This window comes from Hanstruepera neustonica (assembly GCF_002895005.1).
Lineage (GTDB): Bacteria > Bacteroidota > Bacteroidia > Flavobacteriales > Flavobacteriaceae > Hanstruepera > Hanstruepera neustonica.
Map to the genome: position 1 here is coordinate 57,672 of NZ_POWF01000009.1, position 57,671 is coordinate 115,342.

Below are 57,671 nucleotides of genomic sequence, written 5' to 3' on the forward strand. Positions count from 1 at the left end.
TCCATAGTCTCAACACCTTGTGACGTTAATTCACCATCACAATTATCTGTAGTTGATAACGGCATCATATCTGGAACATCAACGATACAGCTATATGTTGCATCAGCAGGTGCTTCTGGAGCATCTGGTGCAATGGTATCACCAACTGTAATGGTTTGTGTTACTTCAATAGAGTTGTTACACGCATCGGTTACACTATAAGTTCTAGTAATAGTCTCTGGACAAGTCTGACCATCAGAGCTGTCACCAACAAAGGCTACTACAGGCGTTGAACAGTTATCAGCCGCATCCGTTACTACTGAAATATCAGCAGCAGGCACGTCATCGATACATTGTACACTAATCGCTTCAGGGTTAGAAGCTGTAGGCGCAATAGTATCACCAACCGTAATGGTTTGTGTTACTTCAATGGAATTGTTACACGCATCCGTTACACTATAAGTTCTAGTAATAGTTTCTGGACAAGTCTGACCATCAGAACTATCACCAACAAAGGCTACTACAGGCGTTGAACAGTTATCGGCCGCATCCGTTACTACTGAAATATCAGCAGCAGGCACGTCATCGATACATTGTACACTAATCGCTTCAGGGTTAGAAGCTGTAGGCGCAATAGTATCACCAACTGTAATGGTTTGTGTTACTTCAATGGAATTGTTACACGCATCGGTTACACTATAAGTTCTAGTAATAGTCTCTGGACAAGCTTGACCATCCGAGCTATCACCAACAAAGGCTACTACAGGCGTTGAACAGTTATCGGCAGCGTCCGTCACTACTGAAATATCAGCAGCAGGTACGTCATCGATACATTGTACACTAATCGCTTCAGGGTTAGAAGCTGTAGGCGCAATAGTATCACCAACTGTAATGGTTTGTGTTACTTCAATGGAATTGTTACACGCATCGGTTACACTATAAGTTCTAGTAATAGTCTCTGGACAAGCTTGACCATCCGAGCTATCACCAACAAAGGCTACTACAGGCGTTGAACAGTTATCGGCAGCGTCCGTCACTACTGAAATATCAGCAGCAGGTACGTCATCGATACATTGTACACTAATCGCTTCAGGGTTAGAAGCTGTAGGCGCAATAGTATCACCAACTGTAATGGTTTGTGTTACTTCAATGGAATTGTTGCACGCATCCGTTACACTATAAGTTCTAGTAATAGTTTCTGGACAAGTCTGACCATCAGAACTGTCACCAACAAAGGCTACTACAGGCGTTGAACAGTTATCAGCCGCATCCGTTACTACTGAAATATCAGCAGCAGGTACGTCATCGATACATTGTACGCTAATTGCTTCAGGGTTAGAAGCCGTTGGCGCAATGGTATCAGCCACAGTAATTGTTTGAGATATAGATGATGTATTGTTACATGCGTCAGTAAATGTCCAAGTGCGTGTAATAATTACATTACAAGGATTAGAATCGTCTGTTGCATCAACAGCAGTCGCTGTGATATCACCAGAACAATCATCAGTAGCTGTTAAATCACCTGGCGCAGGTACATCACCAATACACTCGTAAGTGATATCGGCTGGAGCACTAGGAGCAGTAGGCGCTACAGTATCTTGAATAGTAAAGGTTGCCGTTGTGGAAGTTTCATTACCACAACCATCGGTAGCTGTAAAAGTAACAGTAGCCGAACCTGTTTCACCACATTCGTCTGAAAGGGCAGTGAAATCGTTTGACCATGATACAGCCGAACAATCATCGGTTGCTGTTGCACCACCATTATTATTTAACCAATCATTTAATTCGCTTAAGTTTCCAGAACCGTCACATTCTACAGTTGCATCAGCAGCAGGAGTTACATCTGGAGCTTCAGTGTCTTGAATAGCATAGGATGCTGTTACAGAAGTAGAATTACCACAAGCATCGGTAGCTGTAAAAGTCACTTCAATAGCAGCAGAACAATCAGAAGCTGTTCCACCATAATTGTTAGTCCAAGTCACGTCGCTACAGTTATCTGAAGCTACAGCACCACCATTATTATTTAACCAATCTTCAATGGCACCATTGTTACCAGTACCGTCACATTCAATCGAGATGTCACCAGCAGGTGTATCAATTGTTGGAGCAATGGTATCTGTTACCGTAATAGTCTGTGATACTGAAGATGTATTGTTACAATCATCTGTAAATGTCCATGTACGTGTAATAATAACATTACAAGGATCTGTATTGTCAGTAGCATCCACAGCTGTTACTGTAATATCACCAGAACAATTATCAGTAGCTGTTAAATCACCAGCAACAGGTACATCACCAACACACTCGTAAGTGATATCGGCAGGAGCACTTGGCGCCACCGGAGGAATCGTATCAGAAATTGTAATAGTTTGAGCAACAGATGATGCGTTATTACAATCATCTGTAAATGTCCAAGTACGTGTAATAACTACATTACAAGGATCAGAACTATCCGTTGCATCTACAGCAGTCACTGTGATATCACCTGAACAGTTATCAGTAGCCGTAAGGTCACCAGGTGCAGGCACATCACCAACACACTCATAAGTCATATCAGCAGGAGCACTAGGTGCCACTGGTGCAATTGTATCGGCAACAGTAATCGTTTGAGAAACAGACGATGCGTTATTACAATCATCGGTAAACGTCCAAGTACGTGTAATGATTACATTACAAGGATCAGAACTATCAGTTGCATCTACGGCCGTTACAGTAATATCACCGGAACAATCATCAGTAGCTGTTAAATCACTTGGCGCAGGTACATCACCAATACACTCGTAAGTGATATCGGCAGGAGCACTAGGAGCAGTAGGCGCTACAGTATCTTGAATAGTAAAGGTTGCTGTTGTGAAGGATTCATTACCACAACCATCGGTAGCTGTAAAAGTAACAGTAGCCGAACCTGTTTCACCACAGTCATCAGATAGACCTGTGAAATCGTTTGACCATGCCACAGCTGAACAATCATCAGTTGCAGTAGCACCACCATTATTATTTAACCAATCGTTTAATTGGGTTAGGTTTCCAGAACCGTCACATTCTACAGTTTCATTAGAAGCTGGTGTTACGGCAGGAGGTGTTGTATCTTGAATTGCGTAGGATGCTGTAGTGGAAGTTGAATTACCACAAGCATCGGTAGCTGTAAAAGTTACTTCAATAGCAGCAGAACAATCAGAAGCTGTTCCACCATAATTATTGGTCCAAGTCACGTTGCTACAGTTATCTGAAGCCACAGCACCACCATTATTATTTAACCAATCTTCAATGGCACCATTGTTACCAGTACCGTCACATTCAATCGAGATGTCACCAGCAGGTGTATCAATTGTTGGAGCAATGGTATCTGTTACCGTAATAGTCTGTGATACTGAAGATGTATTGTTACAATCATCTGTAAATGTCCAAGTACGTGTAATAACAACATTACAAGGATCTGTATTGTCAGTAGCATCCACAGCTGTTACTGTAATATCACCAGAACAGTTATCAGTAGCTGTTAAATCACCGGCAACAGGTACATCACCAATACACTCGTAAGTGATATCGGCAGGAGCACTTGGAGCAACTGGATTTTGAGTATCTTGAATAGTAAACGTAGCTGTGCTTGAAATTTCATTGCCACAGTCATCAGTAGCTGTAAAGGTTACTGTAGCAGAACCTGTTTCACCACAGTCATCCGATAGACCTGTGAAATTGTTTGACCATGTTACATTACTACAGATATCTGTAGCTGTTGCACCACCATTACTATTTAACCAATCATTTAAGTCAGTAGTATTTCCAGAACCGTCGCACTCTACAGTTAAATCAGCTGCAGGAGAATCTAGAGTTGGAGGAATTAAATCAATTATTGTAAATAATGCTGTTGTTGTATTGGCATTATCACAATCATCTGTTGCAATAAATCTAACTAGTGTTCTAGATGTTTCGCCACATTGATCAATAACATTTAATATCTCGTAGGTCCATGTTACGTTAGAACAATTGTCTGTGGCATTTGCCCCAGCATTTGTATCTAACCAAGCTTGGAATTCAGAAGTGTTTCCTGTTCCATCACACAATACTGTTTGATCTGCACCAACAGTTGTGATATTAGGAGCAATGGTATCTGCTACCGTAATTGTTTGTGATACAGATGAACTGTTGTTACAAGCATCAGCAAAAGTCCAAGTACGTGTAATTATGATATTACATGGGTCAGAATTGTCAGTAACGTCCACACCGGTTACAATGATATCTCCAGCACAATTATCAGTTGCTGTTAAATCACCCGGAGCAGGTACATCTGTTAAACACTGGTATGCTATATCAGCAGGCGCACTTGGTGCTATTGGAGCTGTTGTATCTGAAACTGTAATGGTTTGCGAAATCACCGTTTCATTATTACAGCTATCAGTAAATGTCCAAGAACGTGTAATAATCACATTACAAGGGTCTGAATTGTCTGTATTATCAATACCTGTCACGGTAATGTCACCAACACAATTATCTGTTGCTGTCAAATCACCTGGAGCAGGTACATCTGTTAAACATTGGTATGCTGCATCAACAGGTGCACTAGGTGCCACAGGAGCGATGGTATCTGAAACCGTAATGGTTTGCGAAATCACCGTTTCATTGTTACAGCTATCCGTAAAAGTCCAAGAACGTGTAATAATCACATTACAAGGATCAGAGTTATCAGTGGAATCGACACCAGTTACGGTAATGTCACCAACACAATTATCTGTTGCTGTCAAATCACCTGGAGCAGGTACATCTGTTAAACATTGGTATACTGCATCCGCAGGTGCACTAGGTGCCACAGGAGCGGTGGTATCTGAAACCGTAATGGTTTGCGAAATCACCGTTTCATTATTACAGCTATCTGTAAAAGTCCAAGAACGTGTAATAATCACATTACAAGGATCGGTATTATCAGTAGAATCAACACCAGTAACAGTAATGTCACCATCGCAATTATCAGTAGCTGTTAAATCACCAGCTGCAGGTACATCCGTTAAACACTGGAATGCTGTATCAGCAGGAGCACTTGGTGCTACTGGAGCAGTGGTGTCTGAAACCGTAATGGTTTGCGAAATAACCGTTTCATTATTACAGCTATCAGTAAAAGTCCATGTACGTGTAATAATCACATTACAAGGATCGGTATTATCAGTAGAATCAACACCAGTCACAGTAATATCTCCAGCACATGCATCTGTAGCTGTTAAATCACTTGGTGCTGGCACGTCAGTTGAACACTGATATGTAATATCAGCAGGGGCACTTGGTGCCGCAGGCGCAATTGTATCGTCTATAGTAATTGTTTGAATATCTGATGCAGATTGTCCACAATCATCAGTAATTGTAAATTCTCTAATTATTGTCGTTGGACAAGTTCCTGAAGCCGTATCCTGATATGTGATTTCAGCAACATTATCTTCTGTAAATGTACCACCTTCAGCTAAAAACTGTAATTCAGTAATTACTGCAGGTGTTGTACTATATGGAAGCGATGTTAAAGCACCGTTAGTGACATCATCAGCGTCGCAGCCTTCAACATTAATATCAGTAGGAGCTCCAATAACCGGAGCTGTGTTGTCGCTTACTACTATAGTTGCATCTTCACTAATAGCACAGTTATTATCATCTGTTACAGTGACTGTATAGGTTCCAGCAGGAAGATTTGAAAATTCATTATTATTTTGAACATAACCTGCAGGTTCTGGGCTTATACTATAAGTATATGTTCCAAAACCACCAGAAACACCACTTGCTGTAATAGTTCCTGTTGTTCCTCCATTACATGCTACATTAGAAGCATCTAACGTTAAACCTACTAAAGGTGCGTAAACCGTTACAAAATAGGACTGGTCATCTACAACACCATCATTGTCGGTAACGGTTAGGGTTACAGTATAGTCACCAGGCGCCGGAAACGTATGGGTTGGGTTTTGAGCATTGGAGTTAGGGCTACCATCACCAAAATTCCAAACATAATTGTAAGGATTATCTATGTCACCACCGGTAGTCCCGTCAGTAAACTGTAATGATAATGAATCACAAACTACAGCCGTGCTGAAGTTGGCAATAAGTGGTGCGTTAACTTGAAAGCCATCAGCATCAAAATAACATTTAGATGGGTTAGGCGCACAAGGTCTTCCGGCATTAGCTTGCCAAGACATGTAAAAGTTACGTAGTTGAATTTGATCACCACAATTCCAGTTGATTTGTTGGACTTGTGTATTCTGTCCTACAGGAAGAGCTTGTCCTTCAAATAAACAATCATTTACGTGATAACTGAATTCACCATTGATAAACACGTCATAATCGATATATAGACTATAACGACCAGCTCCTGTATTGGCATTAAAGAATGCAAAAATATAGGCAGACTGGGGTGTACCTGGTGTACAGTTGTTGTCTAATGGATCACCATTAATATCCGCTAAATAGAAATTACCTAGGGTAAAATCATTTGCGGAACAAGAGTCAGCATTTAATGCTGTTTCTGCTAATGAATCCGTGTTTGTAACACCCATGTCAACCACTTCTGTGGTTTCTTTACTAGGTGTTTGCCCCATTGCTAAACCATGCACGAATAATAGAATTATTATGACATAGCTAGGCAGATTAATTTTATGAGTAATTGTCTTCATAAGATTGTAGATTTGTATTTACTGCAAAAACTGTTTTTACCTAATGTTTAAACAATATTAATTGTTCAACAAATAGATGATATTATAAAATGTTATTGAGGGAAGTGCACTATATAATAGCGCGAATGGATTAAGATATTTCATTTGATTTGGGGTCATAAATTAATTAATAGCTTACGACACAAATAAATAGCGATATTGCTATCTAATCAAATAAAAATGTCAAATAACTCATAAATTCGATAAAAAGTATGAGAAAAACCTTTCATCGGATTATTGGGATAATTTAACGGGTGACTTTTTTGCAGTCTATAATACAGGATGTTACCATAGGTTAATTTTTAATTGTTAGATTTGGTTAATATTAATGATACATTAAATTATTGGGTGCAATATATGTCATTTGTCTGAATAATCAAACACTTTATCGATATTTTTTGACTTTAATCGAATCAATATGAGAAAACTAATACTAGTAAGGCATGCAAAATCCTCGTGGGATCACGGTTTAAGTGATATTAATAGGCCATTAAAGGAAAGAGGTTTCAAGGATGCAAAAGTTGTTGCTAATAAATTATTGGAATCTAATTATCAGATTGATAGAGTCCTTACAAGTAATGCGGTTAGGGCGATGACGACAGCTGAAATATTTGTAAATACTCTAAAATTTGTAGAAAACATAGTCATTTTAAACAATAGGCTCTATGACTTTTCAGGGGAAAATCTAGTTGAGGTCATAAAAAAATGTCCTATAAATATCAATACACTCATGATATTTGGGCATAACCATGCTATAACCAATTTTGTAAATAGGTTTGGAAGTCAATACATTAATAATGTACCTACTTGCGGAGTCGTGGTCATAGATTTTGACATCCCAAATTGGCAAAAATTAGATAAAGGCGAAACCGTTTTGACCTTGTTTCCTAAAGATTTAAGATAAAAATGCTAGAATTCCGAATTTAGTTAGTATCTGTACAAATACAGTCACTCAACCCTTGAAGGAAATCCACACCAATGGTAATCATGTGGGTACCAGAATTATAACCAGCAAGGTCATTCATCGTAATTTGATATGAATAAGCAAAATAGAACTTGGATTTCATAATACCGGCCATTGGTCCAACGTTAAGTGGTTTAAACGGCTGATCATTGAGAAATCGGTAAGACAAGCCTATCCAATAATAATCTTCCTTTCTATTATATTTTCGGTATTTGAAATTAATATCGGTACTGGAACGGTTATCACTTTCAAACATTTGGTAAAATATTGAAGGTTCAAATTCTACACGCTTGTTTGATTTACTTTGGATGACATATCCTGTATAAATTTGATAGTTACGCAACAGTTCAGGTTCAATTCCCCTGAAATCTTCAATATCCTTACTTAAAAGATTATTGACATTTAGACTAAAATAAAATCCACCATAGCGATAAAGCGCTCCGACGTCAAAGTTATTATTTGAGTTTGAACGGTCACCATTAATATTTGGATCAACAATAGGAATATCATATGTTGGTTGAAAGTTATTAACGTCCACCCTAAAACTGTTTAAGTTATAGGATATACCTAGTGAGAGAAATTGTCTACTGGTATAATCCAAGGTTAAGTGGTGTGAAAAAGACACTTTTAGTCCCTTTTGGTGCGTATTACCATTTTTGTCATTATATAATGATATACCAGCACCAGATCTATTGGCAACTCGAATATCGGCATATAATGATTGATTGTCGGGAGCATCTTTTATACCTACCCATTGTGTTAGGCCATTCAATCGAATTCTCATGTTATCACCAATACCTGCATAGGTTGGAGAAATCACAAAGTCATTGTCAGCTAAATATTGTGTCCAAACGGGAAGGTTTAACTCTTGGGCAAAGCCATACCCAGTGGTTAAAAGCAGTATATATGTTAATATTTTTTTCATAAGGTTAAGTTTAGTTCTTGGGTTTTGCTCAAAAGTTATTATCTATATAAAGTGAAATTGCCTACAAAATCACGATCTGAATTTGAGCTATTTAAATTAACTACATACCAATAATCACCCGTTGGTAGTTCTTTATCGTTATATCGACCATCCCATTTCTCACCAACATTTAATGTGGCTATCTTACGACCATAGCGGTCGAAGATTGAAAAAGTTAGGTTCGGATAATTGGTTGTACATCCAGGAGCCCATTCATCAGTAACACCATCACCATTTGGGGTAAAGTAATTGGGGATACAGATATCAATGAATTCCATAAAAATGGTTGCCATGGCACTACAGCCACTACTATCAGTAACCACCACAACATATTCTCCAGATTCCGTAATAACAAAGGTATTGGTAGAACCGTAATCTTCTCCGTTCAATGTAAACTGATAATCACCAGTTCCGCCACTGGCGTTTGCAGTGAAGGTGTTAAGCTCTGTTTCAGTGAGCACCAATGTTAGAGGGTCAAATGCATCAATATCAAAGAATTCCGTAGTCTGAACACAACCATTGGTATGTCTCACATCAATGAAATGATTTGTTCCGGCTGGTACATCAATGAACACATTGCTAGCTTGATAAGGTCCACCATTAAGGGAGTAGTCTAAATCATCTAGATTAGTTATACTTTCATCAACTAAAACCGTTACCGTGTTGCTTTGGGCATTGTTCACACAATTGTACTCGATAACAACCGTTGGGTTTATGGCAACAGCTTCTGGGAATGTAATGTTCCATTCCGATTCACAGCCTTGACTATCTCTAACAAACACAGTATGGTCACCACCACCAAGATTGGTGAAATCAAACTGTGTTTGAGTCACAGGACCTGTTGTATAAGGGCCATCGTAACTGTCCAAACTCACACTATAAGGAGCCGTTCCACCAGAGATTTCAATACTGAATTCACCATCCATATCGCCTTCACAAACTTCAGGGAACATAGAATCGGCAACAATACTGATAATTACAGGAACAGGTTCAGAAATGGTGAAATCAAAAGTTACATAACAACCCAATTCATCTTGAACAATGACATTATAGTCTCCTGGAGCTAAATTTTCAAAAATATTAGTTTCAAAAAATTGATTGAGTTGCGGAGATATAGCATACATAATAGTTCCAGTACCACCTGAAGCCGAAATTTCTAAAATACCGTCTTCAGAGCCTGTACAGGTTACGTCACTAACCGTAAAGGTTGCTTCTAGAGTTTCAGTTGGTTCCGTAATAGTAATTGGAGCAGTGGCCGTAATACAGTCACCGCTTTCAACAGATACCACATAGGTACCTGCCACTAGTTCGGTAAATACACCAGGTGAATTTTGAGTAGCAGGAATCGTATTGCCGGCTGTATCCTGTAGGGTGTAAATATAGTTACCCAATCCTCCTTGTGCCGTGGCTAGAATACTCCCCGTATTATCACCAGCACAGTTAATGGTAGGATTTGTTGAATCTAAATTGATGACCAATGATGGTAAAACATCAATGGTAATTTCATTGGACACATAAGCAATACAGCCATTGGCGTCCATAACATAGTATGCGTAGGTTCCTGGACTTACAGGGAATGTTGTTGAAGTCGCAAATGAACCTAAAACAGTTGTAAAATTACTGTTGTTACTGTAAGTGTAAGGTCCTGTTCCACCAGTGGCACTTAATGTCAACGTTGCTTCATTCAAACAGGTTTGGGTTGTTGCCGTAACCAAGTCAGCTTCTACGGGAGTTGGTTGGTCAATAACAATATCCAATGATGTGGTTTCACAATTATAGCCGTCCGTAATAATAACATTATATGTACCCGCTCCTAAATTGGTAAACACGTTGGATGTTTGAGGTCCCGATGTACTTGGAGTTGGTAAAATAGTGTTCAAGGTATATGAATAATTACTTCCCTGACCACCCGTTACATTAGTGATAGTTATTGAGGCATTTTGGTCACCAAAACAAGATAACATCGTTGTGCTTGGTGTAAATGTCGCACTGATAGGTGTTGGCTCTACAAGCACAATAGATGTCGATGCTACACAGCCAGAGATATCTCTTACATTAATCGTATAGGTTCCAGCCGAAAGACCAGTAAAGGTGTTATTTGGTGAATAGGCTACTGTTGCAGCACCAGTGAGTTCATACTCATAATTTCCCCAACCACCAGTAGCAATGGCTGTAATGGTACCATTGATATTATCACAGGTTACATTGGAAGTTTCCGTAGCGCTTACCATTAGGGCTTCAGTAGGTGAACTGATAATCACATTCGCCGTTGTTGAACAGAAAGGAATTTGGGTTTCTGTCAATTCAACAGTATAGCTTCCAGCCGACATACCAGAAACGGTAATCGGGTTTGTTGACGTATTGCCATTGACAATACCAGTTACTGATGTTCCCAAGCTATCAAAAACCTCATAGTTGTAAGTTCCCGAATAGCCATTCACCAGCAATTCAAAAGAACCATCATTACCTCCAAAACAGGTTATAGCTGTCGGTGTTAATGACATTGTTGGCGGCACAGCTGCCGTTAATGAAACCTGTACCTCTTCGGTACAAGATGTTACGGTATCTGTAACTGTAATAGTATAAAGACCAGAAGGTACACCTGTAAATACATTGCCTGCTAATGTTATAGAAGCTGGATTCGGACTGATACTGTAAGTAAAAGCACCAGATCCACCAGTAGCAGTTACCGTTATCTCACCATCATCATCGTTACAGGTTGGTTGCGCTGTTACCGAAGGCGATAAGTTTAATGGCGCTTCAATAGTTACAGATACTAAATTACCACATCCGTTGGCATCATTAACTTCAATGGTATGAGTACCTGAATATAAGTTTGAAATGGTAAATGGTGCCGTTTGTGTCTGGAAAGCACCACCATTAATACTAAAGCTATAAGGTGGAATTCCAGCGGTAGTCAACGCAACATCAATCTCAAAGTTGCCTTCGGTTGTGGTACATTGATCATTTAACGAAGCTGCAATAACCGGAGCAGGATCCATTGGCAATACAATAACAGGACTTGTTTCAACACAACCATAAGCATCCAATACATGCACGTAATAATTTCCAGCATCCATATTGAAGGTACTAGCCGATGCCCAAGAAGCATCATTGGCAGCAGGAGCTGTTGCGGTTGTTGTGATTTGGTATTGATAAGGAGCTGTTCCATCATGGCCAACAGCACTGATGATACCAGAATTGGCATTACAATTTGCATTTTGGTCTACAGAAACAGTCAAGCTTAATGGAATAGCTGATTCTGTGATATTAAAAGGGGCGGTTACAACCCCACATCCAGCATTAGGTCCTGATGTTTCAGTTATTAATACGTAATAATTTCCAAAAGGCAATGGTCCTAAATCTGTAACAGTATAGGAGCCACCTGCAGGAACTGTATTCGATCCTGTTATTCCTGTAGTTCCTAAAGTGGAAGAATCAAAAATTTCATAACTGATGTTTGTTGCAACGCCATATGAACTATTCACAGTAAATGATACATTACCGTCTGCACTTCCAGTACAGGTAATATTATTAGAACTAATAGCACTTAAAGTTAGTGTGGAATCACTAGGAATAGGTGTTGTAGCAGGTTCATAATAGCTACAGTTAGTTGAGGCATCATAAACGATGAAGGTATAGGTTACACCAGGTGTTAAACCAGTAAACGTAGCCGATTCACTCCCAGGAGCATCTTCTGGAATCCATGACCCAGGTGGGTTAGGATAGACTGAAATGGCACCTTGGTAGATACTGAAAAAGAATGGTCCAGAACTGCTCAATGTGCTACCGATACTCACAACAGCAGTTCCGCCAGTAGCGCAATCAACAGTTGATGATACATTGATTTCTAAATCTGAAGGCGGTGAAGCCACTAAAACATCTTGATTTAAAACAGAACAGCCATTGGCATCTACCACATTGATTTGGTACAGACCAAAATCAACCACATCAAAACTGACAGAAGTTGTTCCAGTCGAATTCAATTCAGAGTTGGAATACCCGTTAGTTCCCGTCACAAAGTAATTGTAAGGAGCTGTTCCACCAGTTACGCCATCAATAATAATGGAGCCTTGTGATAGACCACCACCTGTACAAGTAATATCAACTGTATGGTAATTAACCACAATAGGATCTGGTTCAGTAATGTTAATAGTATCGGTTCCAGTACACGATTTGGCATCAGTTACTGTAATAGTATACGTGCCTGCTGGTAATCCGGAAGTTTGTGTTCCGTAATCGGTGCCCGTAGTGTCATTATATACGTTAATGGTAAAAGGCGGTGTGCCAACTGTCGTGTCAATGGTAATATCAATGGTGCCATTAGTGTCACCATTACATAATACGGGTTGTGTTTGTGTAATCAAACTGATAGCTGGAGGTACAATAGGATTAATAGTGTGAACCATAGACTCTGCTGTACAGCCATTAGCATCAGTTACTTCAAATTGATAGGTACCTGGAGTTGTGGTACTGTAAGTGAAAGTAGCACCAGTTGCACCAAGATTTGTATAGGCGCCACCATTGATGGATACAGCATAGCTATATGGAGCAGGTCCTGTGATTGTTCCCGTAATCATAGCATCAGGATCAGCCGTACAATCCAAATCTTCAGTTAGAACCGTAGCAACTGTAGGTACTGGTAATGGGTCAATAGTATAAGTCTCACTATAAGTACAATCGTTTTCATCAATCACTTGAAACGTATAGGTTCCTGGAGCTAAACCAGTGAATGAGTTGGATACTTGATATGGTGTCGCAGCTGAAGCTGGCGCGATTATTTGGTATTGTAACACACCCACACCACCTGTTGTACTCGTTATAGTAACTGTTGTGGTGTTTGCAGGGCAGGTAAGAGGCGTATGCTCAAAAGTTAAATCAGTTGGAGGATTTAACGGATCAATGGTAATATCATTGGTAATAAAAGTACAGTCGCTTGCGTCCTGAACCGTAATGGTATAGGTACCATTGGTTAAGCCTGTAAATGTATCACTAACTTGAAAGTTAACACCATCGATACTATAGGTATATGGAGGTGTTCCACCAGTTATACCTGTTACAGTTATGGTGCCGTTTGATGTACATGTATAAGCGGCTGTCAGGATAGCAGTACCATCAATTGGTTCTGGTGATGAAATAACAACTGTCTGCGGATCGGAATTACAGATGGAACCACCAAAGGAATATTGAACGACCAGATCATAACTGCCTTCTGGTAGGTTAGTAAAAGAAGATGAATTTGTGAAAGTTGCTCCACCATCAATACTAAATTCCAAACTGTTTCCGTTGGCATTGGTCACATTGAAGTTAATGGAACCATTGGAATCACCGGAACAATCCAAATCATTAACTGATACGGTATATTCTGGAGCTAAGATATCCTCGACTTCAATTGTTGTGCTGGCACTACAGTTATTGGAATCCACAACTGTAATGTCAAAAGTTCCTGGAGCAGTAACGACTATTTCAGGTACTGTTTGAAAATCTGAAGAACCATTTATAAAGTAAAAGTAAGGAGGCGTACCGCCTTCGGGATATACTGTAATTTCACCATCGGTACAAGTAAGCGGAATTGTAATCGCAGCTGTAACCGTTAATAAAGGTGGTTCAATAATTTCTATGTCTTCGGTATGAGTACAACCATCTTCAGTTTCTACAACTGCCGTGTAAACTCCTGGGTTCAGATTGGCAAACGTATAGCTGTTTTCAGTTATGGGACCCACACTGTTTACCAATGTTCCACCGTCATAAATGGCAAAGAAGTATTGTGGGTCTACATCGTTAGCTGCTAAATGAATGCTTCCTAAATCACCATGGCATAACGGTTGTGTTACAATATTAGAAACTGTAAAATCTCGGGCCCTGATTTGCACATCAGGAACCGTAAAAATACAAGGGTTGGTATCAACATCAATCTGTCTGATATACACTGTATAGGTACCTGGTGTATTCACTGTAAACACATTGCTAGCTTGAAAATTAGTACCATCAATACTGTACTCATAGCCATTTGGAACATTGTGTACTGTAATCGAACCTGGCGTTGTGCATATAATATCGGTTGCGGTTACTGTTGGATTTAGAATATTTTGATAAACATTAAAATAGAATTGGGCAAAACAACCACCTTCAAAGTTTATGGTAATTCTAAATTGACCTGCAGTATTAGCAGTATAATTTGGTCCAGTAGCTACTTGATTCCAGGTACAACTACTGTTTTCATTTGCACAGTCAGGGTCTGAAACTGGGGTACAGCTCGTTTCATCTAATTGTTCCCATATAATGGAAGATGCACCTGCAATATTTGTTTCAATTTCTCTAATATCATTAGCACCACATAAAAAGATATTTGGTAGCGGTTTACCGTCGTTTGGACAGGTAACTACTTCATCAGCATAAGGAATGACTGGATTAGTCAAACTGCTGGCACCAAATACTGAAACATTATATTGTTGAACTATGGATTGACATGGTGCAATAGCATTATTAAAAGAATAATAGGTACCTGTTGATGTTACAGTAATAGTTTGACCTGTCCCTATTTCTGGGTTTCCATTAGGGTTTGTTGACCAACTATAGGAGTCATAACCATCAGCAGCTGTTAGTACAACACTATCACCACAAAGCGAAATATCCTGAACAAAATCACAATCCAAATTCACTAAAAAGTTTGTAGCCTGTGGTGTAATTAAACAACCAGTATTACTACTGTAACTAGGATCATCCGTGACATAAAAATTTGGATTGTAGAATCCGTAATAAGAAGCGAAAGCTTGGTTGTTAACAATGTTGGAGCAGGAGTCAGCCAATTCATTACAGGTTTCAACTGTTTGTGCTTCGATTCTAATTTCATACACAGGATCGTTTTCCTCAACTAAATAGTCTGCAATATCAAATATAATCTCTCTGGTTATTGGGTCGTAACTGGCCACGGTAACACCAGGAGGTAACACCAAATCAGTTGGGTAATTGAATATAATATTGATTGGTAAAATATCACGAATTTGAAAATTGGTAGCATGGTCATTACCCACATTTTGAAAACCTATAATATAATTTAGAGGTTGTCCAAGACCAATAGTTTGTCCGCCGATATTGTTCCCAGCGTCATCTTCAACAATTTTAGTAAGCACGATGTTAGGTTCTATAATTTCAACAGCAAAGGCAAAGAAATATTGAAAATAAACATCCTGATCACTTACCAAACTAAAGGTAGCGGAAGTAGCATCATTGGCGATTAAAGAGTTTCCAGGGTTGGGTACAACCATAACGCCTGTATCAAAACCCAAAGTGTTGGTACTGTTGGGAACCCTATTTGTCACAGGTGTCGCATCCAATCGCGTTACCGAGCTATTAAAAAAGTTGTTTGCAGGTCTATCGGCAGCTGACATGGGCACACCGTTTAACTCCAAACGGTCATTTTGAATAGGTTTGTCACCTTCTAAAGCTGCAAATGCCAAGTTAGCTCTAACGGGAGCAGGAGCAGGAACGGTTCTAAAACCTGAAATAGGAATATCAACATTTACTGAACTACTAATCGCACTAAAACCATCAAAACTAGTAATTGACTTTCCTGGCATTGTTGGATCTTCGTAAACAATGAATAATGACCAACCCGCTGAAAAACCTGTACCGTTATAAGGGTCAAAAGTTGCCGTTTCTCCTAAAGCACTGGATACATTTGCTACGGTATATGTTCCTAAATCGGCTCCAGAGCCAAAACTAGTAACAATGGATGTTACATCGGCATAACATGAATAAGGAAAGCTATTGCCCGTAGCTGATCCGTTGGCATCATATATAATGGTTCCCGTTACATCATTATATCCACCACTTGGACCTTTAAACTTAACATTGGTTATGGGTTCGTTTCCATTAGTAACGGCTCCCCAATAAAGCCCAGCATAGATAATTTGATAACAGTTTGGATTTGGAATTTCCAAATCGGCACTGGATGAACTAAATGTAGATGCATCACCATCAATGTCTATATATTGCATATCGACATTATGGTTATACGTATTATTATCATTAAAAGCGTTGTTGTCAGGCCCCAGAATATTGTTCCCGATTAAAACAATATCACCTCGTAAATCTTGATTGAATCGAGGTGTGAAGGGCACATAGTTTTGAGCATAAGATGTTATGCCTATAAAAACTAACAGAACTAGTAGGGCGTTTTTTGAAAATGTAGGTCTTTTCATGATATTTGGGTTTTATGTTCCTATATTGAATTTGGGGCATTTCAATATAGGATTGGGCATTAGCTATATAATTTAATTTTCAATTTTCACTATCGATATTTTGTCATTATACGGTTGACTTCCTTTTGATTGTTGCGCTTGATTGGCTTGATCAATACTATCAAATTTTTCATGGTATATATAATATTTACTGGTATTGACATCATAGAAAAAGTTAATGTTCTTTTGACCTGAAGCAACAGCTTTTCTCAAAAATTCATCTCTTTTTTCCGTATCATTATGTACAGCAAGAATCATATAGAATCCGTTTTCAACATTTTGAACATTTTTCAAAATTTCGATATTACCACTTCGGTTTTCACCAAAATCAAAGTCATCTTTCGTTAGAGGTGTGTCACTCAATGGCGTATTCTCTCTGATATACTTTAATGTTGACTTATCTTGAGCCAATCTATCTTCTTCATTTTTATAGGCAGCACGCTTAATTCGTCGTTTACGCTCATAATCTGTAGCAATCTTGATTTCAACTAATTTGGCTTCTAAATCAGACTTTGTCTTCAGAGCAACCGCTTGTTCAGACTTTAACTCTTTAATAGTTTTTCTATAGAACAGATTCACTTCATCCATTTCTATCGTATCTATTTGCTGACGTTGTTCATAAAGCTCTTCCAGTTCTTTGATTTTCGCACTTCGTTCACTGATAGCAGTTTCCAAATCTGTTTTGATAGCTTCAAGCTTTCTATTTTCTTCTGAAAGACTTTTGAATGGTTTAGGCTCCATATAAATACCTTGTTCACTCAAATCGTTTTCTTCTTTTAAGTCTTTCAAGTCTTGGTTCTTACTATCCACTACATCTTTTAGTCTCGCTAATAAATCAGTTTGTGTTTTCTTTGAATCTTCTGTCGATTGTGCTAATTCGTTCATGGATATACCAAGTACATCCGTTGCATTTGGAAGTGCATCTTCATTTTCTGCCAATCTAGCCTGTTCTTCAGCTTCCTCTTGCGCTTTAGTTTCTGCAGCTAATCTAGCTTGTTCTTCAGCTTCCTGTTGTGCTTTGGCTTCAGCAGCCAATCTAGCTTGTTCTTCAGCTTCTTGTTGTGCTTTAGCTTCAGCAGCTATTCTCGCTTGCTCTTGAGCTTCCTGTTGTGCTTTGGCTTCAGCAGCCAATCTGGCCTGTTCTTGAGCTTCTTGTTGTGCTTTAGCTTCAGCAGCTATTCTCGCTTGCTCTTGAGCTTCCTGTTGTGCTTTGGCTTCAGCAGCCAATCTGGCCTGTTCTTGAGCTTCCTGTTGCGCTTTGGCTTCAGCAGCTAATCTAGCCTGTTCTTCGGCTTCCTGTTGTGCTTTGGCTTCAGCAGCTAATCTAGCTCGCTCTTGAGCTTCCTGTTGCGCTTTGGATTCAGCCGCTAATCTTGCTTGTTCTTTTGCCTGCTCTGAAGCTCTTCTATTGGCTTCAGCTTCTGTATTGGTTGGTTTTGCTGTATTTTTCTTCTTTGTAGGTGCAATTAAAGCACTAACATCATCCTCACGGCTGTAATCGTAGCGTTCTCTATTATTGAACTTATAAGCCAAGGTTAGCTCATGGGCACTACCAAAATTTGATAAATCACCCATAGCTTTTTCATAATTATATTCAATAGAAATATTTTTTGTGATATTCAATCCAATACCGCCATGAACCCCATATAAGGTATTGTAACCAGCTTGAGCCCAAATTCCTAAAGGAATTGTTAGCATGGCTGTTCCGGAGAAAACGGTATTGTCATCTTTGAACTGTGCTATAACTCTTCCTGTAAATTTACTTTCGTCAAAAAAGCTATTGCTGTACATATAGCCTGTGTACATAAAATGAGCTTGAATGCTTTGTTCCGGATCTTCTTTAAAAAGTTCTGAAGTACTAAAATTATATAAAATGGCATTTTGAACTGAAACACCAAAATCCAAAAACGCTGTACCGTAATTGATACCTGGGCTAACACTCAATAAAAAATTGGATGGCATATTATTCAATGAAGGGTCAGCTTCATTGGTTACTATTCGACCATTATTAATACCACTAGAGTAGGCACCAACATTAATTCCAAAGGTTAGATTGCTATCTGTGTTTAATTGCGCGTTGTAGGCAAAGTTTAGTATTCCACCAAAAGTGGTTAGAACACCATAGTTTTGTTGAAACAGGCTAATACCGGCTCCAATATTTTCTCTAAATCGTCCAGAGTAACCCGCGAAATAGGTGAGTGGCGCATCATCAAATTGCATCCATTCCCTCTTATTGGTAATGTTGATGTATTTATTTTGTTGTCTTACAAAACTAAACGTTGGATTAACAGCGAACTGATTGTAGGTTAAGGAGTTTCTTACGGGCAGGGCAAGTGAAACCACACCATCCTCATTTTGAGAATGTAATATCTGCGTGATGCAGAAAAATAATATGGTTAACACTATGGTTTTCATGTTATTTGATGACCGTTATAGATCCTTTTTTTGTTTTGTTATCAGCTGTTGTTATGATGTAATAAAATACTTGGTTGATATTGGTTAAATTCAGTTGGTTTTCAGGCCAATTGTTTAAATAGTTGTTAGTTTTTAAAACGACTTTCCCTTGGCTCGTCATTATCGTTACATCGGTGTTTGTTCCACTGACATACTGAGGCGGAATAACCCAAGTGTCATTGATATTATCGCCATTAGGACTAATCATGTTAGGTATTTTATCAACCTCTGGGAACGGATCAATTGGTTCATTGATAGAAAAATTAAATTCTCTTGTTCCTTCACATCCAGTGTTTTCAGTTACGACTACCAGATAATCACCATATTGATTGGCTTCGTAAGTATCACCAGTTGCACTGGAAATCAAAGCACCATTTAAAAACCATTGATAATCCGGATTCGCTGCCGTTGAACTGATAATTACTGTTAAGGTTTCATCGGTTTCAATGGTATTTTCTTCCTCAACATTAATGGAAGCATCAAATAATTCGCTTAATAGATCAATAGAACCAGAAGCCGAACACGCTCCTAAATCAACCTGAACAGAATAAGATCCAGATTCATCCGTTTGATACATTTGATTTGTGGCATTTGGAATCGCATTACCATCTTTATACCATTGATAGCTTACACCACTAATAGTACTCAAGGTTGTCATACCTTGATCTGGACAGAATGGATTCCCAAGACTTGAGTTAATTGTGGCATTAGCTTGACCTGAAGTCACTTCGGTTATGGTCACACGGTTAGAAAATGAATTGGATGTACAAGTACCATAGTTGGTTTCCACAAAATAAGTGCCTTCTTCTGTAACTTCTAATGTTTCGCCTTCGGAAACAAAAACAGAAGTAGTTTGACTTGTTTCTTTAAACCAGTTAAACGTTAAAGACGGATAGTTTAAAGGAGAATCGTTATCACCAGTTCCAGGATTATCTATAGTTAACAAGTAGCTTCCACCTGAACAATACGCACCTGTAGAAACCAAATTGTTAATAGTAAAAGGGCTATCTTGAATTTTATAATAAGCTGCAAATGCTATGGATCGAGCACTGGTAGCAGCAGGAGCTGTACTTTTTATTCTGATTTTATAACCTTCTCCAGCAGTAGTTGTTGGTATTGAAAAATTTAAGGTAGCTGGAGATGTGGTTACCGAACCAGGATTTGAAGTAAATACAATGGTAGGGTTTGTAAAATCTCCTAATTCATCAGACATTTCAATAATGAATTGATTGGATGCCTCTAAATTTGATTCTGGGGAAAACACAAAAGTTGCGTTATAATTGTTAAATGATGCGCTCGCACAAGCTTGACTAAAACCTAAATTTGGCGTACCAATAACAATTTGTCCATTTATCTTGGTTGAAATAAAAAAGATAAACAAACAAAAAGATAGGATACGATTTGTGTTAAGAGTAGTTTTAAGCATCAATATAACTGTTTGATTTTTTATTAATTCTTTAAAGCTCAAGAGGAGTATATGTCCAATATACTCCCGCTTAACTTTTATTACCTAATCATTTGAAGCAATGATTTTGTTTATTCGTAGCCTGAAGTCTGGTTTTTTCGGATTCTTTAAATCGATGAATGTTTCATCGTCATCACCTTTAGAATATACATTTCTAAAGATGCTATTGCCGTACCAGTTCTCTAAGTCATCGTTGTTAGACTGTCCTTTAGTGAAAATATTACCGTTACAATTGTTGAAATACATTTCACGAAAGTTTAATCGTTCTAAATTTTTACTGTTGATATAAATTTTGTCGTCTAATATCACGGCAGGGTTAAATCCAGAAATAACCGTTTTGTTTAATGTAACATAGGTTTCTGGTGCAATATAGATAGCTTCTTTAACCAATCCGATGCTCATGTCATATTTTAGGTCCTCACTTACGTTAACAAGTGTCATATTTTCAGCATCAACAAAAGTCCCTTTTTGAGTCAAATCTGTTTCATCTTTGTTCTCATAAGAAGCAATGTACATACATTTTGACCCATCAGAACTCGATATATATGGTGAACGAATGGCTAAAGAATTCGTTATTTTACATTGAGCACCATGATTAAATTCGTAATCATTTCTGTTTGATCTATAGGATACCATTTTGTCCATTTTCAAATCACCACCAATCACATTGAATGAGTTGCCTTGGCAGTAACTCACCATGACATTTTCGATAACGGTTTTGTGCCCAACTCCAGCCAAAGTCAATCCATTGAAGTAACCATATTCTTTAGTTCTTTTTCCAGCATATTCTATGCGAACATATTTCAAAATTCCTGAATTGCTTTCTGGGCAATCACCACCGTAACTGATGTTTTTGTATGACGATGGACGTAAACCATAGTCCAAAGCAGCTTCATTACCAAACTTGTTGGTTGGTGCATCGCCTAAAATAAAGATACCACCCCAATCCCCTTGCTTTTTGACACCTCGGTTGGAAGTAAAGATGATAGGATCTGTTTCCAATCCTTCAGCAATAATTTTTGAACCATTGCTAATAGTTAAAGTGCCATTGGTTTTAAAGTCACCAATGATTACAGTACCTGGTTCAATGGTTAATGTGGTACTATCAGTAACAAAAACATTACCTAACAGTAAGTATGTATTTTTCTTAAGTAGTTTAGTGTCTTCGGAAATATTTCCACTTAATATTTGTGTTGGTTCTCCATAATCAACTTTATTGGGTTGGAATTCAGTCCATGAATTTAACCAGTTGTTGTAACCAATGATTCCTTTTTCTTGCTGACCAAACACAGTATTGCATGTCAGCACAAACAAGCATAATAATAGTGTATAGTTTTTCATAATAAGTAGGTTTTGTTCAATTGTTGGGTTAATCATTTAATAGTGCCAAACATAACAAAAAACTCCTTGAAAGACAAAAAATATCGATAAAATGCATTTTTTGATTAAAAAATGTAAGAATAATACTTCAAAAAACCAAATTATTTAGAGGATAAGAGATTGTTGTACTAATTTAAATAGTATTCTGAACCAATTTCATGATTGAATGTTTCGTTTTAAGAAACGTTTAAAGTGTATCAATAATGACTAGTTAGAAGCATAAAAAAATCCCCGAATTTGGTTCAGGGATTTTTTTATGTATTAACTAAACTAATTAGTTTTAGATAATTTTAATATTGGTTGAACTCATTGTAAGTATGCAACGATTTTAAAGTTTGCTCGTAGTACAATATGGCAGCAATTAAATTTGATTTATCAGAGTAAGGTAAAATTTTTGTTTGAAATTCGATTGTATTCTCGAAGTAGTCACTGGCTGCTTTTTTGTTCTCTTCAAGTGCCTTTCTGTGATCCTTTGTATCTGGGATTCCAAGATCTGTAATGGTAACTCCAGGTTTATTTGTAAATGCTATATTGGGTAGAATTTTAACGATAACTTCAATTCTCTCAATATATAGGTCTAACAGTTGACCTTTGTTCATTTGGTCCAGCTCATCGCGATCATGATATTTTTTAATTGACACACCTTGGCTAATGATACCTTGGGAAGCATCTTTGTTTTGGGAAAAAATAGTGCTAGTAGTCAGAAAAAAAATAGCACAAAAAACCAGTAGTTTAGTTTTCATATTAACATTATTTTAGTTGTTCCTATGTGGCAAATCTATACAAATTATTAAAAAAAACAACTGATTTTTCAATTTTTTACACAATAAAGTGTACAATTTTTACGACAAAATACACTTTTTATAGTAAAATTCTTACTTTTTTGTTCTTTTTTAGAAATATTGCCAAACGCCTGAATTACTGTTAAAAATGAAATATATTTGTATGGCAAACAAATCATTTCATGACTAAAGACCATTATCAAAACACATATATAAATAGAGAGGTCAGTTGGCTACAGTTTAATGCCAGAGTTTTGCAAGAGGCAGATGATGAAACAGTACCACTTATTGAAAGATTACGGTTTCTTGGTATTTTTTCTAACAATTTAGATGAATTTTTTAAGGTGCGCTATGCCACTGTAAAGCGTATTGTTGAAGCTGGCAAAGGTGGTAAAAGTGAGCTAGGTGGTATAAAATCTGATGAATTATTGGATATCATTACACAAATTGTTATCAAACAACAAAGTGATAGCTTGGAGATATTGAGTAAAATCCACAAAAAGCTCGAACGCGAACAAATCTATATTATTGATGAAAATCAAGTTCAGCCCGAACAGCACGATTTTATAAAAAACTACTTTATCCAAAAAGTAAGTCCTGCTTTAGTAACAATTGTATTAAGTGAAACGGTCGATTTGCCTAACCTTAAGGATAGCGCGGCTTATTTAGCGGTTAAATTGGAGCTAAAGAATAATGAAAAGCAATATGCCTTAATTGAGATTTCCAAAACCATGGATCGATTTGTGGTTTTGCCTGAATCTGATGGCAAGAGTTATATCATGATGCTTGATGATTTATTGCGTTACTGTCTTCACGATATCTTTAACATTTTTGATTTTACCAGCATCACTGCTCATATGATCAAGATTACTCGAGATGGAGAATTGGATTTGGAAAGTGACTTGAGTAAAAGTTTTATTGAAAAAATATCGGATAGTGTCAAGCATAGACAAATTGGTGAACCTGTGCGTTTTGTTTATGATAAAACCATAGATAAAGAAACCCTTTCATTTTTGATGGGTAAAATGGGTATCGAGTCTACAGATAGCATTATTCCAGGCGGTCGTTATCATAATCGTAGAGATTATATGGATTTTCCGAGTTTGGGAAGGACGGATTTGTTGTATGATAAAATTGATCCGTTGCCTGTAAAGGGATTAAGTCTTGAAAAGAGCATCTTTTCTACCATAGGTAAAAAAGATTATATGATTCACACACCCTATCACACGTTTTCTTATGTTGTTAAGTTTTTACGGGAAGCCGCTTTAGATCCTAAAGTTATATCAATTAAAATAACCATTTATCGTTTGGCTCAAATATCACATGTGGCTAGTTCCCTTATTAATGCTGCCAAAAACGGTAAAAAGGTTACGGTTTCTATTGAAATTCAGGCGCGATTCGATGAACAAGCTAATATTGATTATGCCGAACAAATGCAGCAAGAAGGTGTGAAGTTGTTTTTTGGTGTGCAAGGCCTAAAAGTTCACAGTAAAATGTGTGTGATCGAAAGAGAGGAAGATGAAAAAATCAGACGCTACGGATTTATAAGCACTGGTAACTTTAATGAATCGACTGCCAAAGTTTATACAGACTATACGCTATTTACAGCCGATCAAAAAATACTCAAGGATATCAATAAAGTATTCAACTTTTTTGAAACCAATTATCGAATTTTTAGGTATAAACACATAATTACGTCGCCTCATTATACCGAAAAAGCATTATTTAAATTAATAGATGCTGAAATTATTAAGGTGAAGCTGGGAAAACCAGCAGGTATTCGACTTAAAATGAATAGCCTTTCAAGTTACAAAATGGTTGATAAGCTATATGAAGCCAGTAGGGCTGGAGTAAAAATTAAAATGGTTGTTCGAGGTATATGTTGTTTAATTCCTGGCGTACCAGGAATGAGCGAAAATATTGAAGCTATTAGTATTGTGGACAAGTTTTTAGAACATTCACGCCTGTATATTTTTGGAGAGGACAGTGACGCCAAAGTTTATATATCATCAGCAGATTGGATGACTCGAAATATCGAAAACAGAGTAGAGGTCAGTTGTCCAATTTATGACGAGGAAATTAAACAAGAATTAATAGATAATTTTAATATTTGTTGGAGTGCTAATGTTAAAGCACGTATATTAAACGATACGCAAAATAATGAGTACAAAAAACGAAGAAAGCCAATTGTTCGTGCACAGTTTGCCACTTATGAATATTATTTAAAAAAATTAAAGGAATAAATGCTCGTAATCAAGAAATATGCAGCAATAGATATTGGTTCCAATGCCATTAGATTATTGATTGCTAATATTATTGAAGAAAAAGGAAAACCGGTAAAATTTAAGAAAAGTTCTTTGGTTCGAGTTCCTATTCGTTTGGGAGCTGATGTCTTTTTGAAGGGGAAAATATCGTCTGCTAACAAAGAACGCATGTTAGATTCTATGGAAGCATTTAAACTATTGATGAAATCCCATAAAGTTGAAAAATATAAAGCTTGTGCTACTTCTGCTATGCGTGAAGCGTCCAATGGAGAAAAATTTGCGGAAGAAGTTCTCATTAAGACCAACATCAGGATAGACATTATTGGTGGAGAAGAGGAAGCCGCAATCATTGCAGCAACTGACCTTCATTCATATATAGATGAAAACAAAACCTATCTTTATGTAGATGTTGGTGGTGGTAGCACCGAGTTTACGGTTATTCACAATGCCAAATCAGTTGTATCTCGATCGTTTAAAATAGGTACTGTTCGTTTGCTGAATGATATTGTTAAAAAGGAAACTTGGAACGAATTGGAAGAATGGATAAAGGAAAACACCTCTCAATATGATAAAATAGATGTCATTGGGTCTGGTGGTAACATCAATAAAATATTTAAAATTTCTGGTAAAGCATTAGGCAAACCATTGACGTATTTCTATTTGACATCCTATTACAATATGCTGCAATCCTATTCTTATGAAGAACGTATCACGGAATTGGATTTAAATCAAGATAGAGCTGATGTTATTATTCCAGCAACAAGAATTTACCTATCTGCGATGAAATGGAGTGGTGCCAAAGATATTTATGTTCCCAAAATTGGACTTGCCGATGGTATTATTAAAAGTATCTATTATGATACGGTTTCTAGTAATACACAGTGAAAATTTAACAGTTTGTCTTTTTAATATATAATATTTCACAAATTCATTTATATTAGCCGTGACTTAAATCGATATAAACGAACCTAATAAATATGTAATTATGAGAAAAACAATACTTTTATTGGCCTTAACAATGATAGCTACTATCTCTTTTGCTCAAAATGCAAAGTATGGTATTCGTGCAGGCTATAATATTTCAAATTTAGATTTTGAACCAGCTCCACTTATGGACAACCAACATCGTAATGGTTTTGCAATTGGTGTATTTGGTGAGTACGACTTATCTGCTTCTATTGCATTAGCACCTGAATTACAATTCTCTGCTGAAGGGGCTAAAGATAGAGCACTACGAGTAGATTATATTCAAGCACCAATCTTATTGAAGTTTAGAATTGGAAGCAAAATAGCTATTGGCGCAGGACCTTTGGTTGGTGTTAAGGTTCATGAATTTGAAGATGGCTATAGAAACTTTGGTTTTTCAGGAGTTGGCGCTCTAGAATTTATGATTACCGATGAAATCTTTATTGATGCTAGATACCACTATGGTGTGACAAATATATTAGACGATAATCCAGTAGGATTGGAAGCTAAAAACACTAACCTGCAGATAGGAATTGGTGTAAAAATCTAACTAATTAACTATTGTATAAAAGCTCCCATAGTCTTTATTGATTTTGGGAGTTTTTTTATTAGTCTTAACTCTTAATAAATTTGATGGTTTTGTTATTTGACTTAGAAGAAATTCTTAAAAAGTATAATCCTACATCTAAACTACTAACATCTATATACTTGCTATCCAATAATTTAGTTTTAGTAAGTTGTTTACCATTTATGGAGTAAATAGCATAATTTGCTTCAATATTACCTATGTTATTGAATGTTAGTGTTTCTTGAACGGGATTATTGGTTAAACTTAAGTTATTTAACTCCATTTCAAATTCACTTGTGGACAGACGTTCTTGTCTACCATATAAAGCATAATCACCATCTGGATTTGTCAACACTAAAACTTCATCATTCCCTGTCCCAGTTATGTCATATGTAATAGTTAAAGGGTCTGTGTTTCTAAAAATATCAAAATAGTCGCTCTCAAAATCACGCGCTTCACTATCATTGCATATTGCCAATGTAGTAGTAAAATCTTCTATTATTAGTGTGGTTGGTTGACTTAAATTATAGTGTCCAAAAAAATCATTACAGATTGCGTTACCTTGATATTCAATTCCAAATAAAAAACCATTATTTGTGGTAAATTCAATATATGATTGTGAATTAAACGTATTTTCAGTTATAACATTATCTACACTTATTTCATGAAGATACCATATATCAGGTAAACGGTTTTCAGGCAGCCCTTCTCTATTGTAAAAAGCTAAATTTCCTAAAGAATTTGTAATCTGCAATGTTTGGTTATCTCCTGTTCCAGTAATTTCATAATTTAAAAAGTCGCTAGCATCCACATTGCCTAAAACATCCCAAAGATAGGGATGTAAAAATACATCAGTTTCAACTTCGTAATTACAATATCCTGCTAGCGCATTAAACTCTATGGTAAAAGTATCTTCAGAGATTATTGAGTACTGACCACCATATCCATTATTACAAACACCTCCTTCTACATTTGTTTCATCTTCAAAATTGATATAATTAATAGAATTCGGAATCGTACTATATTGTCTTACCCCGTCTACTTCAATATAAATCAATTGCCATTCACCAAGAATATCTTGGGCTGATACCTGAAGACTTAAAAAAATAAAAAAAAATAATGAGGTTTTCATGAATATTAAATTGGAAATCAATTGTTAATATACAAATTAACCATGAATGGTCTCTTTTTTACTCAAATCTTTCATGATTTCGGCTTCGTATTCTAGAAGTTCCTGCCATTTTTGATCAACTTCCTTTCGATTGCCATATTGTCTAGCAAAGCCTAAAAACATGGTATAGTGATTAGCTTCACTAACCATTAATTTGCGATAAAATTCAGCCAATTCCTGATCTTCCAATTCTTCTGAAAGTAATCTAAAACGTTCACAGCTTCTGGCTTCAATTAATGCAGCATACAAAAGCCTATGAACCAATTGGGTCGTTCTGCTACCACCTTTTGGGAAAAATTTGAGGAGTGCAATAACATAATCATCTTTTCTATCGCGACCCAGTACCCAACCACGTTCAAGGATTTTGTCGTGTACCATTTTAAAATGACTGATTTCCTCTTTTACCAAAGCAGTCATTTCTTTCACCAAATCGGTGTATTCTGGAAACGAAACAATTAATGAAATAGCTGTACTGGTTGCTTTTTGCTCACAATAAGCATGATCGGTAAGGATCTCTTCAATATTTTTTTCTACAATATTGACCCAACGTGGGTCAGTGGGAAGTTTTAAACCTAACATAAATTTAATTGGTTATCACTGAAGTCATATATTTAACATCATATTCCTGATATGGTAATATTTCTTGTATAATAGAATCTTTTGATGTTGGTGAATAGTATTCAAAATAAATTCCAGGAATATTTTTATGGTATTTATTATCCTTTGCTATCCAAAAGTCCCTTAAATAATATTCATCTAAATCTACTCCAGCACGCAGTTGTTCATGGATTTGATGGCTTTTATTTATAGTTAAGTATAGAATAGATTCATCATCTTTTATAACTTCAATATCAAGATTATAATCTCTGTAATTCACAGTTTCATCATCTAATTTAACCGTAATGTGGTTATCCATATCCGTGTACATTTTAACTTTCACTATATAACCATTATCAAAAATGGTATCTGTGGTTTTTTCTGCATAAGTTTCAGGAATAAACCGTATTACTTTTTCGGAAAAGGAATCCAATAATTTGTTTTCCTGTAAAATTTCCTGCGGTGATTGATGCATACGTTCTTGGCCGTCGGTACAAGCCCAAAATACCATTGAGAACACAAAAGCAATAATGTAAAACAGGTTTTTCATGAAATTAAATATCTAGTCCAAATGTTTTTTTCAAAACCGCTATGGCAGGATTTTTTTCTTTTAACTTTTCAAATTTCTCTTTAGCTGTGTATGCATACTGCTTTTCCATAACCTCGTTGACGGTAATGGAAAAACTGATATCAAAGTTATTGAGCTCTTTTCTGATAAACGCTAAGATATCATATTGTTGTCTTTCAACCTCAACTTTGTTGGTAGCGTTAGGGAATTCTAAATTTATGACGGTGTCAATCACTTTTGGTGTGTCAATTGATAGTATCGAAGCCAAATTAAACTGACCTTTATTTTCAAGAATAGAAACGTATTGTTTCCAAACTTTGATAAGTTCTTCTTCAGTAAAAGGATCTTTTGGAAGTTCTTCTTCATCCAAAACGACCTCCATTTGTTTTATTTGATGCTCTTTTTTTGCTTTGATGCTACTTAAAGATAACCCGGAAGTTGTTTTCTTTTTAACATCCAAAGAAATTTTTGGGCGTTTCTCTAAAACTGCCGTTTCATTGTTGGAAGCGATTTCCAATTTTTCCTCTTCATTTTCGTAAGTATTATCATCAGAAGACGCCTCTTTTTCTGGGGAGTTGTGAAGTTCAATTTTTTCTTCTGGATTAGAAACTGTTATAGGTTTAACACCTATCTTTTTGAAATAGCTAGCTGGAATTATGAAGTTTTTGCTATTTTTTTTTTCTCCATCAAAATTGATAGAGGCTAACTGCATCAAGCAAAGTTCAACTAGTAATCTTTGATTTTTACTATTTTTGTATTTTAAATCGCAGTCATTAGCCAGTTCAATGCCTTTTAACAGGAACGCTTGAGATGCCAATTTACTTTGCACCAAATATTTTTCTTTTGTTTCATCACCAACTTCCAATAATTCAATCGTTTCATTATTTTGGCAGACCAACAAATCTCTAAAATGCGATGCCAAGCCAGCAATGTAATGATGACCATCGAAGCCTTTTGCAAGAATGCTGTTAAATTGAATCAATAACTCCGGAATCTTGTTTTCAAGAATTAAATCGGTACTCTTGAAATAGGTTTCATAATCCAGTACATTCAAATTTTCAGTAACAGCCTGACGCGTTAAGTTTTTACCTGAAAAACTAACAACCCTATCAAAAATGGAAAGTGCGTCACGCATGGCACCATCAGCTTTTTGAGCTATAATGTGTAGCGCATCGTCTTCAGCTTGAATACCTTGTTCTTCAGCTATATATTTTAAATATTCTTTGGCATCTTTAACCGTAATTCGTTTAAAATCGAATATTTGGCAACGTGATAAAATTGTTGGTATTATTTTATGCTTTTCAGTAGTCGCCAAAATAAAAATACAATGTTTTGGAGGCTCCTCCAAGGTTTTTAAAAAGGCATTAAATGCAGCTTGAGACAGCATATGGACCTCATCTATAATGTAGACTTTGTATTTTCCTATTTGAGGTGGAATTCTAACCTGATCGGTTAAATTCCTGATATCATCAACAGAATTATTGGAGGCTGCATCTAATTCAAAAATATTAAAAGCAAAATCTTCATCACCAGTTTCATTACCTTCACTATTAATCATTTTTGCCAAAATTCGTGCACAGGTTGTTTTACCCACACCACGTGGTCCTGTAAATAACAATGCTTGGGCTAAATGATTGTTTTCAATGGCATTTAATAGGGTATTCGTAATAGCCTGCTGACCAACAACATCCGTGAATGTTTGTGGTCTGTATTTTCTTGCTGATACTACAAAATGCTCCATTAAAATCTGTTAGAATAACAAAAATATAAAATACAATCAGAATTAAGAATTCAGAAGTCTGAATTTGAAAGTAGTTATTAACAATTATTGAATTACTTTTGTTGTAAGTAAATCGCCTTATCGCTGTTACGTTTTGGCGTAATGGAGGAAAGTCCGAACACCGTAGTGCAGTCATAGTGGTTAACGACCACCAGCCGTGAGGTTAGGAAAAGTGCAACAGAAAGCAAGTACAGGTTAAGCTGTAGTGAAATCAGGTAAACTCTATGAGGTGCAATGTCATGTATACCAACGTTTGAGTGCGGCACGCGCGATTGTTGGAGGGTAGGCAGCTAGAGTGTATTGGTAACAATGCATCCAGATAAATGATAAGGATTTTCTTTTTTTAATTGTTCTAATTTTTTAGAATTCTTTTCAAAAAAGAAAAGTACAGAATTCGGCTTATAGATTTGCTTAAGCATAAAAAACCCTCTTATTTCAAGAGGGTTTTTAACTAATAATAACTGGTTGGTTAGTGTTATTATTATTTTGGAGGTGCAATACCTAATTGATTATATAATGTTAAGTTGTCATAATAAGCTTCTTCACTAAGAAACTGCCCATCATTGTTTAGTGTCCAAACACTAAATCCATGGGATTTCATTTTTTTACCAGTGGGAGCATTACCCATAAATTCACCTTTATGAGTGCCGGTTACCGTCCAATTGATGAAGATTTTATTTCCACTTACGGCGGAATCATCAACTTGCACCGTAAAATCAGGAAAAGCAGTCACAAAAGTTTTCATGAAGCCTTCATATTCATTAATGTTGTTAACTTCAACAGTACCATTTGATGAGCGTTTTAAATTCTCAACCGATAAAGATTTAAGATTACTAATGTCATGAGCATTCCAACCTTCTACGACTTTGTTTATTTTGTCAGTATGCTCACTGCTAGCACCTTGAAGTGCTAAAACAATTTCTGAAGGATCCCACATGCCAACCTCTCTAACAATTTTGCCATTTAAAAAACGATAAGTGAGGTGAATAGGTATTATGACTTCCTTATTGTTAACTTTTAAGGTCCCTTTCCAATCTAACCAACAATTAACCCATACCTCTCCATCATCTGTTTTGACCATTCCATACTCTTGGTCCTTGTCCATGAATCCTCTTTGGGAGTAATTAGCATCATTGGCTTCATGATAGGCGATGACATCTTTTGGGGATAAACCATCACCTTTGGAATTGTAGAATGTTTTTGAAGTATCAGCATATAATGTTATGTCATATGTCTTATTGTTATAATTCTTGATAAGCTCTTTTACTATATCAATTTCTGGTGACTGCTGCGTGTAACGGTTATTATTTTGACAAGATGAAAATAATAGTATACACAAGGATGTTATTAATAAATTTTTCATAGAAATTAGTTTTTAGGTTGATAACTTAAATCTGGTCTTAAGCGCCCTTCAACTTTATCATATCGCGTTGTTAATTGAATAACCTTGAAAAAAGTAGCTTGATCTTCATCTGTAAAGGCTTCATCGTTTAACTTCCCGTTTTGTGCAATCTCTAAACCGTCTTTTGCAGAAATAGACACCATATAATAGCTTTCTGGACTTCCAAAGCCACTATGATATACACTATAACCATTAGCGATGTTACGCTTTTTGAACATATCATGAATTTCAGTCATCCCTTCCTTCATGGCTTCAGCATTTTTAGGAGCATAATATAAAAAATGATATTCACGATGGTTTTTTCCTGCCATAGATCCTTCAGAATCTGGATGGTAAGACATTTTTGGTAAATAATGAACAACGGTGTTGCCATGAGAATCATAGCATTCATCCATTTTACTAAACATGGCATCGGCAGCTTCTTCTCCCATTTTTTCATAAAGCCCAGCCATGATGTTTTTATCTAAATCGGCCATATTTTCTATAGCAGACACATAAACATAACGACCATCTTCAATGCTTAGAGCTGTCCAACTAACATCTGGGATATTGTGCTTTTCAAACGCACTTTTTAGTTCCTTGGCAGCTTCTTCATACTGCATCATTTTGTCAAACTTAACGTTGTCGGTGTGAACAGTAAACATGGTCGGTTGATTGTCTTGAGCAGATAGATTAAATACTACAAACAATACAATTAGTTGGGCAAAAACCCCTCTTTTAAAATTTTTCATAATAATTGGTTTTGGTTAGTAAAAAATGTTGATTAATAGTCATAAACTACCATAACCAAAACAAGTATGTTCTGTGGAAAAGGGGAAAAATTAAAAAGTGCTATAATTTTTCTTTTTCAAAGGAGAAATCTAAAGTACTGAAAAAAAACGAATTAGAGAAAATATGTTTCTAAAATTAATTATTTTCGAAGAAACTGAACATATTGCCGCCATAGCTTTTTGAATAGCTAAAGTTTGCTAATTGGCTTAAATCGGTATGTTTTGAATGTTCTACAATTAACAAGCCATTCAGGTCTAATAATTCATTCTTAAAGACCAGTTCGGGTATTTTTGAGAAGTCCTCCATATAAAAATCATATGGTGGATCAGCAAAAATGATATCATAATTACTAGTTGAAGACTCTAGGAATTTAAAAACGTCACTTTTTATAGTACTTATAGGCATTTTAAAGGCTTCAGCAGTTTCATTTATAAACTTAATACAACCATAGTTCTCATCAACACAAATAATATTTTGAGTGCCTCTTGAAGCAAATTCATAACTGATATTTCCAGTTCCAGCAAAAAGGTCTAACACCGAAAGTTCATCAAAGTAAAAGCTATTGTTTAAAATGTTGAACAAGGCTTCCTTAGCCATATCGGTCGTGGGACGAACGGGTAACTTTTTTGGCGCATTGATGCGTCTGCCTTTAAATGTTCCTGAAATAATTCGCATTAAAAACTATGAATAATGGGGAAGTTAGAGTGATTGGTTAAAGTAGGAGTTTTGAATTTGTAATCATCAAAACGGGTTCCGAAACTCACATGTCTAACATACTTGTAAATAATATTATAAATGTCATCATTCATGGTAATATTGCCTAAAAGAATAATATCAATCGTTTCTGGACTTAAGTCTAATTGTTCCAATGTAAATAGCACATAATAAATAAAATCCTCTTTAGAATTATATTCAAATGTATTATATAATACTAATTTTCCTTTAGACACAATAACAACATTAAAATGCGATTGTTCAACATGAATATACATTTTACTGTTGTGGGCATATTGTTCGGCTTCTAATATTTTTTCAAGAAGTATGGTGGAAATATGTTTATAAGAAAAAGTGCCAAATTTTTCATAGATAAAGTTATTAATGTTTACATAAGGCACATAAACATTGACACTGTTGTTTACTTGAATTTCATCAAAAGCGATAAAATCAGACTTTAATATTTTGGAATTAAATTTTAAATAATCAGCTAGTTGAGCTTCATCAAATAATTCTTTAGGGACAATAGTAGATAGATCATTATCATGAACCACTTGAATATTTTCAAATGGTTGATTTAATTGCTCTTCAGACTCAAACTCTTTGACCAATAAATCCAATATTTTGAAAGGGGTTGTTTTTTTGGTCGTTGGAACTCGTTTTAAAAAAGTAATGGTATTTGTGGGTTTGTTTAAAACACAAAAAGAAAGTCCATTCAAACTGATTTGAATGGACAACTCTAATTTATCGTTATTTTCTAATGTATTATTCGCTATCGCCATAAGTTTTTGGCCAGTTACCAGAGGTGCTAACTTCATTCATCGATCCAACACGCAGCGCATCACCATTTACGGCATCAACAGAAATCACTTCATTTTCCTGCAAAATAAGATCTCTATCTTGGTCAAATAAAACATCTGCTTTTTTGACAAAAGCTTCAAAAACTGGAATTTTAACTTCATCTTCTTCCAAAAAGCCTGCTTTCATTGTAAACTTCGTACCTTCCTTGGCAGTTGGTACATTCATCATAGTTTTATATCTGGTTGACGTTTTAAATAACGAATCTTTAACAGATTCAAATCGTAATGTATCTATGATAATACTATCCTTAAGCGTTTCAACACCACCATAGCGTTTCGTCAATTCTTTGTCAACTACCGTTGTATCTCTACGTTGCGTAATGGTATATTGAGCAGTGTCAATAAACCTCACTAAATTATCAAAGTTGGAAGCAAACGTTCCAGTTACTTCTCTATGAGCCAATTGTGAATCTCTAATATCGATTAAATTCTCAATAACTTTAGCGTAACGAGCATTTTTTACTTTGTTAAATTGGATAGGCTTGTAAATAGACATGAACGTTTGGTAGCCTAAAAAGAAAATGAGTACCCAAAGTAAAATTGTTAAAATAGGCTTGAATTTTGATGGGATAAATTTATCCACTAACCATACCAAACCAATTGTAAGAAGTATAACAGCTACAACTATAAGGATTATTTTGAACATAGTGTTTAATTAATTTAATTAAGGATATACGCAAATCTACAATTTTTTTTTAATCGTAAAAGCCAATGCGACTAAAAATCATTCTTATCTTTGATGAAATTAAAAAATTGAATCTGCTTTAATGAATTCCAAAGAATTTTATTCACTTGTCAAACAGCAATTTCCATTCAATCCCACATTAAAGCAAGACATCGTTTTACAGCAATTATCAGAATTTATTTTTAATAAAAACAACCGGGAACTGTATCTTTTAAAAGGTTATGCAGGAACTGGAAAAACGACTATCATTGGTACAATAGTGACCAACTTATGGAAAGCCAAAAAAAGCGCTGTATTAATGGCGCCCACAGGAAGAGCGGCAAAAGTAATTTCAAATTATTCAGGTAAGGAAGCGTTTACCATTCACAAAAAAATTTATTTCCCAAAGAAAGAGAAAAGTGGTGGTGTGAAGTTTGTCCTGCAACCCAATAAGCATAAAAACACATTGTTTATAGTTGATGAATCTTCCATGATTCCTGATACACCTGGGGAGTCGAAATTATTTGAAAACGGCTCATTGTTGGATGATTTAATGCAGTATGTATATTCAGGTCATAATTGCAAGTTATTACTGATTGGTGATACTGCCCAATTACCGCCTGTCAAATTGGATTTGAGTCCAGCTTTGGATGATAATACGTTGTCAATGCATTATAACAAAGATGTTACCAAAATGGAATTGGATGAAGTAGTCAGGCAAGAACAGGATTCAGGTATATTGTTAAACGCTACTAATATCCGAGAGGTTTTATCAGGAAGCGTATTTGATAATTTCCAGTTTCAATTGGATGGTTACAAGGATATAGTCAGGTTGATTGATGGTCATGAAATCATGGATGCCATTAATGGTGCTTACAGCGATTTGGGTAATGAGGAAACCGCTATAATTGTTAGAAGTAACAAGCGTGCCAATTTATACAACCAGCAGATAAGAAGTCGCATTTTGTTTAATGAAAACGAGTTGTCTACTGGAGATTATCTTATGGTTGTCAAGAACAATTATTTTTGGATAAAACCAACAACCGAAGCTGGGTTTATTGCCAATGGTGATATTATTGAGGTTTTGGAAATATTCAATATTCTGGAATTATATGGTTTTCGATTTGCAGAAGTTAAAGTCAGAATGGTCGATTACCCAAAAATGCGCCCTTTCGAAACCGTTTTATTATTGGATACTATTTCTGCCGAAACACCATCGCTTTCTTATGATGAATCCAATAGGCTGTATCAGGAAGTTATGAAAGACTATGAGCATGAAAGTAGCAATTACAAAAAGTTTCTTGGAGTAAAGAACAATAAGTATTTTAATGCCTTGCAGGTTAAATTCTCGTACGCGATTACCTGTCATAAATCCCAAGGAGGGCAGTGGCATACGGTCTTTGTTGAGCAACCTTATTTACCAGATGGTATAAATAGAGACTACTTACGTTGGTTGTATACAGCTGTTACTAGAGCTAAAGAAAAGTTGTATCTCATAGGGTTTAAAGACGACTATTTTAGTTTACAATAAATAAAATTTCATAGAAAGTTTAAACTCAACATTCAGTAGTTTAGGTTTTATTATTATATTTTTGATTTTTATATAAAAGCACAAGTTAGTTATGAGTAAACAGTTTTTTATTTTCATTTTTGCAGTAATTCCTTTTTGTATTTTTTCTCAAATCAATGGTGTAACAGAATTTGGTGACCAAGTAGTTCTATATGATGATGGAACTTGGGTTTATATCAATCAAGATGTGACATTAGATGAAGAAATTAAAACAAATCCTAATGAGTTTACCAAAAGTGACACGGCAAAATTTTTGCTAAAAAGTAATATTGTAAACATAGGAGTATGGTTAAACGCTAAAGAATGGAAATTTAATAAGGTAATGAATAATGAAGATGGCGAATACGAACTAGTACTTAAAAACGAAGATCTTTACGGAACTATAATTACAGAAAAAATTGAAATACCACTAAAAAGCCTTAGGGAAATAGCGTTGTCAAATGCTAGAGATGTTGCTCCAGATACAAATATAGAAAATCAAGAATACCGAAAAGTTAATGGCATAGAAGTACTTATGCTAGAAATGAGTGGAACTATATCAGGAATAAATTTTGGTTATAAAGGTTATTATTATTCAAACGAAAATGGAACAGTTCAAATGATATTGTATTCAGCAAAAAATCTCATGGAAAGTTATGATGCAAAAATTGAAACCTTATTAAATGGCTTGGTTGAATTAGAAAAATAATAAATTTTATGAAAATTATTTCAATGATTCCAGCACGTTATAGTGCCTCACGATTCCCAGCAAAATTAATGCAAGATTTAGCAGGTAAAACGGTTATTTTAAGAACTTACGAAGCTACTGTAAATACAGGCTTATTTGAAGATGTTTTTGTAGTTACCGACAGTGATATAATTTTCAACGAAATTGTAAATAATGGAGGCAAGGCCATTATGAGCCTTAAAGAGCATGAATGTGGTAGTGATCGAATAGCTGAAGCTGTTGAATTCATGGATGATGTGGATATTGTGGTAAATGTTCAAGGTGACGAGCCTTTTACTGAAGTAGCTTCATTACAAAAACTAATTGAGGTTTTTAGAAACGACCCAAATAAAGACATAGATTTAGCGTCATTAATGGTTCATATTTCGGATTGGGATGAAATTAGCAATCCTAATACTGTAAAGGTCATTACTGATAGAAACAATTTTGCACTGTATTTTTCAAGAAGTCCAATTCCATTTCCAAGGGATAAATCTGTTGCCATAAAATATTTTAAACATAAAGGGGTTTACGCTTTTAGAAGGGAGGCCTTACTGGACTTTTACAGGTTGCCGATGTTAGAGTTGGAGGCTTCGGAAAAGATAGAATGTATTCGGTATTTGGAATACAGTAAAAAGATTAAAATGGTAGAAACCCATGTTCAAGGTGTTGAAATTGATACTCCTGAAGATTTGGAACGTGCCAAAAAGTTATGGAAATAGACTATAGTCATATTAAGGTCATTGGGTTTGATGCTGATGACACGCTATGGGTCAATGAAACCTATTTTAGGGATGCTGAAGTGGCATTCGGAAAGTTGCTATCTAAATATGAAACCCTTAATAAAATAGATCAGGAGCTATTCAAAATGGAAATAAAAAATTTACCATTATATGGCTATGGAGTTAAAGGCTTTGTTTTATCCATGATTGAAATGGCTTTGGAATTGTCAAACAATAAAGTATCAAACCAAGTTATTAATGATATTTTGGCAATAGGGAAGGACATGATTAATAAGCCTGTAGAATTGTTGGAAGGTGTTGAAGAGGTTTTGAAAAAATTATCTCAAAATTACCGATTGATTCTGGCTACTAAAGGTGATTTATTGGATCAAGAACGCAAATTGGAAAAATCGGGTTTGTTGGACTATTTTCATCACATTGAAGTTTTAAGTGATAAAAAGGAAGAAAACTATTCTAAATTATTGAATCATTTGGATATTAAGCCATCAGAATTTTTAATGGTTGGCAATTCCCTAAAGTCAGATGTTTTGCCATTAATTAATATTAAAGCCCATGCTATACATGTGCCTTTTCATACCACTTGGTTGCATGAGGAAGTGCATGAAGATGAAACAAATGGTGTGGAATATAAAACCGTGGGTAGTTTATTAGATATATTACCACTATTAAATTAAAAAAATAATATTTTTGTTACAGAACCAATTACATGAGTTATAAAAATTATCCAATGGTGTCCAGAGTCGTATTTGGACGCGGCAGTTTTAATCAATTAGACGAAATTATTTCACCTAAAAGGTTAAATGTAAATGCACCTTTTATTTTTTTGGTGGATGACGTTTTTAAAGGTAACTCATGGTTGACATCAAGGATTCCATTGGCTTACGGAGATAAAGTACTCTATATTTCCGCCAATGAAGAACCAAAAACGTCTCAAGTTGATGCGCTCGTGGAAGAAATTATTCTAACTACCAAAGAGCGCCCTTCAGGTATTATTGGTATTGGAGGTGGAACGATTATGGATTTGGCAAAGGCCGTGTCTATCATGCTCACCAATGATGGTGAATCCAAAGATTATCAGGGATGGGATTTGGTTAAAAACCCAGCTATTTATCATGTGGGTATTCCGACTATTTCTGGTACTGGTGCTGAAGTTTCTAGAACGACCGTTTTAACGGGGCCTGATAAAAAATTGGGAATAAATTCTGATCACACACCGTTTGATCAGGTAATTTTAGATCCTGAACTGACTAAAGATGTTCCAAAAGCACAATGGTTTTATACAGGTATGGACTGCTATATTCATTGTATAGAATCACTAAATGGTACGTTTTTAAATGCTTTTAGTCAAAGTTATGGCGAGAAAGCCTTTCAACTTTGTAAAGAATTGTTTTTAGACAATAATTTAACTGCTGAAGAAGCACAAGATAAACTTATGATGGCTTCTTGGCACGGTGGTATGAGTATTGCTTATTCTCAAGTGGGAGTAGCCCATGCTATGAGCTACGGGTTAAGCTATGTTTTAGGTACCAAGCATGGCATTGGAAATTGTATTGTATTTGATCATTTAGAAGAGTTTTATCCGGAAGGGGTAAAACTTTTTAAGCAAATGAAATCGAAACATAACATTGAATTACCGCAGAATTTATGTGCTGACTTATCTGATGAAGAGTTTGATACCATGATACAGGTCGCACTAAATTTGGAACCTCTTTGGGAAAATGCCATAGGTAAGAACTGGAAAAAAGTCATTACTCCAGAAAAGTTAAAAGAGCTTTATCAAAATATGTAATATGCGCTGGCTGGCCAAATTCATCTATTTTAAAATTCTGGGTTGGAAAGTAGTAGGGAATGTCAATTTGTCAAAAGAAACAGTAAAAAAAGCTGTTTTAATTGCTGTTCCCCATACTAGTTGGCATGACTTTTACATCGGCTTATTACTGCGTCAGGTTATTGGTGTAAAATCTAATTTTATTGGCAAAAAAGAATTGTTTGTAGGGCCTTTTGGTTGGTATTTGAAAGCTATTGGTGGTGCACCAATCGATAGAAGTTCCAATCACAACAAAGTAGAGGCCATTGCCAAGCTTTTTGATGAGCATGATGAGTTTAGACTGGCTTTGGCACCTGAAGGTACGCGTAAAAAAGTAGACAAATGGCGAACAGGGTTTTACTATATCGCCAAAGCAGCCAAAGTGCCTATTATTATGTTTACTCTGGATTTTGAGAATAAACAAAACAGAATATCAGAACCATTTTATCCGACTAATGATATGGAAGCTGATTTTGATTTTATGAAGCAATTTTTTAAGGATGTAAAAGGGAAAATTCCAGAATACTCCTAATATATTGGCATAGATTTTGAATTATATGATACAAATGATGAATGAAACATACAGTAAACATTAGTCCCTAAAAAGAAACATTTATCATGAATAAAAAAGCTACTTATTTTAAGTAGCTTTTTGTTTTTATTCAGAAACTTTGAATTCTTTCATTTCCTGCAGAGGTTCTAATATATTATAATCTGACCAAACAGTTGGATCATATTCTTTGAGTATTAGATAATCAATTTTTTTAGATTCTACTGCAGCATTGTAATTGGCTGATGTAATGTCATTAACTTCGAGCATGAGTATTTCGGAACGTTCTTTAAAGGTACCTTCAATTTTAAAATTAAAAGCCACTTTATTCCCACTGTCGGCATTGTCAATGAATTTAATAGGTCTATTCACATAAAAATAACGATCGACTTGCTCGCTGATATAATATGGGTAATAGAAATCGTTGTTTCCTTTTTTATAGGCTACTGAACCAACCCGATTTCGTTCAACATATTTAATACCCAAGAGTAATCTTAAATTGAATTTGTCGCCTATTCGGTCTTCATAGAATTTATAATCAGCCCTGACAACGGCAAAGGTTTCATTAGAAATATACATAGTACCTGTGTATTTAGCAGAACTGCGCTTGGGTTTGAAATGGACGATATAAACAATTTCATCATTCAGTAATGTGAGATCGTCTAAATCATATTTGTATTTACGGGTTTCGGTTACAAAATCCAAAGCAGGTTCTTCAGATGCAAAACTGTTATTTTTCAAAATCCCGAACGTAGCGTTCCTGACATTTTTTACGGTGTTGATACTATCACCCATTTTATCTTCTCGATTATCTAAAGAGACCGAATCTGAAATCTTAAACAAACCAGATTTAACGGTATATACTTTATTTCTATCTAAATGCTTTAAAACTATGTCGTTGCCTTTTTCAGCAATTTTTTCTAATGATTGATCATTTTTCTCATCTAAAAGCCTGACTGCTTTTTCGATATTAAGTTTTGCTTTTTCATCATTTAAGACATAAAGTGTCGACACTACATCGGAATACTGTTTGGATTTATTGTTGATTAGAGATGTTTCCAAAGCGTCAAAGTCCTTATTGAAATCTTCCAGCTGCTTTTTTTTAAAGTTGGATGATTTTTCAATTTCAAAATCTGCTGTTTTTCCAAGGATGTATTCAGTGCGTCTACCAAAAAACTTAAACGCCTGGGAGTCTATTTTATAATTTTTTTTAAGGTTGGCATTCACGTAATACATGATGGAATCAATACCCAGCTCGCGATCCGTAATGTAAACCTCCGAAAGTTCATTGACCATTTCAGTCATGATATAGTCTTTGGAAGAAAATTCCTGTAATTGCATACCCAATTTTTCGTAACCAAGACAAGAAATAGTTACCGAGTCTGTTGGTTTGAATCCTGAAGTAGCAATTGAAAAATTACCTTCGTCATTAGAAATCACGCCGTAATCATCCCCAATTTGAATAGTGGCAAATGGAATGGGTTCATCTTTTTCGTTTGTTATTTTACCATTAATACTTTGTGCAAATAAAGAAACAGAAAAAAATAAATAACAATAAGTAAAAAGAGTAGAGGTAATGCGCTTATGGAACATATAAGTTTTTATTAATAAACGATTTGTTTTCGGTTTTGTTACGTCTAAAAATAAAAAATCCTAAACATCTCGTTTAGGATTTTAATATTTATTTATCATTAAATTTTAATCAGCTTGTTCTTCCATGGTATGATACACATTCTGTACATCATCATCCTCTTCTAATTTTTCAAGGAGCTTCTCAACGTCTGAGGCTTCTTCAGCAGTAAGAGGCTTAGTAACTTGTGGGATGCGTTCAAATCCAGAGGATAAAATTTCAATACCACGATTTTCCAATTCTGCTTGAATGGCTCCAAAACTTTCAAAAGGTGCATAAATCAAAATACCATCATCATCAACAAACACTTCCTCGGCACCATAGTCAATGAATTCCAATTCAATTTCTTCAGGATCAAGACCTTCGCCATTGATTCTAAAATTACAAGTATGGTCAAACATAAAGACAACAGAGCCAGAAGTACCCAAACTACCATCACACTTATTAAAATAGCTTCTCACATTCGCTACAGTTCTCGTATTATTGTCTGTAGCTGTTTCAACTAAAACAGCAATACCGTGAGGCGCATAGCCTTCAAAAAGCACTTCCTTATAATCGCCTTGATTTTTATCGCTCGCACGTTTTATAGCACGCTCAATATTATCTTTAGGCATGTTTACGGCTTTTGCATTTTGAATTACGGCACGTAATCTGGAATTGCTATCAGGGTCTGGGCCACCTTCTTTTACAGCCATAACAATATCCTTACCAATTCTAGTGAAAGCCTTGCTCATGGCAGACCAACGTTTCATTTTTCGTGCTTTTCGGAATTCAAAAGCTCTACCCATATTCAGTTATTTTTTAATAATTTATACGTGACAAATTTAACAAAAACCTAATCTTTAGGAATATGTCTTGCTAAAAAATTTTCATTGGTGGTATTTAGATTGTTTATGGCAATTTGTCTGTTTTTATTAAGTTCTTGGTTAGTGTTGTTGTAAGTTTTTACGCCTTTGTTGAGTTCCTTTACTTTTTTGTTGTAAGTGTCTACTTGCTCTTTTGTTCTTTTACGCTCTGGAGTTTTTTCCAGAGTTGTTTTAATGGTTTCAAAATCTCCATTTAAAATTAGAAAATCCACCAATTTTGGGACTTGGTTATCAGCTTCGTCAATAAAAAATTCAAAAGCAGATTTTGTTGACTCCACAATAGAATTATCATTTTTGTATGTCTCAACCGTTTTTAAAATTTCCAAACCTTCTTTAGCACTTTGGCTTAATGCATTGGCATTTTGCTGTATGGCGCTTACATCTTGATTGTTCAAGGCGTCCATGAGATAAACCTCATTAATATAAACTTTAAAATAAATGAGGTACATTTTGTTGTAATGTTGAAACACCTCATTTGAAATTTCCATTTTCTTTCCTAAATCACTCTCACTTTCAATAATATTAATATTGTTTTTAGCAGCAAATGCATAAAAGTTTGTTTCGTATTCCAGTTGGGATTCTTTCATTTTCTCATCAGCCAATTCTTGAGCCAAAATGTAAGCCTCCATCAAGTCATATGATTGTTCAGCAACTTCTTTCATATCAACGATTTCAGCATAGTCATTTTTCAATAAACTCTCATTTAGGCGCATGTGTTTCAACACTTTGTTTTTATAATCATCACCATCGTATCCGTCCGCTTTTTCAATTTTTGCAATGGCTTCTTCAGTAGTTTTAATCAAAGACTTTCTTTTGTTGTTGATATTCCTATCACTTTTACTATGTGCTAATGCCTTGGTGTAATTCCACATTCTCTTCTGAATTTCTTCTTGTTCGGCAGCTACAAAATCAAGATATTCCGAAGCATTTGAAAAACTTTGCGAAAAGGATTTGCTGGTGCAAACAAATATGCAAATGGCGAATAATAGTTTAATTTTTTTTGTCATGTTATTGGTTATTGGTAAGGTTAATAATATCATTCATGATTTGCTGTGCTTCATTAATATAAATATCTGAAGCGAGTGTTGATAAATGTTCTTCATTCAGTTTCTTTTCGTCATCGTTGTAACTAACTATTTCATTGGTAGATGATGTGTTGGAAATCAATAAGGAACTTTGTTTTAATTTGAGATTGCTGAAGTTGTCCCAAATGGTTTTAAACTCATTGAAGTCTTGATAAACGTTCTCAAGGGTCAAAGGGTATTGCTTTTTTTTATGGACCAAATTTTTAAGCAAATCAGTATTAAGAGTTTTTATTCTATTGAAATTGTCATCATTTTTTTGTCTGATATAACTTTTTTTAGCAATATCATTTAATGAAGTTTGCTTTAAAGCCATAAAACTCATCGTAGGCTTTATGGAATCATTTTTCAAAGCATATTTCTTGTTTTTTTCACCAAAGTCTAAATTATCATAAACTGAAGGCAATATGATGTCTGGTTTAATTCCAAATTGTTGATGACTTTTCCCTGTTGATCTGTAAAACTTTTCTACTGTAATTTTAACAAATCCATAATCTGGATCTTCATCTATAGGAAGTATAATTTGTGCTGTAGCTTTCCCATAACTAGAGGAGCCAACGATAACACCTCGCTTATAATCTTGCATAGCTGCAGTAAAAAATTCTGATGCAGAGGCACTGTAACCATTTATTAGAATTAAAAGAGGTTTGTTGAAAAGTGACCCTCGTTGAGAGTCTTTAATCGTAAAACTCTCTCCATTGCTATATTTGCTGATAGCCAGAGGACCTCTATTAATAAACATACCTGATAAATCGGCTGCCTCTTTCATGGAGCCTCCAGAATTAAATCTTAAATCAAGTATCAGACCGCTAATTGATTCTTTTTGCAACTTGTAAAGTTCTTTAGCAACATCATTGGCAACTCCCAATCCATTTGGTGTTTCTAAATCAGTATAAAAACTCGGAATTCTTATATAACCAATATTGTTATCTGATTTTTTTATAACATACCCAACAATATTATTTGTTTCAACTTCAGACTTTATTTTGGATAGCTTTACTTTTTTAGTAACGCCATTTTGCTTTTTTACGCTAAGATTAATTGTATTGTGATGCGAATCGTTCAAAAAGGAAACAACATCATTGTTCGAGATACAATAGGTCTCTAGTGTTTCTCCATTTGAATGAATGGATTTAATGATGTCGTTAACTTCCAAATCTCCATTTTTAAAAGCAGAACTACCAGGTTGAATATGCACTATCTCTATTTCACCATTGTTGTTTTTTGCAGTAAATAGCCCAAATGATAATTGGTCATTTGAAACGGAAGTTTCAAATTGTGTTTTTTGAGAAGTATTAAAAAAGGAAGAATTAGGGTCTTGATAATTTAAAAAAGCATTTAAAAAGGCTTCTTTGACGTATCGGTCAATTCCGCCACTTTGATTTAATAGTTCTTCTAATACACAGATTTGTTGTTGAATAATTTTAGGCTTAATGTCCTTTTCTAAAGCTTTAAAATTAGTCTTCGCACTTGATAAAATAGAATCTTCGTCAATAATACTAGATAAAATTTTGTATCTAACTCTTTTATTCCAATAGCTGTTTTGGTGTGTTTCATCTTTGAAATATTCGCTAGGTCTATCGGCGTCAAAATACAATGTATCTTTACCAGAATAATCTAATTCAACAGTTTTGAGACTCTCTAGTATAGATTTAGACTGATTGATTCTAGTTTCTAAAGTTGTAGTATATTTTGAAATGAAATGGCAATTGTTATTTTTTACAAAATCATCTAACTGTAATGAGTCTTGACTAAAAAGATTGATATCTTCTTGAGTGAAGAATTGCTGTCTATCATCAATACTATCTAAAAACAAATGATAAACCGCTATTGAAAAATTATCATCAACTGGTTTTGGTTTATAATGATGTTGGTTTACAGTTTCAAGGACAGCACTTAATCGCTTACAAAAAACATTACTTTCTTGCCCCCAAATAGTGATTGTAAAAAATAATAAGATCAAGCATCTTAAATGATGAATCATTGAAAAGGAAGGTTAATTAGCAAGTGAATGTAATAAAAAAAATGCAGTTTTTACTCCTGAACTTCAACAATCATTTCAATAGCTTCTGCCAGTTTAAAATCTTTGTCGGTTACACCATTTGCTTCGTGCGTTGACAATGAAATGGACAACATATTATAAACATTGGTCCATTCTGGATGGTGGTTTTGGGCTTCACATTCAAAAGCAATACGACTCATAGCACTAAAGCAATCTTTAAAATTGTCAAATTCAAATTCGGCGTGAAGTGCATCATCATAATATTCCCAATCGGGAAAACGCAGTAGTTTTTTTTCAATGTCTTGAGGGGTCAATTTTTCCATATTGAAGTTTTTATTCCATTAAATTACGAAATCCCCGAAAGAATATAATCTAAAATTCCAATTCTTTTAAGGTTTCTTTACTTTGAAGCTGCAAATGCTTTGGAAGTAGGTGTTCCTTTGGTAAAACGGCTAAATACCTGTCGTCATTGGTTGTATAAACACGTTTTAGGATTGCATTTTTGACACCTAATGATTCAATGATTTCCTCAATAAAAGTTTCGTGATGTACTAAATCCTGACTACCTAGATGGTAAACGCCGTATTTCTCACGATTGATTATATAATGAACTTGTTGCGTCACTTTATAATCAGATGTGACATTCATAATCAGATTGGGAAACACTTCAATAGGCTCCTTTTCTTTTAAATGTGTTTTGATTTCTTCAATACGTGGCGAATGTTTCCCAAAAACCATAGGTAGTCTCAAAATAGCGACCTGTTTTTTGGGAAGCCGCATGAGCATGTTCTCGATTTTAATTTTAAAATGCCCATAAACACTATTGCTTAAAGTTTTATCAGTTTCGTAACTGGGATACTTGCTATAGGCATCAAATACATTAGCCGACGAAAGAAACAGCATACGGGTTTTGTACAATTTCATATACTCAAGCATATGTGTATGAGCCATTACTTGAGCAGAGAAGTCTCCACGCAAAGCTGAAATGATGATGGTTGGTTTGACGATTTGCAATATTTCAAAAGCATCATCGCTTTCAACATCGTAATGAATAAATTGCTGATTTTTTTCGAATTCCCGGTTGGGAGTTCGGTAAGTCCCGAATGTTTTATAGTAGCCACAAAGTTCTTTATAAATAGCATTGCCAATAAAGCCACTAGCACCAAATATCAAAATACGATGTTTGCTATTTATCTTCTTCATGAAATCCAACGTCAATTCAAGGACAGCTTATTTTTTGTAAAATGGTAATTTAACCACTGTTGCAGGCACAGCATTCTTGCGAATTTGAATATTAATTTTAGAACCAAATTCACTAAAAATAGGCGCCACATAGCCTAGACCAATGCCCTTTTTTAACGAAGGCGACATAGTTCCCGAAGTTACTTTGCCTATAAGCTGACCATTATTATCAACAATGTCATAACCACTTCTAGGAATGCCCTTTTCATCCAATTCAAAAGCAATTAATTTACGTTTCAACACGCGCTTTTTCTCTTCGGAAAGGTTATCAGAATTTGTAAATTCTTTAGTAAACTTGGTGATCCAACCCAACCCAGCTTCAAAAGGCGATGTAGTATCATCAATATCATTGCCGTATAAACAATAACCCATTTCCAAACGCAGCGTATCACGTGCAGCAAGTCCAATAGGTTTTATACCATAATCAGCTCCGGCTTCGAAAACCTTATCCCATATTTGTTTTACTTCACTGTTTTTACAGTAAATTTCAAAACCACCACTGCCTGTGTAACCAGTTGCAGAAATAATCACATGCTCAATGCCCGCAAAATCACCTACCACAAAATTGTAGAAATTAATTGCTGATAGGTCATGACTTGATAAGCTTTGCATAGCATCAACAGCTTTAGGGCCTTGAATAGCTAAAAGAGAATAATCGTCACTTAAATCACGCATAACGGCACCCACATCATTTTTAGAACTAATCCAATTCCAATCTTTTTCAATGTTACTGGCATTGACAACCAACAGATAAGTTTCGTCTTTCACACGATACACAATAAGGTCGTCTATAATACCGCCTGTATCATTCGGTAAACAACTGTATTGCGCTTTACCAACTGTTAATTTTGAAGCATCATTACTGGTTACTTTTTGAATCAACTCTAAAGCATGAGGCCCTTCAATTAAAAACTCACCCATGTGCGAGACATCAAATACGCCAACGGCATTTCTAACGGTTTCATGTTCAATGTTAACGCCTTCATATTGAACAGGCATGTTGTATCCAGCAAAAGGAACCATTTTGGCACCAAGTGCTATATGAGTATCGGTTAAAGCAGTATTTTTCATATTGTTTTCCTAGTAACGAGAATTGTTAAGTTAAATATTGTATTTCTCGCAAAAGTATTGAAAATTATCTGTTTTGCTAAAGCTAGCAATAGTTAATCTGTAATTAAAAGTTTGTTAATTTTATTAATTATGCGATGTGTTTCGGTTTTTAAAATTAATTTTAGGGTTCTTAAAAACCAATTTCATAATGAGACTAAAATTATTTACCCTTTGTTTATTTCTTTTTTCTGTGGTTATCATGGCTCAAGATGGTGTGCCAACCGATTATTTGAGTTCAGATTTCCATAAAGAAAGACGTGAATCATTACGTTCTAAAATGGCTGACAATAGTGTAGCCGTATTTTTTGCCAATCCAGTGAGAAATCGCGCCAATGATGTTGATTATGTCTATCACCAAGATCCGAATTTTTATTACTTAACGGGTTATAAAGAGCCGCATGCTGTTTTGGTTGTTTTTAAGGATGACCAAACAGATACTAATGGCAATACCTTCAATGAAGTATTATATGTTCAGGAGCGCAATCCACAAGCAGAGCAGTGGACTGGAAGACGCTTGGGTATTGAAGGCGCCAAAAATGAATTAGGTTTTGATGTGGCTTATAACGGTGCCGAGTTTGCCAATTCTGGAATTAATTTTAGTGGTTTTGATAAAGTGATGTTCAACAACTTTAATAATGACTATCGTGATTCCAAACGTGATAAAGCTGATTTATATAGTTTGATTGAGGCGTTTAAAACACAAGCTAATTATAATGAGGCAGATCTGGACAACCCAATTAAAAATAGGGTTTATGATATGATTAAGGCAACCGATGTTGAAAACAGTGCCAATGTGGCTCAAAATATTAGTAGAGCACTGGAATACTATCCAGAACTAAAGGAGGATGAGGTTATCACTGGTTATGTGAATGCTACTGATGATCAAACCCGTATTGAGTTACAACAACAGGTTATTAAAATAGAATCGGAAACCCCAAAAAGTAATTTGGATACTCAATCTCTGTCGACCATTATGGCTAGTTTACGCCAAATTAAAACGGAAGAAGAAATGGTGTTGCTCACCAAGGCCGTGCGTATTTCAGCAATGGGACAGCGTGAAATTATGAAAGCCATGCATCCTGGTATGTCTGAATTGGAAATTCAAGGCATACATGAGTATGTTTATAAGAAATATGGTAGTGAGTATGAAGGTTACCCAAGTATTGTAGGTGCTGGAAATAATGGTTGCGTCTTACATTATATTGAAAATTCTAAAATGAAAGTGGAAAACGATTTAGTATTGATGGATTTAGGGGCAGAATATCATGGGTATTCTGCGGATGTTACCAGAACCATTCCTGCAAATGGAAAATTTACACCGGAGCAAAAAGCCGTTTACGATTTGGTTTATGAGGCACAGGAAGCAGGTATTGCAGCTACAGTTGTAGGGGCTAAATTTGGTTCGGTTGATGCCGCCTCTCGTGAAGTAATTAATGCCGGATTGGTAAAATTGGGTATTGTTGAAAGCGAAGATCAAGCACGTCAATATTTCCCACATGGAACATCACATTATTTAGGATTGGATGTACACGATCCAGGTGATTATGGTGCTTTACAAGCCAATATGGTCATTACGGTTGAACCTGGTATTTATATTCCTGATGGTAGTCCTTGTGATAAAAAATGGTGGGGAATCGCCGTACGTATTGAAGACGATATTTTAATTACCGATAATGGTCCTGTGAATTTATCTGGTGAAGCACCTCGTAAATCTGATGAGATTGAAGCCTTGATGAAAGAAAAAAGTGCTTTGGATGATTTTGTATTGCCAACCTTGGATTAGAGACAAACTATATACTATTTATAAAAACCCAAATAGCTTGTGAGAGTTGTTTGGGTTTTTTTGTTATAATTTAAATTTCCATTTCCACCATTTCCGCTCTTGCTCCAAAGCGGATTGGTAAAATACTTGTGCCAATTCCTTTTGATATATACATTTTAGGCTCGGTTTCTTTATACCAACCTTTTAAATATTTCCCACTTCCTTGAGGTTTAAAAGGAACAATTCCTAGAAAAGTAATTTGTCCTCCATGAGTATGACCAGAAAGGACTAAATCAATATTTAAATTTCCCTTTTCTTTCGTAATAACATCTCTATGTTCAGGACAATGTGATAAAACAATATTGGTTTTGGTTTCTTTTAGGTTTTCAACTGCTTTTGCAAAATCAGCGTTTCCACCAACAAAATCGTCGATTCCGATTATCGATATTTCTCGATTTTTAATTGAAATCGTTCTATTCTCGTTTATTAATAATTCACAATTATTTTTAGAATAAACACTATTAAGTTCAGTCAGATTTACATTGCCCCAATATTCCCAGTTTCCTGTTATCGCATACTTTTTAATTGAAATGTCAATTAATTCAAGAAATTCATTTAAAGATTTTATTTTTTCTGTTTTATCAACAGAGTCTCCCGTAATAAATAATAAATCAGGTTTTATTGAGTTTATTTTTTTAGCAATAGACATGTGGAAATATCTTAACTGGTCAAAATGTAAATCCGAAATTTGAATGATTTTTATTTTGTCATGTTCCGATTTAGAGATATCAAAATAATTCCAATCAATAACATATTTTTCAAACCAAAGGGAATCTAGAAGCAAAATTCCAATTGAAGCTAAAATACTTTTTTTAAGAAATTTTCTTCTAGTTAGGTTCGTCATTATTGAGTTTCTAGAAAATACTCTATAAAATAATCAAAGTTTTTGTGTAAAGACTACTAATTTTCTACTTCTTCGAACAAGTATTAATCCCTAGTGGCTTGTACAACGGGCAAAAGCTCATAAAACTTGTAAGAGCAAAAACTATTGCCACAACTAGTAATACAATTCCTAATGTTCCTGAAATATTTCCTGTAAAATACAGGACGGCAATGACTGCAGCAACCAATAATCTTATGGTTTTGTCTGCTGTTCCCATGTTTTTTTTCATAATGGAGGTTTTTATTAGTGAAGATACAAAAAAAAGCCATTAATAGGTTAGCAACATTTGATGATTGGGATTATAATGAGTATCAGAAATTTTGAAATCGTAACTGCCCACAATTTTAAAACCAGCTTTATTGTAAAAAGAAATGGCCTTTTGGTTTTCTAACCAAGTATACAGCCACATACCTGACTGCTGGTGGTTTTTAGAAAAAGTAACACAATAATTAAAAAGCTCTAATCCTAATTTAAGATGATGATATTCTTGCAAAACATAAAATCGTTCTAGTTTGGTAGTGGTTTTATTAGGAATGTTTTTACCAGAAACATTTAAAACCAATTTGGAATAGCCAATAGGCATTTCGTTGTGATATAGAATGTGGTAATGGTTTTTGGTTTGCTTGAGCTCACGTTCAAATTCAGCAATAGCAAATTTGGCTTTTACATAATTGGTAATGTCCTTTTTGGAAGCACTGTGTCCGTGCGATTCCAAAAAAGTCTGCTTGCCCAATTCGGAGAGCATTCTGGCATCAATGCCAGTAGCGGTTAATATGGTTGTCATAAGATAATAGCGTTTACTTAAGTTTCATTTATTTTAACTCATAAGCAGGTAGTTTTTTAAGTCTTCATAAGAGGCAATTTTAATACTGTGTTTGTCTTTGTCCATAACATCTTGAATCTGTTTTGGTAAAGGAACTTGGGTGTCTACGGTTTCTTCAACCACATCCAAAAATTTGGTTGGATGTGCGGTTTCCAAAAATACACAATGACTTTGGTGATTGTTTTCTAAAAAGGCTTTGCAACCTAAATAGCCCACTGCTCCGTGAGGGTCGGCTATATAATTGTATTTTGTGTACAGTTCTTTCATGGCTGCACGTGTTTGAGCGTCCGTAAAACTGAAACCAGAAAGATTCTTTTTTAACTCGTGAAAATTGTTTTTGTAAATCTCTTGGATGCGCACAAAATTGCTGGGATTGCCAACATCCATGGCATTACTAATGGTTTGCACGGAAGGTTTGGGGTTGTAGCTTTGAGAATTTAAATAATTGGTCACGATGTTGTTTTCATTGTTAGAGGCAATAAAATGGTTAATAGGCAAACCCAATTGCTGTGCCATCATACCAGCACAAATATTACCAAAATTCCCACTTGGCACCGAAAAAACGATATCTTGATACTCAATATGCAAAGCTTTGTAGGCAAACATAAAATAGAACAGCTGTGGTAACCATCTGGCCACGTTAATGGAATTGGCAGAGGTCAATTGTATATGATCCGTAATGTCAGTATCTAAAAAGGCTTGCTTTACCATATCCTGACAATCGTCAAAAACACCATCGACTTCTAAAGCCGTAATGTTTTGCCCCAGAGTAGTTAATTGTTTTTCTTGAATACCACTAACCTTTCCACTGGGATAGAGGATAACCACTTTAACGCCTTTCACACCTAAAAATCCATTAGCCACAGCACCACCAGTATCACCAGAAGTGGCAACCAGAACGGTCACTTCATTCATATTATCTTTGTTGAAATAACCCAGACATCGTGCCATAAAACGCGCACCGACATCTTTGAACGCCATGGTTGGTCCATGAAATAGCTCTAAAGTTGAAATATGTTCGCTGATATTGACTATTGGGAAATCAAAGGACAGTGTTTCTTTTATAATTTCTTTTAATACCATTTCTGGAATATCAGGCTCAACAAATTGTTTGATGGCCTCAAAAGCTATTTCAGTATGAGAAAGCGTATCAATAGTTTCAAAAAATGATTCTGGTAAAGGTGTGATGCTTTCCGGGAAATACAAGCCTTTATCGGGTGCAATGCCTTTTATTACGGCTTCTTTGAAAGAAGCTTTGTTAGCTTTACGATTCAGGGAATAGTAGTTCATTTAAGTAATTGTTTTAACGCCATCAACACTGATTTCAGATGTAAAAGTATAAAATTCAATTTCAGTATTAGAATATGCTTCTTGCATAGATTCCTCAACGGTTTTGGCTGTTTTTTTACCTTTTGATAAGGCAAATATAGTTGGACCTGCACCTGAAATACCAGCACCTAAAGCACCCGATTGTAGTGCAGCATTTTTAACTAAATCAAAATGAGGAATCAGTTTTTTTCTCACAGGTTCTACAATAACGTCTTGCAAAGACCGACTTATGAGGTCGTAATCATTCGAGTAGAGTCCACTAATAAGTCCACCAACATTGGACCATTGTGTAATGGCACTTTTTAATGGAATGTCTTTAGGTAAAACATTTCGCGCATCTTCCGTTTTAATTTCTATTTGTGGATGTAATGCGGTAATGTATAAATCATCCGGAACAGGTAAACTGACGATTTCCAAAGGATCATAACTTCTTATCAACACAAAACCGCCAAACAAGGCTGCTGAAACATTATCGGCAATTTGTGAGCCACATGCAGCTTCTTCGCCCAGCATGGCGAACTGAATCAATTCAATTTTTGAAAAAGGTTTTCCCAATAATTCGTTGATAGCATAAGCAGTTCCAGCCGCACTGGCCGCACTGGAACCCAAACCACTTCCTGGCTTAAATCCTTTATAGATTTCAATATCTAAACCTAATTGCAAATCCAGTTTTTGGAGCATGGCTTTTATAACGGTTCCTACTAAATTATCATCAATGTTGTAAGGGAGATTGGCTCCTTCAATTTTAGTAATAATTAATTGTTTGTCTTCACGTTTGGAGAAGATCATTTTGTCACCTTTTCCATTCAAAGCAAGACCCAATGAATCAAAACCACAGGATACATTCGCAACTGTTGCAGGTGAAAATATAGTAATTTGATCCATAATTAGTTATTGCCAATTCTTATAATATCCGAAAACAAACCTGAAGCAGTTACATCGGCTCCAGCACCAGCACCTTTAATAATCATGGGTTGTTCTGGGTAGCGCTGTGTGTAAAACATGACGATGTTATCTTTTCCCTCTAAATTATAGAAAGGATGACCTACAGGGATTTCTTTCAAACCAACTTGCGCCTGACCATTATTGAATTCGGCAACATACTTAAACTGACAATTTTTAGATTTAGCAGAAGCATAAAGTTTTTGAAAATGGTCTTCATCATCAATCAAGGTCTGATAAAAATTATGAACTGAATCACTATCTAAATTCGCTTTAGTTAAAAAAGAATTATTTTGAATATCCTCTAAATTCATATCCGTGCCGCTTTCTCTTGCCAAAATAAGAATTTTTCGAGCGACATCAACACCACTTAAATCAATTCTTGGATCAGGTTCAGTGTAGCCTTCTGCCTGCGCTTGTTTGACTACATCATGAAATTTGGTTTGATCATTGAAATTATTGAATACAAAATTCAAACTTCCAGATAGTACAGCTTGAATAGAGGTTACTCTATCGCCTGACGCTATTAAATTGTTCAAGGTGTCTATGACCGGTAATCCGGCGCCCACGTTGGTTTCATAGAGAAAGGGTGCGTTATATTTTCGTGATAAATATTTTAAATTTTGATAATTCTCTAAATTACTGGAACAAGCAATTTTATTACAAGCTACAACGGCAATACTTTCCCTCAAATAAGCTTCATACATGTTGGCGACTGATTCATTGGCTGTCACATCAACAAATATGCTATTACGTAGGTTAAAAGTTTTAACACGTTCTAAAAAGTCTTGCAACGTTGCTTGTTCGCCGTTTTCTAATCTTTCCTTCCAATTTTTAAGGGATAAACCGGAATCATCAAATATCATTTTGCGGGAATCGGATAGACCAATCACCCGAAGATTTATCTTGAGCTGTTCTTTTAAAAATTTTCTTTGTTGTTTTATTTGTTCAACCAAACGTTCTCCAACATTACCAACACCTGTTATAAAGACATTGAGTTGTTTGTTTTGGTCTTCAAAAAAGCGTTCATGAATGGTATTGAGGGCTTTCTTAACGTCATTTTGGGAGATTACAGTTGATATGTTCTTTTCCGAAGCGCCTTGGGCAATGGCCCGTATATTGATGTTGTTTTTTCCTAAAGCACTAAACAATTTGCCACTAACACCTTGATGATTTTTCATGTTATCGCCTACAAGTGCAACAATGGCTAAATTCTTTTCCACAAGAATGGGATCAATTTTATGTAAGGCTATTTCATTGGCAAATGCCAAATTGATTGCTTTTTCGGCTTTCACGATATCATCTTCTGAAATCCCAAAACAAATGGAATGCTCTGAAGATGCTTGGGTGATTAATATGACATTCACCTTTTCTATAGCCAGTGTTTCAAACAGTCGCTTTGAAAACCCTGGAATTCCAACCATACCGTTACCTTGAAGGGTTAATAGCGAAATATTATCAATATGGCTGATTCCTCTTGCTACGGTTGTTTTAGCATTAGTATATTCATTGGAGATGACCGTTCCAGACGCTTCTGGCTCCAAAGTATTTTTTATATGAATCGGAATGTTGTAATCCAAAACAGGTTGAACAGTTGGTGGATAAAGCACTTTGGCGCCAAAATGAGACAATTCCATAGCTTCCTGATACGACAGGTTTTTAATCGGGTAGGCCTGCTTGACCAATTTAGGATTAGCAGTGTACATACCACTAACATCTGTCCAGATTTCCAAACGAGTAGCTTTTAATGCTGCCGCAACTATAGCTGCAGTAAAATCAGATCCGCCACGACCTAGCGTGGTTTGTTCGCCATTTTCAGATTTAGATATAAAACCAGGCAGAATCGTAATAGATTGATTTTTATCTGAAAAATAGGATTGGATGTTTGCGTTTGTGATATCAAAATTAACTTCAGCTTTTGTAAAATTGGAATCGGTAATTATGAGTTCTTGACTATTTTTTCTAATGACATTATTACCACGTTCTTTTAATACTTCAGTTATGATATACGACGATAAAAGTTCACCAAAGCTCACCAGTTTGTCGGTTGTTTTCGGTGATAATTCATTAATTAAATAGATACCGTCCAATAAGCTCTTTAGCGCTTGTAATTTAGTTTCTAGATACTCTTTAGCTGTAGAATTTTGATCAGAAATTAATTCAGATAATATGTTTAAATGTGCTTCTCTAATTTCTTTAAATACAGTTATATAGCGTTCATCTTTATTTTGAGCCAATTCACCAGATTTCAAAAGTTTGTTGGTAATACCTCCAACCGCAGAAACCACACAAATAAGAGGTTCTGTTTTAGCGTAATTTTCTAAAATGTTGATAACTTGATTGATGTTTTCTGAGGAGCCTACTGAAGTGCCGCCAAATTTTAATACATTCATAATTAATCGGTTGAAAAATTGAATAACTAAATAAGGGAAAATGGATTATATTAATTGCGGAGGTGGAATAGTACTAACCCCAAAGGGTCGTCATAAAAGCAACATTAGTAATCATACCTTTACAAGAAATAAAGGTTGAAAAATTAACTAATATGTTAGAGGATAGTTGCATTTTTTATGTCTATACCTTTCAAAAGTATTATTTTTACTGTAATAAAAAAATAAATCCCTTTTTTTTTGATTGAAGGGCTTTTTTATTCGATAAGTTGTTGAATAAGTAAACGATATACATGAAAATATTTTCAAAAGAACAAATATACGAAGGAGACAGATTGACTGCAGAACGTCAGAAGATTTCATCTACAGAGTTGATGGAACGCGCTGGTACCCAAATATTCAATTGGTTGCACATGCACATGCAAGGCGCACAAGTGCCTATACACGTATTTTGTGGAATTGGTAACAATGGTGGAGATGGCTTGGTTGTGGCACGTCATCTCATTACTCATGGCTATAATGTGCATACTTATGTGGTAAACTATAGCGATAAACGCTCAAAGGATTTTTTAATCAATTACGAACGCATCAAGGAGACTTCTAAAAAGTGGCCGACATTGTTAGGTCCCAAAGATGAAATGCCTAAAATAGAAGTTCAAGATATCATAATTGATGCGGTATTTGGTATTGGACTTAATCGTCCGCCAGCAGATTGGGTAGTTAAGTTGTTTCAGTATTTCAAACAATCTAAAGCGTTTACATTATCAATAGACATTCCATCGGGATTAAAAACAGATCAAGTTCCCGAAGATGAAAATCAGGTTGTTTGGGCGGGCTATACCTTAAGTTTTCAGTCGCCGAAATTGGTTTTCTTTTTACCAGACACTGGTAAATACACGGTTCAATGGGAAGTATTGGATATTGGAATCGATAGA

General features: G+C 35.5%; 41 protein-coding genes and 1 other RNA gene (2 of these 42 cut by a window edge). 13 read left to right on the top strand and 29 right to left on the bottom strand.

Going from position 1 to position 57,671, the window contains the following annotated elements:
- Positions 1-6,623, bottom strand: partial view of an HYR-like domain-containing protein gene (locus C1T31_RS12350; RefSeq protein WP_103052820.1) — the 5' portion only. The gene continues 901 nt to the left of window position 1, outside the view; only the first 6,623 of its 7,524 coding nucleotides appear in the window; it begins with the start codon at positions 6,621-6,623; the stop codon falls past the left edge of the window.
- A gap of 457 nt (positions 6,624-7,080) precedes the next feature.
- Here C1T31_RS12350 and C1T31_RS12355 point away from each other — a divergent pair, with 457 nt between their 5' ends.
- A complete protein-coding gene (locus tag C1T31_RS12355) occupies positions 7,081-7,566 on the top strand; it encodes a SixA phosphatase family protein (RefSeq protein ID WP_103052821.1) in 486 nt (161 codons plus the stop codon).
- 19 nt (positions 7,567-7,585) lie between these two features.
- Here C1T31_RS12355 and C1T31_RS12360 read toward each other — a convergent pair whose 3' ends face one another.
- The 6 genes from C1T31_RS12360 to C1T31_RS12385 form a co-directional block, all read right to left on the bottom strand.
- On the bottom strand, positions 7,586-8,551 hold the full coding sequence (locus tag C1T31_RS12360; RefSeq protein WP_103052822.1) for a PorP/SprF family type IX secretion system membrane protein: 966 nt from the start codon (positions 8,549-8,551) through the stop codon (positions 7,586-7,588).
- 38 nt (positions 8,552-8,589) lie between these two features.
- A complete protein-coding gene (locus C1T31_RS12365) occupies positions 8,590-16,794 on the bottom strand; it encodes a T9SS type B sorting domain-containing protein (protein ID WP_103052823.1) in 8,205 nt (2,734 codons plus the stop codon).
- A gap of 72 nt (positions 16,795-16,866) precedes the next feature.
- Positions 16,867-19,248 (bottom strand): PorP/SprF family type IX secretion system membrane protein, encoded by a 2,382-nt coding sequence (locus tag C1T31_RS12370; protein ID WP_103052824.1) that lies wholly within the window; start codon positions 19,246-19,248, stop codon positions 16,867-16,869.
- Between the two features lies 1 nt (position 19,249).
- Positions 19,250-20,713 (bottom strand): T9SS type B sorting domain-containing protein, encoded by a 1,464-nt coding sequence (locus C1T31_RS12375; protein WP_103052825.1) that lies wholly within the window; start codon positions 20,711-20,713, stop codon positions 19,250-19,252.
- A gap of 84 nt (positions 20,714-20,797) precedes the next feature.
- Positions 20,798-22,093 carry a hypothetical protein gene (locus C1T31_RS12380; RefSeq protein WP_103052864.1) on the bottom strand — a complete coding sequence of 432 codons (1,296 nt, stop codon included), beginning with the start codon at positions 22,091-22,093 and terminating at the stop codon, positions 20,798-20,800.
- Positions 22,094-22,422: 329 nt separating this feature from the next.
- Positions 22,423-22,875: a hypothetical protein gene (locus C1T31_RS12385; RefSeq protein ID WP_103052826.1), complete on the bottom strand. Its 453-nt coding sequence runs from the start codon at positions 22,873-22,875 to the stop codon at positions 22,423-22,425.
- Positions 22,876-23,096: 221 nt separating this feature from the next.
- On the opposite strand from C1T31_RS12385, the gene ppk1 reads away from it, so the two are divergent.
- The 3 genes from ppk1 (at position 23,097) to C1T31_RS12400 (ending at position 26,694) form a co-directional block, all read left to right on the top strand.
- Positions 23,097-25,157: a polyphosphate kinase 1 gene (ppk1, locus tag C1T31_RS12390; protein WP_103052827.1), complete on the top strand. Its 2,061-nt coding sequence runs from the start codon at positions 23,097-23,099 to the stop codon at positions 25,155-25,157.
- A complete protein-coding gene (locus C1T31_RS12395) occupies positions 25,158-26,063 on the top strand; it encodes a Ppx/GppA phosphatase family protein (protein WP_103052828.1) in 906 nt (301 codons plus the stop codon).
- 100 nt (positions 26,064-26,163) lie between these two features.
- Positions 26,164-26,694, top strand: a complete 531-nt coding sequence (locus tag C1T31_RS12400) for a porin family protein (protein ID WP_103052829.1) — start codon at positions 26,164-26,166, stop codon at positions 26,692-26,694.
- 64 nt (positions 26,695-26,758) lie between these two features.
- Here the strand turns inward: C1T31_RS12400 and C1T31_RS12405 are convergent, their stop codons facing one another.
- Genes C1T31_RS12405 through C1T31_RS12420 form a run of 4 tightly spaced genes read right to left on the bottom strand, consistent with a single transcriptional unit; the run spans position 26,759 to position 30,789 of the window.
- On the bottom strand, positions 26,759-27,844 hold the full coding sequence (locus tag C1T31_RS12405) for an META domain-containing protein (protein ID WP_103052830.1): 1,086 nt from the start codon (positions 27,842-27,844) through the stop codon (positions 26,759-26,761).
- Positions 27,845-27,880: 36 nt separating this feature from the next.
- Complete coding sequence (miaE, locus tag C1T31_RS12410; RefSeq protein WP_103052831.1) at positions 27,881-28,462, bottom strand: tRNA-(ms[2]io[6]A)-hydroxylase; 582 nt, start codon at positions 28,460-28,462, stop codon at positions 27,881-27,883.
- 4 nt (positions 28,463-28,466) lie between these two features.
- Positions 28,467-29,030 carry a hypothetical protein gene (locus C1T31_RS12415; RefSeq protein WP_103052832.1) on the bottom strand — a complete coding sequence of 188 codons (564 nt, stop codon included), beginning with the start codon at positions 29,028-29,030 and terminating at the stop codon, positions 28,467-28,469.
- Between the two features lie 4 nt (positions 29,031-29,034).
- Complete coding sequence (locus tag C1T31_RS12420; protein ID WP_103052833.1) at positions 29,035-30,789, bottom strand: DNA polymerase III subunit gamma/tau; 1,755 nt, start codon at positions 30,787-30,789, stop codon at positions 29,035-29,037.
- Positions 30,790-30,893: 104 nt separating this feature from the next.
- Here C1T31_RS12420 and rnpB point away from each other — a divergent pair.
- Positions 30,894-31,246, top strand: an RNA gene (rnpB, locus tag C1T31_RS12425) — RNase P RNA component class A.
- A 63-nt stretch (positions 31,247-31,309) separates the two neighbouring features.
- Here rnpB and C1T31_RS12430 read toward each other — a convergent pair.
- The 5 genes from C1T31_RS12430 to C1T31_RS12450 all read right to left on the bottom strand — a co-directional run bounded on the left by C1T31_RS12430 (position 31,310) and on the right by C1T31_RS12450 (position 35,221).
- Positions 31,310-32,191, bottom strand: coding sequence for an ester cyclase (locus C1T31_RS12430; RefSeq protein WP_103052834.1), 882 nt, complete (start codon positions 32,189-32,191; stop codon positions 31,310-31,312).
- Between the two features lie 5 nt (positions 32,192-32,196).
- Positions 32,197-32,961 (bottom strand): hypothetical protein, encoded by a 765-nt coding sequence (locus C1T31_RS12435; protein WP_103052835.1) that lies wholly within the window; start codon positions 32,959-32,961, stop codon positions 32,197-32,199.
- A gap of 175 nt (positions 32,962-33,136) precedes the next feature.
- Positions 33,137-33,676, bottom strand: a complete 540-nt coding sequence (locus tag C1T31_RS12440) for an RsmD family RNA methyltransferase (RefSeq protein ID WP_103052836.1) — start codon at positions 33,674-33,676, stop codon at positions 33,137-33,139.
- Positions 33,676-34,497, bottom strand: a complete 822-nt coding sequence (locus tag C1T31_RS12445; protein WP_103052837.1) for a DUF3822 family protein — start codon at positions 34,495-34,497, stop codon at positions 33,676-33,678. Before C1T31_RS12445 ends, C1T31_RS12440 begins: the two co-directional genes overlap by 1 nt.
- Entirely contained in the window at positions 34,481-35,221 is a 741-nt protein-coding gene (locus tag C1T31_RS12450) for a hypothetical protein (RefSeq protein WP_103052838.1), read from the bottom strand. The genes C1T31_RS12445 and C1T31_RS12450 overlap by 17 nt, the downstream gene beginning before the upstream one ends.
- A 121-nt stretch (positions 35,222-35,342) precedes the next feature.
- Between C1T31_RS12450 and C1T31_RS12455 the strand changes: the two genes are divergently transcribed.
- The 6 genes from C1T31_RS12455 (at position 35,343) to C1T31_RS12480 (ending at position 40,597) form a co-directional block, all read left to right on the top strand.
- On the top strand, positions 35,343-36,770 hold the full coding sequence (locus C1T31_RS12455; RefSeq protein WP_103052839.1) for an ATP-dependent DNA helicase: 1,428 nt from the start codon (positions 35,343-35,345) through the stop codon (positions 36,768-36,770).
- A 91-nt stretch (positions 36,771-36,861) separates the two neighbouring features.
- Complete coding sequence (locus tag C1T31_RS12460) at positions 36,862-37,497, top strand: hypothetical protein (RefSeq protein WP_103052840.1); 636 nt, start codon at positions 36,862-36,864, stop codon at positions 37,495-37,497.
- A gap of 8 nt (positions 37,498-37,505) precedes the next feature.
- Complete coding sequence (gene kdsB, locus C1T31_RS12465) at positions 37,506-38,237, top strand: 3-deoxy-manno-octulosonate cytidylyltransferase (RefSeq protein ID WP_103052841.1); 732 nt, start codon at positions 37,506-37,508, stop codon at positions 38,235-38,237.
- On the top strand, positions 38,228-38,932 hold the full coding sequence (locus C1T31_RS12470; RefSeq protein WP_103052842.1) for an HAD family hydrolase: 705 nt from the start codon (positions 38,228-38,230) through the stop codon (positions 38,930-38,932). The genes kdsB and C1T31_RS12470 overlap by 10 nt, the downstream gene beginning before the upstream one ends.
- Positions 38,933-38,964: 32 nt before the next feature.
- Positions 38,965-40,047 (top strand): iron-containing alcohol dehydrogenase family protein, encoded by a 1,083-nt coding sequence (locus C1T31_RS12475; protein ID WP_243398946.1) that lies wholly within the window; start codon positions 38,965-38,967, stop codon positions 40,045-40,047.
- A gap of 1 nt (position 40,048) precedes the next feature.
- Positions 40,049-40,597 carry a 1-acyl-sn-glycerol-3-phosphate acyltransferase gene (locus C1T31_RS12480; protein WP_103052843.1) on the top strand — a complete coding sequence of 183 codons (549 nt, stop codon included), beginning with the start codon at positions 40,049-40,051 and terminating at the stop codon, positions 40,595-40,597.
- 126 nt (positions 40,598-40,723) lie between these two features.
- Here C1T31_RS12480 and C1T31_RS12485 read toward each other — a convergent pair whose 3' ends face one another.
- From C1T31_RS12485 to gcvT, 7 genes are all read right to left on the bottom strand, one after another.
- On the bottom strand, positions 40,724-42,208 hold the full coding sequence (locus C1T31_RS12485; protein ID WP_103052844.1) for a carboxypeptidase-like regulatory domain-containing protein: 1,485 nt from the start codon (positions 42,206-42,208) through the stop codon (positions 40,724-40,726).
- A 105-nt stretch (positions 42,209-42,313) separates the two neighbouring features.
- Positions 42,314-43,033, bottom strand: a complete 720-nt coding sequence (locus C1T31_RS12490; protein ID WP_103052845.1) for a YebC/PmpR family DNA-binding transcriptional regulator — start codon at positions 43,031-43,033, stop codon at positions 42,314-42,316.
- 47 nt (positions 43,034-43,080) lie between these two features.
- Positions 43,081-44,118, bottom strand: a complete 1,038-nt coding sequence (locus C1T31_RS12495; RefSeq protein WP_123912679.1) for a hypothetical protein — start codon at positions 44,116-44,118, stop codon at positions 43,081-43,083.
- Between the two features lies 1 nt (position 44,119).
- Positions 44,120-46,177: a carboxy terminal-processing peptidase gene (locus C1T31_RS12500; protein WP_103052847.1), complete on the bottom strand. Its 2,058-nt coding sequence runs from the start codon at positions 46,175-46,177 to the stop codon at positions 44,120-44,122.
- A gap of 50 nt (positions 46,178-46,227) precedes the next feature.
- Positions 46,228-46,518: a 4a-hydroxytetrahydrobiopterin dehydratase gene (locus C1T31_RS12505; protein WP_103052848.1), complete on the bottom strand. Its 291-nt coding sequence runs from the start codon at positions 46,516-46,518 to the stop codon at positions 46,228-46,230.
- A 49-nt stretch (positions 46,519-46,567) separates the two neighbouring features.
- Positions 46,568-47,398 (bottom strand): NAD-dependent epimerase/dehydratase family protein, encoded by an 831-nt coding sequence (locus C1T31_RS12510; RefSeq protein ID WP_103052866.1) that lies wholly within the window; start codon positions 47,396-47,398, stop codon positions 46,568-46,570.
- Positions 47,399-47,425: 27 nt separating this feature from the next.
- Positions 47,426-48,508: a glycine cleavage system aminomethyltransferase GcvT gene (gcvT, locus tag C1T31_RS12515; RefSeq protein WP_103052849.1), complete on the bottom strand. Its 1,083-nt coding sequence runs from the start codon at positions 48,506-48,508 to the stop codon at positions 47,426-47,428.
- A 187-nt stretch (positions 48,509-48,695) separates the two neighbouring features.
- Here gcvT and C1T31_RS12520 point away from each other — a divergent pair, with 187 nt between their 5' ends.
- On the top strand, positions 48,696-50,330 hold the full coding sequence (locus C1T31_RS12520) for an aminopeptidase P N-terminal domain-containing protein (protein WP_103052850.1): 1,635 nt from the start codon (positions 48,696-48,698) through the stop codon (positions 50,328-50,330).
- 70 nt (positions 50,331-50,400) lie between these two features.
- On the opposite strand, the gene C1T31_RS12525 is transcribed toward C1T31_RS12520, so the two are convergent.
- The 6 genes from C1T31_RS12525 to thrA all read right to left on the bottom strand — a co-directional run bounded on the left by C1T31_RS12525 (position 50,401) and on the right by thrA (position 56,739).
- Positions 50,401-51,117, bottom strand: coding sequence for a metallophosphoesterase (locus C1T31_RS12525; protein WP_317047299.1), 717 nt, complete (start codon positions 51,115-51,117; stop codon positions 50,401-50,403).
- 160 nt (positions 51,118-51,277) lie between these two features.
- Entirely contained in the window at positions 51,278-51,481 is a 204-nt protein-coding gene (locus C1T31_RS12530) for a YgaP family membrane protein (RefSeq protein WP_103052852.1), read from the bottom strand.
- A 39-nt stretch (positions 51,482-51,520) separates the two neighbouring features.
- Positions 51,521-52,036, bottom strand: a complete 516-nt coding sequence (locus C1T31_RS12535) for a GNAT family N-acetyltransferase (protein WP_103052853.1) — start codon at positions 52,034-52,036, stop codon at positions 51,521-51,523.
- A 33-nt stretch (positions 52,037-52,069) separates the two neighbouring features.
- Entirely contained in the window at positions 52,070-53,365 is a 1,296-nt protein-coding gene (gene thrC / locus C1T31_RS12540; protein WP_103052854.1) for a threonine synthase, read from the bottom strand.
- On the bottom strand, positions 53,366-54,289 hold the full coding sequence (locus tag C1T31_RS12545; RefSeq protein ID WP_103052855.1) for a homoserine kinase: 924 nt from the start codon (positions 54,287-54,289) through the stop codon (positions 53,366-53,368).
- Positions 54,290-54,291: 2 nt separating this feature from the next.
- Complete coding sequence (gene thrA / locus C1T31_RS12550; protein ID WP_103052856.1) at positions 54,292-56,739, bottom strand: bifunctional aspartate kinase/homoserine dehydrogenase I; 2,448 nt, start codon at positions 56,737-56,739, stop codon at positions 54,292-54,294.
- 290 nt (positions 56,740-57,029) lie between these two features.
- Between thrA and C1T31_RS12555 the strand changes: the two genes are divergently transcribed.
- On the top strand, positions 57,030-57,671 hold the start of the coding sequence (locus C1T31_RS12555) for an NAD(P)H-hydrate dehydratase (RefSeq protein ID WP_103052857.1). 921 nt of this gene lie beyond the right edge of the window; only the first 642 of its 1,563 coding nucleotides appear in the window; it begins with the start codon at positions 57,030-57,032; the stop codon falls past the right edge of the window.

Excerpts from the sequence above, each read along its gene's own strand:
- C1T31_RS12355 (WP_103052821.1), top strand. The coding sequence starts at position 7,081 with ATGAGAAAACTAATACTAGTAAGGCATGCAAAATCCTCGTGGGATCAC.
- C1T31_RS12360 (WP_103052822.1), bottom strand. The coding sequence starts at position 8,551 with ATGAAAAAAATATTAACATATATACTGCTTTTAACCACTGGGTATGGC.
- C1T31_RS12365 (WP_103052823.1), bottom strand. The coding sequence starts at position 16,794 with ATGAAAAGACCTACATTTTCAAAAAACGCCCTACTAGTTCTGTTAGTT.
- C1T31_RS12370 (WP_103052824.1), bottom strand. The coding sequence starts at position 19,248 with ATGAAAACCATAGTGTTAACCATATTATTTTTCTGCATCACGCAGATA.
- C1T31_RS12375 (WP_103052825.1), bottom strand. The coding sequence starts at position 20,713 with ATGCTTAAAACTACTCTTAACACAAATCGTATCCTATCTTTTTGTTTG.
- C1T31_RS12380 (WP_103052864.1), bottom strand. The coding sequence starts at position 22,093 with ATGAAAAACTATACACTATTATTATGCTTGTTTGTGCTGACATGCAAT.
- C1T31_RS12385 (WP_103052826.1), bottom strand. The coding sequence starts at position 22,875 with ATGAAAACTAAACTACTGGTTTTTTGTGCTATTTTTTTTCTGACTACT.
- ppk1 (WP_103052827.1), top strand. The coding sequence starts at position 23,097 with ATGACTAAAGACCATTATCAAAACACATATATAAATAGAGAGGTCAGT.
- C1T31_RS12395 (WP_103052828.1), top strand. The coding sequence starts at position 25,158 with ATGCTCGTAATCAAGAAATATGCAGCAATAGATATTGGTTCCAATGCC.
- C1T31_RS12400 (WP_103052829.1), top strand. The coding sequence starts at position 26,164 with ATGAGAAAAACAATACTTTTATTGGCCTTAACAATGATAGCTACTATC.
- C1T31_RS12405 (WP_103052830.1), bottom strand. The coding sequence starts at position 27,844 with ATGAAAACCTCATTATTTTTTTTTATTTTTTTAAGTCTTCAGGTATCA.
- miaE (WP_103052831.1), bottom strand. The coding sequence starts at position 28,462 with ATGTTAGGTTTAAAACTTCCCACTGACCCACGTTGGGTCAATATTGTA.
- C1T31_RS12415 (WP_103052832.1), bottom strand. The coding sequence starts at position 29,030 with ATGAAAAACCTGTTTTACATTATTGCTTTTGTGTTCTCAATGGTATTT.
- C1T31_RS12420 (WP_103052833.1), bottom strand. The coding sequence starts at position 30,789 with ATGGAGCATTTTGTAGTATCAGCAAGAAAATACAGACCACAAACATTC.
- C1T31_RS12430 (WP_103052834.1), bottom strand. The coding sequence starts at position 32,191 with ATGAAAAATTTATTAATAACATCCTTGTGTATACTATTATTTTCATCT.
- C1T31_RS12435 (WP_103052835.1), bottom strand. The coding sequence starts at position 32,961 with ATGAAAAATTTTAAAAGAGGGGTTTTTGCCCAACTAATTGTATTGTTT.
- C1T31_RS12440 (WP_103052836.1), bottom strand. The coding sequence starts at position 33,676 with ATGCGAATTATTTCAGGAACATTTAAAGGCAGACGCATCAATGCGCCA.
- C1T31_RS12445 (WP_103052837.1), bottom strand. The coding sequence starts at position 34,497 with ATGGCGATAGCGAATAATACATTAGAAAATAACGATAAATTAGAGTTG.
- C1T31_RS12450 (WP_103052838.1), bottom strand. The coding sequence starts at position 35,221 with ATGTTCAAAATAATCCTTATAGTTGTAGCTGTTATACTTCTTACAATT.
- C1T31_RS12455 (WP_103052839.1), top strand. The coding sequence starts at position 35,343 with ATGAATTCCAAAGAATTTTATTCACTTGTCAAACAGCAATTTCCATTC.
- C1T31_RS12460 (WP_103052840.1), top strand. The coding sequence starts at position 36,862 with ATGAGTAAACAGTTTTTTATTTTCATTTTTGCAGTAATTCCTTTTTGT.
- kdsB (WP_103052841.1), top strand. The coding sequence starts at position 37,506 with ATGAAAATTATTTCAATGATTCCAGCACGTTATAGTGCCTCACGATTC.
- C1T31_RS12470 (WP_103052842.1), top strand. The coding sequence starts at position 38,228 with ATGGAAATAGACTATAGTCATATTAAGGTCATTGGGTTTGATGCTGAT.
- C1T31_RS12475 (WP_243398946.1), top strand. The coding sequence starts at position 38,965 with ATGAGTTATAAAAATTATCCAATGGTGTCCAGAGTCGTATTTGGACGC.
- C1T31_RS12480 (WP_103052843.1), top strand. The coding sequence starts at position 40,049 with ATGCGCTGGCTGGCCAAATTCATCTATTTTAAAATTCTGGGTTGGAAA.
- C1T31_RS12485 (WP_103052844.1), bottom strand. The coding sequence starts at position 42,208 with ATGTTCCATAAGCGCATTACCTCTACTCTTTTTACTTATTGTTATTTA.
- C1T31_RS12490 (WP_103052845.1), bottom strand. The coding sequence starts at position 43,033 with ATGGGTAGAGCTTTTGAATTCCGAAAAGCACGAAAAATGAAACGTTGG.
- C1T31_RS12495 (WP_123912679.1), bottom strand. The coding sequence starts at position 44,118 with ATGACAAAAAAAATTAAACTATTATTCGCCATTTGCATATTTGTTTGC.
- C1T31_RS12500 (WP_103052847.1), bottom strand. The coding sequence starts at position 46,177 with ATGATTCATCATTTAAGATGCTTGATCTTATTATTTTTTACAATCACT.
- C1T31_RS12505 (WP_103052848.1), bottom strand. The coding sequence starts at position 46,518 with ATGGAAAAATTGACCCCTCAAGACATTGAAAAAAAACTACTGCGTTTT.
- C1T31_RS12510 (WP_103052866.1), bottom strand. The coding sequence starts at position 47,398 with ATGAAGAAGATAAATAGCAAACATCGTATTTTGATATTTGGTGCTAGT.
- gcvT (WP_103052849.1), bottom strand. The coding sequence starts at position 48,508 with ATGAAAAATACTGCTTTAACCGATACTCATATAGCACTTGGTGCCAAA.
- C1T31_RS12520 (WP_103052850.1), top strand. The coding sequence starts at position 48,696 with ATGAGACTAAAATTATTTACCCTTTGTTTATTTCTTTTTTCTGTGGTT.
- C1T31_RS12530 (WP_103052852.1), bottom strand. The coding sequence starts at position 51,481 with ATGAAAAAAAACATGGGAACAGCAGACAAAACCATAAGATTATTGGTT.
- C1T31_RS12535 (WP_103052853.1), bottom strand. The coding sequence starts at position 52,036 with ATGACAACCATATTAACCGCTACTGGCATTGATGCCAGAATGCTCTCC.
- thrC (WP_103052854.1), bottom strand. The coding sequence starts at position 53,365 with ATGAACTACTATTCCCTGAATCGTAAAGCTAACAAAGCTTCTTTCAAA.
- C1T31_RS12545 (WP_103052855.1), bottom strand. The coding sequence starts at position 54,289 with ATGGATCAAATTACTATATTTTCACCTGCAACAGTTGCGAATGTATCC.
- thrA (WP_103052856.1), bottom strand. The coding sequence starts at position 56,739 with ATGAATGTATTAAAATTTGGCGGCACTTCAGTAGGCTCCTCAGAAAAC.